The sequence below is a fragment of the Stappia stellulata genome (assembly GCF_020176715.1).
Lineage (GTDB): Bacteria > Pseudomonadota > Alphaproteobacteria > Rhizobiales > Stappiaceae > Stappia.
On the sequence record NZ_JAIVMF010000021.1, the window covers coordinates 1 to 44,756 of the forward strand.

Here is a 44,756-nt window from a genome sequence, read left to right on the forward strand (position 1 = left end):
GAACACTCCGCGCAGTCTTCTGGGTGGCAAGGCCCGCGACGACGCGGCCGCCGAGGGCGGCAAGACAGCGACGGCCGCCGGCTGGCTGCGGTCGGGCCTGGGCGCCTGCGGCCGGGGCCTTCTGGCGGGGCGGGCTTGCCTTGGCAACGGCAGCCCCCGCCTGCGCGCGCGGATCGAGCCGGATCTGCGGCTGCTGGCGCGGCACCGGCTTGCCGGATCCCGGCTCGAGCGGGCGGTCGTCTTCCACCGAGCCGATGTCGTCGCCCGCGCCAAGGGCGCCGGTCTCCAGCGACATCAACCGCTTGTTGATCGAGGCCATCACGTCCTGGACGCTGTCCATCGATTCCCGCGTGCGCCGCTCGGAACTGGTGGCGGCATCAAGCAGCCGGTCGAGATCGCCGCGCAATGCATCGGCCACTTCACCGCCGGCGCTGCCATTGGCACTGATCAGCGACTGCAGGTCGCCAAGGCGCGAGAACCCGTGTTCGGCGGCATCGAGCTTTTCGGCAAGCGCTGCGATCTTGTCTTCGATCAGCGAGAGCGCCGCACCGTCGTCGGCCGACGAGCCGCGATTGACCGCTTCGGCAAGATCGCGCAGCTGCGCTTCCAGCTGCGCCGTCGCCGGCGCGGAGGACAGGGATTCGCGAAGGGCGGCAATCTCGCGATGCAGCGCGGAGAGATCTTCGCCCCGCCCGCTCGTGCCGGCGTTCTCCATGCGTGCGTTGAGATCCGCAATGCCGCTTTCCAGCCGCGCCAGCAGGTCCGCCTCGATGGACGCCGCCTCGCCGCCGGCCTGCAACGTCACGCTGCCCGGGCGGTCGAGGGCGTCGATCTTGCCGTCGATGGCGGCAAGCCGCTTTTCCAGCAGCGTGAAGGCCGCATCGTAGCTCGGAGGCATCTGCCGCGCGTTCTCGATGCGCTTCAGCCGGCCGGCGATCTCGCCAAGCTGCTCGTCGAGCCTGGGATCGGGGGCGGCGGCGCGTTCGGCCCGGTCGTCGGCCAGCATTCCGGCGATCTGCTCGAGCCGGTCGTTCAGGCGGTCCACCGCGCCGACCTGGGGGGCGCGGGCTTCCATCGCCTCGAGCCGGCCCTCAATGGCGCGCTGGCCGTCGGCGAGCCGCGCGACCGCATCGAAACGCACGGAAAGTTCGGACAGGCGTTCGTCGATGCCGCCGACGAGGTCCTGCACGTCGATGCGTTCGACCACATCGCGCACGGCACGGATCTCGCCGCGCAAGGCCGCCACATCCTCGCCGCCGGAGCGGCGCACGAGCTCTTCCACCCGGTGGCCGATGTCGGCGACCCGGTCGTCGAGCGCGACCAGCTGGTCGGCGCGCGGGACGATGCGGAAGGCGTCCTCGATCTCCATCAGCCGCTGGCCGAGGTCCTCCAGAAGGCGCGGCTCGGCCCGGTCGCGGGCCAGTTCGTCGAGACGCTGGACAAGATGGGCGTAGCCGCTTTCCAGCGACTTCAGCATGCCGTCGACATTGGACTGGCCGATCAGCGCACGCAGATCGGCGATCTCGGCGCGCATCTCGCGCGACAGGCGAACGTCGGAGCGGTCGGTGCGCATGCGCTCCACCGCCTCCGACAGGCGCCGGATCTCGCCGCTTTCGCGTGCAGAGGGACGATGGCGTTCGCTGCGCAGCGTCTCAACCAGAACCGCACGCAGGTCCTGGATGTCGCGGCGCATGGTGGCCAGCGCCTCGTCGCGCGGATCATTGGCTTCGTCGATACGGCGGGCGAGATCGTTGAACAGCGGGCGCAGTTCCTCGCCGAGACCGGAGGCACGGAACTCGGGCGCGCGGCGCGGTGCGGCACCAGCGGCGACAGCGCGCGGAGCCGCGTCATAATCGTCGTAGTCGTCGTAACCGTTGTATGCGGGATCGGCCGGGCCGTCCTCATAGTATGAAGGAACACGGCCACGCGAGCCGGTCTGCTGACCGTGACCGGCGCGCTCGGCGGCGCGATAGACAGGTTCGGACGCCGGGCGCGATGCCTGGCGGGTCCGGCGCGCCGGGCGCGGCTCGTCCTCGTCCAGATCCTGCGCCTGGGCCGACTGGGACAGGTCCTCGACCCGCCGGTCGAGCCGGTCGAGCGCTCCGAGCACCGCCTCGATGCGGCTGGTGCGGGCGTCATCCACCGACGGCGATCCGGTATCGCGAGCGGGAGGCGGCGCGGAACGGGCGCGGGCGGCGGCGGCACGGCGGGACTGGCGGTTGGGGGCGGCCTGCGGCGCGGCATCATGGCCTGCGGCGGCGGGATCCATCAGCCGCTCCAGCGCATCGGCCACCTCGCTCAGCTGTTCCTGCGCGCGGGCCCGCCCCGGGTGGCCGGCGGGGGCGGAAGCCTGGGACCCGCCGCGCCAGGCGGGCGCCCGGTGATGCGGCTCGTACCACGCATCGTCGTGCCCTTCCGCGCTGTAGCGGGGGTCTGTGTCCGGCTGTGTGCCGCGGGGGGTGCGATAACGCGCTGTCCAGGACATGCTAGGGGCCTCTTCACCCGATACGGAGCGCCTCTCGACGCGCACAGTCTTTTCGTCCGATCCGCAAACTGCATGCCGCGCGCCGGACGACCTAGACTCAAACTCTCACCGGTTATGGTAAACACCTGGTTAAGCGCCAAAATTACATGGTTAACCAAAGATGAAGATAAACGGGGCCGGTCGCCTTGCCGCCCGGCGTCAGGCGCAATGAACCTTGACGCTTACGTTTACGGAAGATATTCGGAAGCCTGAGGTTACGTAATGTCATGCGCCGCCCCCCGGCGGATGACGCAAGGCCGCGCCGCGCATTTGCGTCGGCGACCCGGCTCTTAAGGCAAGACAGGAATACGGCATGAGCGAAGCGCTTTCGGTCAACAACGACATCGTCGAGGCGGTCGCCGCCAAGGACGATTCGACCAAGAAGACGCTCTTCACCATCGGCGATCTCGCCAAGGAGTTCGGCGTCACGCTGCGCACGCTGCGCTTCTATGAGGACCGCGGCCTGATCAACCCGCGCCGCGACGGCATGAACCGGGTCTACACGCGCCGCGACCGGGCGCGCCTGAAACTGGTCCTGATGGGCAAGCGCGTCGGCTTCTCGCTGGCGGAAATCCGAGACATGCTGGACCTTTACGACTTGCGCGACGGCCAGGTGACGCAGCTGCGCGTGGCGCTGTCGCGCTTCCAGGGTCAGATCGACGTGCTGGTCGAACAGCGCCGCGACATCGACCAGGCGATCGAGGAACTCGGGCGCACAGTCGAGATCGTCGCCGGCATGCTCAAGCAGAAGGAAGGCGAGCCGGCGGAGTGATCCGCCCGTAGCCTTCCCTGGCGCCGCGTCGCCCGCAATCCGACCCGCTCCGGCCCGTCCGGTCGCCTCCGCCGTACCGCGCGCGGGTCCGCTTTCGCGCGCCTTCCGACAACGTGCAAGACATCGGCCCGGACGGGGATAGACGCGACCGCCGCACGGGATGCGTCGTCTCTCCGTTACCGGCGCCCTTGCGACTTGTCCCCTCCCCTTGCAGGAGATGTCCCCGCCGTCGGGGCATCGTCAATTTCTGCAAGGCGGATGCAATTCGCATCAACTTCATCAATTTTCCGATCAATTTTGCGGCGTTTTGCAACAAATTCGGCAAACTTCAACAAAAATAAGCGCATGCTGCCGCAAGGACACGTCTTGCTCCGACGCGGACGCCGGACTATAAACGGCTCAAGGTGACGTTTACGGAAACGTCAGGTGCGAGCCCGCCCGTTGGGCCGCGACCGAGATCGACAATTGGACCGGGAGGCAACGCCATGCCGAGCTACACAGCCCCAGTGAAGGATGTGACTTTCCTGCTCAACGACGTGCTGGACTTCCAGCGCCACGGCAACCTGCCGGGCTTCGGCGACGCGACGCCGGATCTGATCGAGGCGATCCTCGGCGAGGGCGCGCGCTTCTGCGAGGAGGTGCTGGCGCCGATCAACGTTTCCGGCGACCGCGAGGGCTGCACCCGCCACGACGACGGCTCGGTGACGACGCCGTCGGGCTTCAAGGAGGCCTATCGCACCTACACCGAGAACGGCTGGATCGCCCTGTCGATGCCGGAGGAATTCGGCGGCCAGGGCCTGCCGACGACCCTGAACACCATCATCCAGGAGTTCATGTCGGCGGCCAACCTCGCCTGGGGCATGTACCCCGGTCTGTCGCAAGGGGCTGCGGCCGCGCTCCTGGAGCATGCCTCGCAGGAGCAAAAAGAGCTTTATCTTCCGAAGCTTGCCTCGGGCGACTGGTCCGGCACCATGAACCTGACGGAGCCGCATTGCGGCACCGATCTCGGCCTGATCAAGACCAAGGCCGTGCCGCAGGCCGACGGCAGCTACAAGATCACGGGTCAGAAGATCTTCATTTCCGCCGGCGAGCACGACCTGACGTCCAACATCGTGCATCTGGTGCTCGCCCGCATCGAGGGCGCGCCGGAAGGCACCAAGGGCATCTCGCTGTTCGTCGCGCCGAAGTTCCTGCCCGACGCAAACGGCGAGCCGGGCGAGCGCAACGCGGTCTCCTGCGGCTCGCTTGAAGAGAAGATGGGCATTCACGGCAATGCCACCTGCGTCATGAACTACGACGGCGCGACGGGCTGGCTCGTCGGCGAAGAAAACCGTGGCCTCGCCGCCATGTTCGTGATGATGAACGAGGCCCGCCTTGCGGTCGGCGTCCAGGGTCTCGGACAGTCGGAGGTCGCCTATCAAAACGCCGCCGCCTATGCGCGCGAACGCCTCCAGGGGCGGGCGCTCTCCGGACCGCAGAACCCGGGCGGCAAGGCCGATCCGATCATCGTGCATCCGGACGTGCGCCGCACGCTGATGTCGATCCGCGCCTTCAACGAGGCGGCACGCGGGCTGGTGCTCTGGACCGCGCTGCAATCCGACATCGCCCACCGCTCCGACGACGAGGCGGCCCGCCAGGCGGCCGACGATCACATGGGCCTGATGACGCCGGTGATCAAGGGCGTGCTGACGGATGTCGGCTTCGACAATGCGGTCGCCGCCCAGCAGATGCTCGGCGGTCACGGCTATATCGAGGAATGGGGCATGTCGCAGTTCGTGCGCGACGCCCGCATCGCCATGATCTACGAGGGCGCCAACGGCATCCAGGCGCTGGATCTCGTCGGCCGCAAGCTGCCCAAGAACGGCGGCCGCGCGGTGATGGCCTTCTTCAACGAGGTCGGCAGCTTCCTCAAGGACAACAAGGACGAGGCGACCCTCGCCCCGCTGCTCGGTCCGCTGAAGGCCGGTCTCGACGACCTGCAGACGGCGACCATGTGGTTCATGAACAACGCCATGGCGAAGCCCGACAACGCCGGCGCCGGCTCCACGGACTACATGCATCTCTTCGGCACGGTGGCGCTCGGCTACATGTGGGCGCGCATGGCCAAGGCGGCCGCGGCCGCGCTTGCATCGGGCGAGGCGTCGGATGCAGCCTTCCTTGAAACCAAGCTGACCCTGGCGAAACACTTCATGGAACGCCACATGCCGGAGACGGCCCTGCGGCTTGCCCGCGTCTCCGCCGGCGCGGAAACGATCATGGGGCTCGACGCCGAAGCGTTTTGATCGCGTCCGCCACAGGACGCACGACCGACACCGGAAAAAGGGCGCGCCGCAGACCGCCGCGACGCGCCCGCCACGTCAAGGGAGGAGACTTGCGTGACCGTGCTGAACATCGAGCCGCCAGCCTGGATGGACGACGAGCTGACCATGCTCGACGACGCCTTCACCCGCTTCCTGGAGCGCGAGATCGCGCCCGACTACGAAAGCTGGGTCGAGGCGGGCAGCGTCAGCCGGGAAGCCTGGAAGGCAACCGGCGCCGGCGGCTTCCTCTGTCCGGCGATGCCGGAGGACTACGGTGCGGCCGGCGGCAGCTTCGCCCATGAATCGGTGATCATCCGCCGGTTGGGGCTTGCCGGTTTCGATCACTTCGGCATCGCGCTGCATTCCGCCATCGTCGCTCCCTATATCGCGCATTACGGATCGGGCGAGCAGAAGGAGCGCTGGCTTCCAGGCCTCGTCTCCGGCGATCTGATCGGCGCCATCGCCATGACGGAGCCCGGCGCCGGCTCCGACCTGCAGGCGGTGCAGACAACGGCCGTGCGCGACTTCAATCACTATGTGATCAACGGCTCCAAGACCTTCATCACCAACGGCCAGCTCGCCAATCTGATCATCGTCGTCGCCAAGACCGATCCGAAGGCCGGCGCCAAGGGCGTCTCGCTCTTCGTGGTCGAGACGGACAAGGTCGAGGGCTTCCGCCGCGGCCGCAATCTCGACAAGCTCGGCTTCAAGGGCAACGACACCTCGGAGCTCTTCTTCGACAGTGTGCGGGTGCCGGCCGATGCATTGCTGGGAAGCGAGGAAGGCCAGGGCTTCTATCAGTTGATGGAACAGCTTCCGCAGGAGCGGCTGCTTGTTGCCGTGCAGGCGATGGCAGCGGTGGAGCGCGCGCTTGCGCTGACCCTCGATTACGTCAAGGAGCGCAAGGCCTTCGGCAAGCGGGTGCTGGATTTCCAGAACACCCAGTTCAAGCTGGCGGAACTGAAGACCGAAGCCACCATCGGGCAGGTCTTCGTCAACGACTGCATCGCCAAGCTCGTCGCCGGCAAGCTCGACACGGTGACCGCCTCGATGGCCAAATACTGGTGCACCGACCTTCAGATGAAGGTGATGGACGAGTGCCTCCAGTTCTTCGGCGGCTACGGCTACATGAGCGAATATCCGATTTCCCGCCTGTTCGCGGATGCCCGCGTGCAGCGGATCTACGCGGGAACCAACGAAATCATGAAGGTGCTGATCGCGCGCAGCCTCTAGGCGGCAACGCGCGGCGGACCACCCCAGGCTTTTTTACGGCAAGGAGGCTCTCATGGCCGACGCATTGATTTTCGATCACGTTCGCACGCCGCGCGGGCGCGGCAAGAAGGACGGCGCGCTTTACGAGGTGCCGGCGGTCCGGCTGGCGGCCCAGCCGCTTGAGGCCCTGCGCAACCGCAACGACCTCGACACGAAGCTGGTCGACGACGTGGTGCTCGGCTGCGTCGACCCCATCGGCGAGGCCGGCGGCGACATCGCCCGCGCCGCCGTTTTCGCCGCCGGCTATGACGCCGGCGTGCCCGGCGTGCAGATCAACCGTTTCTGCGCTTCGGGGCTCGATGCGGTGAACTTCGCCGCCTCCCAGGTGATGAGCGGCCAGCACGATCTGGTGATCGCCGGCGGCGCGGAATCGATGAGCCGCATCGGCATCGGCGCCAGCGGCGGCGCCTGGCCGGTCGACCCGCAGGTTGCCCTGCCGTCCTATTTCATGCCGCAGGGCGTGTCGGCCGACCTGATCGCGACGAAATACGGCTTCACCCGCGACGACGTCGACAGCTATGCGGTGGAAAGCCAGCAGCGGGCCGCAAATGCCTGGAAGAACGGCTATTTTAGCCGCTCGGTCGTGCCGGTGCGCGACATCAACGGCCTGACCATCCTCGACCGGGACGAGCACATGCGGCCCGAGACCGACATGCAGTCGCTGGCCTCGCTCAATGCCTCCTTCGAGATCATGGGATCGATGGGCGGCTTCGACGCCGTCGCGATCCAGGCCCATCCCGAGGTGGAGCGCATCCGCCACGTGCATCATGCCGGCAACTCGTCGGGCATCGTCGACGGCGCCGCCGCCGTCCTGATCGGCAACCGCAAGGCCGGCCGCAAGGCGGGACTGAAGCCGCGCGCGCGGATCAAGGCCTTCGCCAACATCGGCTCCGACCCGGCGCTGATGCTGACCGGCCCGGTCGACGTCACGGAGAAACTGCTGGCCTCGGCGAAAATGAGCCTCAAGGACATCGATCTCTTCGAGATCAACGAGGCCTTTGCCTCGGTGGTGCTGCGCTACCGTCAGGCCTTCGATCTCGACCCGGCGGTCGTGAACGTCAACGGCGGGGCCATCGCCATGGGCCATCCGCTGGGCGCGACCGGCGCGATGATCCTCGGCACCGTGCTCGACGAGCTGGAGCGGCGCGACCTGAACACGGCGCTGGTGACGCTGTGCATTGGCGCCGGCATGGGCACGGCCACGATCATCGAGCGGGTGTGAGAAGAATGACGCCCGTTGCGTCAGACAGGCCGGCCGGTCGCCCGGGCGCTGTTTCAGGCGACTTGCACGCGCATCGCGTCGCCGACGGGCGGCAGGCTTGCGATGGCCGGACGCGCCAGATGATAGCCCTGCACGAGGGATACACCGGCGGCGCGCAGCACCGTCAGTTCGCCTTGCGTCTCGATCCCCTCGGCGAGAACGGCAATGTCGAGCTCGCGGCAGATGCCCATGATGCCGGCGACGATGGCCTGGCGCGCGGGGCTCGTGTCGATGCCGCGCACCAGGTCCATGTCGATCTTGATCAGGTCGGGCTGGAAGTTGGCCAGAAGCTTGAGGCCGGCGAAACCGGCGCCGAAATCATCGATCGCGGTGATGAAGCCGCGGCGCTTGTATTCGGCGATGATGCCCTCGACGTGTTTCGTGTCGACCATCGGCTCGTTTTCGGTAAACTCGAACATGATGCGGTCGAGCGCGAAGCCGGTGCGACCGGCGGCAAGCAGCGTCGTGCGAATGCAGGCGGCCGGATCGTAGACGGCGTTCGGCATGAAGTTGATCGACAGTCTGGTCCCGTCGTCGGGAAACAACCGGGCGGCCATTTCAATCGCCTTCACCCGGCAGGCCTGATCGAACCGGTAGCGGTTTTCCGGCGTGACCCGCGACAGGACGGTTCCCGCGCCCTCACCGTCGAGACCGCGGACCAGCGCCTCGTAGCCCCAGACGCGGCCCGACGCGAGATCGACGATCGGCTGAAACGCCATGGTGAAATCGAAATCCAGCCGGGTCCCGTTTCGGCACCCGTCGCAATGATCTGTCATGAGCCGCCCAGAAATTCGTTTCCACCCAGGATGCAATCCAGAATTTCTATTCACCGGAAATTGAAACTTTCTTACTGCGCCGCGGGTTTTCGGAGCGCGCGGTGCAGTGCTCTTGCGGCCGGATACTGAGGAGACCAGCGATGCCAAAGATCGACATCGACGCAATCCCGACGAGGACGATGACCATCTATCCCGCCCCCTTCGACGCTCTTGTCGCGGGACGCGCCAAACAGGCGCTCGGCAATGCCGGCGGCCTCACCCAGTTCGGCGTCAACCTGACGCGGTTGAAGCCCGGCGCGATCTCCTCGCTGAAACACTGGCACGAGAACGAGGACGAGTTCGTCTTCATCCTGGAGGGCGAGGCAGTGCTGGTGGAAGACGACACGGAAACGCCTCTCGTCGCCGGGGAGGCGGCCGCCTTCAAGGCGGGCAACGGGATTGCCCACCAGCTCGTGAACCGCTCGGCGCAGGACGTTGTCTATCTGGAAGTCGGCAGCCGCGCGGAAGAGGAACACGCGCGCTACGCCGATCACGACCTCGACTACCGGCGCGATGCCGCCGGCCACAGATTCACCCGCAAGGACGGAACGCCCTACTGACCTCAGGAGGCCGACATGGCTTACACGAATTTCTCGATTGAAACGGACGCCGACGGTATCGCCCTGATCACTTGGGACATGCCGGGCAAGTCGATGAACGTCATCGACCTTACCGTGATGGACGAGCTTGACGCGCTGATCGACGCGGTGGCCGGCGACGACAAGATCACCGGCGCGGTGATCACCTCCGGCAAGGACACCTTCTCCGGCGGTGCCGATCTCACCATGCTGGAGGGGCTGTTGCGCAACTATCACGCGCAGCGCGCGAAGGATCCGGAGGCCGCCGCCAGGCTGCTGTTCGACGGCTCGCGGCGCCTGTCGCAGATCTTCCGCAAGCTGGAAACCAGCGGCAAGCCCTTCGTCGCGGCGATCAACGGCACCTGCATGGGCGGGGCGACCGAGCTTGCGCTTGCCTGCCATGCCCGCATCGCCGCCGAAGGCGACGCCTTCAAGATGGCGCTGCCGGAGGTCAAGGTCGGGCTCTTTCCCGGCGCCGGCGGCACGCAGCGCGTGATGCGCATGGCCGACGCGCAGCAGGGCCTTCAGTTCCTGCTGCAGGGCCGCACGCTGAACGCCGACAAGGCCAAGGGCCTCAAGCTCGTCGACGCGACTGCACCGGCGAAGAAGCTCGTCGCGGAGGCGCGCAAGATGCTGAAGACCGGCGTCGACCCGGTCAAACCCTGGGACAAGAAGGGCTTCAAGCTGCCGAACGGGCCGATCTATTCGCCCGCGGGCTTCCAGTTCTGGCCGGCGGCCAATGCGATCTACCGCCGCGAGACGCACGACAATTATCCGGGCGCGCGCGGCATCATGCAGTCGGTCTACGAAGGCCTGCAGATGCCGATGGACCAGGCGCTGACGGTGGAAAGCCGCTATTTCGCCCATGTGCTGCAGACGCCGGAAGCCGCCAGCATGATCCGCTCGCTCTTCGTCTCCATGCAGGAGCTGAACAAGGGCGCGCGCCGGCCGGAGGGCATCAAGCCCAACAAGATCAGGAAGGTCGGCATCCTGGGCGCGGGCTTCATGGGCGCGGGCATCGCCTATGTCTCGGCGCGCGCGGGCATCGACGTGGTGCTGATCGACCGCGAGCAGGCCGCCGCCGACAAGGGCAAGGCGCATTCCGACGAGCTGATGACCAAGGCGATCAAGCGCGGCAAGGCGCATGAGGCCGACAAGGAAAAGCTGCTTTCGCGGATTACGGCGACCACGGACTACGAACATCTCGCCGACTGCGATCTGGTCATCGAGGCGGTGTTCGAGGAGCGCGGCATCAAGAAGGCGGTGACCGAACAGGCGGAAGCGGTGTTGAAGTCGCGCGCGATCTTCGCCTCCAACACCTCGACCCTGCCGATCACCTCGCTAGCGGAGGCCTCCAAGCGGCCGAAGAACTTCATCGGCATCCACTTCTTCTCGCCGGTCGACAAGATGATGCTGGTGGAAGTGATCCTCGGCAAGAAGACCGGCGAACGGGCGCTCGCCATGGCGCTCGACTACATCAAGGCGATCAAGAAGACGCCGATTGTCGTCAATGACTCGCGCGGCTTCTACACCTCGCGCGTGGTGATGACCTACATCCGCGAGGGGCTGATGATGCTCGCCGACGGGGTGCCGGCGGCGATGATCGAGACGGCGGGCCGGATGGCCGGCATGCCGGTCGGGCCGCTGTCGCTCGGCGACGAGGTGGCGCTGGACCTGGCCTGGAAGATCGTGTCGGCGACCCGCAAGGACCTCGGCGTCAAATACGTGGAAGGGCCGCTCGACAACATCCTGGAAGAGATGGTGGTCAAGCGCGAGCGCTTCGGCCGCAAGAACGGCAAGGGCTTCTACGACTACCAAGGCCGGGAGAAGACGCTGTGGCCGGGCATTCCCGAGGTGGTCGGCAAGCCCAAGCCGGCGGAGCACTTCAACGTCGAGGAGCTCAAGCAGCGGTTTTTGGTCATGCAGGCGCTGGAGACGGCGCGCATCTTCGAGGAAAACTGCCTGACGGACGTGCGCGAGGCGGATGTCGGCTCGATCCTCGGCTTCGGCTTCGCGCCCTTCACCGGCGGCACGATCTCCTACATCGACGGCATGGGCACGACCCGCTTCGTCGACATCTGCCGCAAGTTCACCAAGAAATGGGGACCGCGCTTCAAGGCCAACCGGCTGCTGCGCGAGATGGCAAAGACCGATGCGCGCTTCTACGACCGCTTTGCCCCGGATCGTCCGGCGGAGAAGGACGCGGCCTGAGGCTGCTGACAAGCGCGAACCGAAAAGGGCGGCCCCGTGCCGCCCTGAAGATGTTGACAAAGCCTTGGAAAACCGTCCTCCCGGACGCATCGTGAGCTGCGACCCGGGATCGGCGAGGCACGGTCTCGCGGTGGGCAATTCGCTGAAAAGATGGGCTTTTGGCTCTCCGATACCGGGTCGCGCTTGTGCTTGCCCGATATGACGCAGGAGAGCATTCGCATCCTTCGTCAGGGGCCCGAGGGCGGCCCCGTGCCGCCCTTTGTCATCCGCTCAGGTGCCGGGGCAATGTCGTTGCCGCCGTTTCGGCGTCACTCCTTGCCGACGAGCAGCACCACCACGGCACCGCCGGCATCGCGCAGCAACAAGCGCTTGTCCATCCCGTCGATCTCCACAGCCGCCGGAAAATAGCGCAGGAAGCGCTGCTCGAGATCTCCCGAAGGTCCGGCGCAGGCCATTTTCGTCGCCATCACGCGCTCGGAGACCGAGAGTGTGCGGCCGGATTGCTCCAGCGTCCCGCGCAGCCGGTTGCAGCCGGCGGAGGCGGCCCACAGACCGTGGCGGTCGATAACCACTTCGGTCTTGCGGGCAAGGGCCGCGTCCAGATCGACCAGTGCCCCGTTGGCGGTGGCAAGGGCAGCAATCTGCCACTCTCCGGCAATCGACGGCTTGTCGCCTTGCGCCAACAGCGTCCCGCCCATGCCCAGAAGGGCAAGAAGAACGGCAAAGAAGCGAAACGCACTGCTGCGGTATCCTGCAAGGGTCATGCGGGTAACGTGTCCTTGGACTTTTGTCATGCACATCAAGGCGGGATCGGGATAACACACCAATACGCCCCGCTTCTCAAGGGGTCTCCCAACCCAATACGGCATAAGGAAGGCCGACAGGGACAAGGTCATGGGGGCAAACCGCAAAGCGGTTTGCCAAAGCCGGCCAAGGGCCTACATTCGCTCCATCGTCAACCGGGTAGCCCCGTCCAGGGACAGCAGACATGACTTCCAACCGGCTTCGCGACACGCTCTTGCGCATCGGCGCCATCCGCGAGGACCGGCTCGAGGGGTGTGTCACCCGCACCCGTGACGCGGACCCGCCGCTTGGGGAGATCGCCGGCACGAACCGCCGGTTTGCCGACCATCGCCAATTCTTCACCGGACGCGACACCTGCGACTTTGCTTGCCGGGCCGGGTCCTTTCCCAAGGTGGCCTCCCCCCTTGCCGCCAGCGGCCACCGGGCCGAACAGCAGGACAACCGTCGCGCCGCGCTCAACGCCGCCGGCACGCCGGCCGCGGTCGCCAGGACCTGACCTTTCGCTTTTTCGACGAACCCAAGGATAACCTTTTCATGTCGAACCGCTCCTTTTCCCGCTTTCTCGGCGACAGCCCCGGACGGGTGCTGATCAAGCTGATCTTCCTGTCCTTCGTGGTCGGCGTGCTGCTGTCGGCGCTCAACCTGCATCCGCTCGACCTGTTCGACGGTCTGATCGACTTCATCCAGCGACTGTGGAACATGGGCTTCGAGGCGCTTGGACGTCTCGGCAGCTACTTCGTGCTCGGCGCCGTCGTGGTCATTCCGGTGTGGGTGGTGCTCAGGCTCCTGAGCCTCGGCCGGCGCGACTAGCAGCCCCGCCGCTCAGGCGAATTCGGCCGCCACGCGGTGCAGCGTGGCGTGCCGGTGCGCCAGCCGGTCGATGTCGGTCAGATAGCCGCCGCCCAGCACGCCGGCGAGCGCAATGCCGGCGGCCCGCACGGTCCGGATGACGAAACGGTCGCGCGCCTCCAGTCCCTCGTCGGTGAGAGACAGCCGCCCGAGCCGGTCGTCCTCATGCGGATCAACCCCGGCATTGAAGAACACAAGGTCCGGCCGGTAGGACGCCAGCGCCTGCGGCAGGCTCGCGGCCAGCACCTCCAGATAGGCCTCGTCTCCCACGCCGTCCTCCAGCGCGATATCCAGCGTCGAGGCGACCTTGCGCACCGGGTAGTTGCGCCTTGCATGCACCGACAGGGTGAAGACGGACGGGTCGTTGGTGAAAATCTCCGCCGTTCCGTCGCCCTGATGCACGTCAAGATCGACCACCATCGCGCGGCGGATCGCACCGTCGGCGATCAGGAGCCGGATCGCCACCGCGACATCGTTGAACACGCAAAAGCCGGCGCCATGGCGCTTGCGCGCATGATGGCTGCCGCCGGCGGTGTTGCAGGCGATACCATGCTCCAGCGCGAGATTTGCCGTCAGCACCGTGCCGGCGGTGGCGCAGCGGGCGCGAAAGCCGACCGCCTCGCTCATCGGCAGGCCGATCTCGCGGGCGACATTTGCCGGCACATTGGCCGAGAACACCTGGTCGACATAGGCGCGCTCATGGGCAAGCGCCACCCATGCGGCCGGCGCCGGCGCCGGCCGGTGGAAGGTGCCGGGCGCAACGATCCCCTCTTCCACCAGAACCTCCGCGACCCGGCGGAACTTGTTCATGGGAAACCGGTGGTTTGCCGGGATTTCGGCGCAAAAGGCCGGATGGTGAACGACGGCAAGCGACATGGCGGCAGGCCCGGGAAGAGGACAGGGATGCAAGGGACGTGATCCCGGTTATGGCGCCTTTCGGACGAACGGCAAGCACAACCAGGCTCGCCCCCGGGCAGGGCTTGATTCCGGCGAGACAAACCTCGATATTGACATCATATCTGATCCCCGCCGGACACGCCGAAAGGCCTCCGGCGGGGTTATTTTTTCACCGGTGCGACGCGCGCGCACCGGCAAGCAGGCCGACCCGGCCGTGGGCCGGGCACAGGTTCAGGGCCGAGCGATGCAGTCTCCCTCCCCCATTCGTGCGATTGCGTTTGTCGACGGTCAGAACCTGTTTCACGCCGCCAAGGCAGCCTTCGGCTATCACTATCCCAACTACAGCGTGACCAAGCTGGCACAGGCCGTGTGCGCGCAACAAGGATGGGAGCTGGAGGCCACCCGCTTCTACACCGGCGTTCCGGATGCAAAGGACAACGCCTTCTGGAACCATTTCTGGATCGCCAAGGGCGCGCAGATGGGACGCGAGGGCGTGCATGTGATCACCCGCCCGCTGCGCTACCGCACGAAGTCGCTGCGCCTTCCCGACGGCAAGTTCCACAAGTTCGTGGTCGGGACGGAAAAGGGCATCGACATCCGCATCGCGCTCGACGTCATCCGCTTCGCGCACAAGCGGGCCTATGACGTCGCCCTTGTCTTCTCGCAGGATCAGGATCTGGTGGAAGCCGCCACCGAATTGCGCCGGATCGGCCGGGAACAGAACCGGTGGCTGAAGATCGCCTCCGCCTATCCCGACAACAGCCGGCGCAAGACCCGCGGGATCGAGAAAACCGACTGGATCCCCCTCTCCCGCGAGCTTTACGACGACTGCCTGGACCCGCGCGACTATCGGCCGAAGACGTAGCCGCGCGGATCACCGCGACATTCACCCGGAAACCGCCCGCGACCACTCCGTCGGCTGCAGGCAAGCGCCGCCAGCCGACAACAGGCTTGGCCTGTCCGCCACCTGGAACCGTGCGGTGTGAACGGCTCCGCATGAGCGCGCTTTACAGCATGATTGCAATTTTACATTATTATTACCGTTAATTGCATCCAGTCCTTCTACTGAGGTAATTGCCATGGTAGCGCTATCGAGATACGACAATGGGGCAGAGTTTTTCGACCCCGCAAGCGACGCAAGCTTCACCGCTCAAGAGCTGGTCTATTCCGGACAACGCTTTTTGCTGGTGACAGAGACGGGAGATGAAGACGGCGGCCAGCACCTCTTCGAAGTCGAGGAAAACTCGCTTGCACATGTCGCAAGCGATACGATCATCGATCTCGAAACCCTGTTCTCGCCCACGATTTCTTCGTTCGCAGACCGTTTCAACAGAAACCTGTCATGCCAGGTGTCTTCCAAGGATGACCACGAGCTTGCTCATGACATGGCGAAGTCCCTGGTCGGCAACTATTCCTCGAAGTCCGGGCCGGACGGCGGAAACCTTGCCTGCGTCTGGGCTGTCCGGCGCATCCTCAAGAAGGCATTGGGACGCGTGGTTCACAAGAGCGATCTGACCACCACGTTCGAGAACGAGCTTGACGACTGTTTCCCGGATGACCTTCCCGAGAGCGACATCCTGCCCGGCGGGATCGTGATCTCGCCAACGACCTGGAAAAAGGTCGGGTCCAAGATCGTCAGGGTCGGAACCGGTCACGTCGGCATCCTGGGCGAGGGTAGCGGAGACTCTCGCCTGATTTATTCGAACTCTTCCAGCAAAGCCAACTGGGCGCAGAACTTCACGGTCGGGTCGTGGTACGCGCGCTACCGCGACAAAAAGGGACTGAGCGTCCATTTCTACCCGATTCCGTTCTACAGCCTGTTGAGCAGCTGACCCGGATCGAAGGCCAGCGGCAGGCGGCGGTCCGGGACCGTTTTCCGGACCGCCCAACCAGGCTTCTAGCGCGACCCGCCGAGGCCGCGATAAAGGGCATCGAGCTGCTCGACCGTGATCGTTGTCTGTGGCAGGCCCGCCGCCACATCGGCGACGATACCGTCGGCATCGCTCAGCAGCGTCTCGCCCGCAGGCGCGAGCCGTGCCAGGCTCTGGCGCGCGTCGCGGTCGCTCTTTTCCGTCGTCACGAAGCCGAGCTTTTCCAAAGGCTTCAGCGCCCGCGTCACCGCAGACGGGGTGAGCCCCACCGCGCGGGCAAGGTCGACGCGGGTGGCGCGTGCCTGCGGAAACGCGGAAAGGCTGCGCAACAACCGATATTCGCCCAGACTGACGCCACGAATGGCGGACAGGGACCGGTCGAACCGTTTCTCGATCAGGCTCGCAACATCCATGAGAGAAAACGCAAGCGCTTCCATAATTTCAACTCCTATACATGATTTATAACGGACCATTGCGTGATATATACGTGAGCACTCACGTATATTCAAGCCCCTCACTCCAGGGCGATGCGCGGCGGTCTATCCTCCCGCGCGCAAACGTCTCCCGCGACTTGATATTGCTGCCGGCGGCGCCACGCTGATCGCGGCTTTCATCGCCTCTCTTCGCCGCCGGCGGCGCCACTGGTGTCACGCGGCAGTTGCCGCGCGCGCATGTGCATGCAAGGTGTATCCTTCGCCGGATGCCCGGTCGGCGAAGGCGATTCCATCGATCGGGCACCGCCCGCCCGATCAGTCTTTACGGACACGCCCGTGCATCCCGCCCGTTCCGCGCAGTCGCGCGCCATTCGCCCCTTTGACGTGACCAACCGCACGGTGTTTGCCATCGCGGTGCCGATGACGCTCGCCTATCTGTCGACGCCCCTGCTCGGGCTGGTCGACACCGCCGTCATCGGGCAATTGGGCGACGCGGCGCTTCTCGGCGGCATCGCGCTCGGCGGCATCCTGTTCGATCTGGTCTTTGCCAGCTTCAATTTCCTGCGCTCCGGCACCACCGGCCTGACGGCACAGGCGGTCGGGGCGGGCGACGGCAAGGAAGAGCGCGCGGTGCTGTTTCGCGCCGGCCTGCTGGCGCTTGCTCTCGGGCTTTGCGTGGTGGCGCTGCAGGTGCCGATCCTCTCCGCCGGCCTGTGGCTGATGGGCGGCAGCGAGGCGGTGAAGGCGGCAACCGCCAGCTATTTCACCGTGCGCACGCTTTCCGCGCCCGTGGCGCTTTTGAACTACGCCTATCTCGGCTGGTTCATCGGGCGCGGCCAGTCGATGACGGCCCTTCTGCTGCAGACCGGCCTCAACGGACTGAACATCGCGCTGTCGGTGTGGTTCGTGCTCTATCTCGACTGGGGCGTGGCGGGCGTCGCCGGCGCCACCGTATTGAGCGAACTGGCAACGGCAGGCGTCGGCACGCTGCTTGCCATGCGAGCGCTCAGCGGGCGGGCCTGGCCGTCTCGGGCGCGGATCTTCAACATGGCGCGCTTCAGGCGGATGATCGCGCTCAACCGCGACATCCTGATCCGCTCCTTCGCGCTGATCTTCGCCTTCGCCTTCTTTGCCTCGCGCTCCGCCGTTCAGGGCGACACGATCCTCGCCGCCAATGCGATCCTGGAGAAATTCTTCCTGATTTCCGGCTACTTCCTCGACGGGCTGGCAACCGCCGCCGAACAGCTCGCCGGCAAGGCGGTGGGCGCGCGCTACCGCCCGGCCTTCGACAAGGCGGTGCGGCTCAGCGTCCTGTGGGGCTTCGCGCTGGCGCTCGTGGCAGCGTTGATCTTCATGGCCGGCGGCCAGGCGCTGATCGACTTCATGACGACGGCGGAAGACGTGCGCGCCGTGGCGGCGACCTATCTGCCCTGGGCGGCGGCGACGCCGCTCCTCGGCGTGCTCGCCTTCCAGATGGACGGGGTGTTCATCGGCGCCACCTGGTCGCGCGACATGCGCAACATGATGCTTGCCTCGCTGGCGCTGTTTCTCGCCGCCTACTGGGTGCTGTTCCCGCTCCTCGGCAATCACGGCCTGTGGCTGGCGTTCTCGCTCTTCATCGCCGCGCGCGGACTGACGCTTCTCGCCATATCCAGAAAGCGCGCGGCGGAAACCTTTCCCGAAACGGGCTGACGCGGAGCGTCAGCGCAGGCAGTCGAGGATCTCCGCCTCGTCGATCAGGCCGATGGCCGCGCCCGCGTCCTCCACCACCAGCGTTCCGGCACCCTCGCGCTTCATCGCGATGACCTCGCGCACCGGCGTTTTCGGCGCGCAGCGAACCGCGTCGGCCGCCGGCGTCTCGCCGTTGAGCGGACGCATGATGTCGCGCGCGCGCAACACGCCGAGCGGGTTCATATGGGCGACGAATTCGGCGACATAATCGGTCGCCGGCTTGCGCACGATCTCCTGCGGCGTGCCGAGCTGGATCACCCGCCCGCCTTCCATGATGGCGATGCGCGAGCCGATCTTGGCCGCCTCGTCGAGATCGTGGCTGACGAAGACGATGGTCTTGCCGAGCTTGTCCTGCAGCGCCAGAAGCTCATCCTGCAGGTGATCGCGGATCAGCGGGTCGAGCGCGGAAAACGGCTCGTCCATCAACAGGATCGGCGCGTCGGTCGCAAAGGCGCGCGCCAGGCCGACGCGCTGCTGCATGCCGCCGGAGAGCTCATGCACGAACTTGTCGCCCCATTGCTCCAGGCCGACCAGCTCGAGCTGCGCGTCGACCTTTTCCTTGCGCGCCCGCGTCCCCATGCCGGACAGCTCCAGCCCGAAACCGACGTTGTCGCGCACGCTGCGCCAGGGCAGCAGGGCGAACTGCTGGAACACCATGGCGATGCGGCTGCGCCTCAGCGCCCTGAGCTCCTGCGGCGAACAGGTGGACGGATTGACCGCATGGTCGCCGTTCTGCACCCAGACCTCGCCGCGCGTGACCCGGTTGAGCCCGTTGACGGCACGCAGCAGCGTCGACTTGCCGGAGCCGGACAGGCCCATCAGCACGATGAGCTCGCCCTCCCTGATATCGAAGCTCGCGCCGGCGACCCCGAGGATCTGGCCGGTCTGTTCCTGGATATCCACCCGCGACACGCCCTGGTCGACCAGCGGCAGCGCAAGTTCGGGCTCGTCGCCGAAGACGATATCGACGTCCTTGAAGGTGACTACTGCCTCGCTCATTGACCGTGCCCCTTTTCATCCCTGCGGAAGAAGCGGTCGAGCACGATGGCCACCAGCACGATGGCGATGCCGACCTCGAAGCCCTTGGCGATGTTCACCGTGTTGAGCGCGCGCAGCGTCGGCACGCCGAGCCCATCGGCGCCGACGAGTGCCGCGATCACCACCATGGAGAGCGACAGCATGATCGTCTGGGTCAGGCCGGCCATGATCTGCGGCAGCGCGTAAGGCAGTTCCACCTTCCACAAAAGCTGCGACTTCGTCGCGCCGAAGGCTTCGCCCGCCTCGATCAGCTGGGTCGGCGTTGAGGAGACGCCGAGCTGCGTCAGGCGGATGGGCGCGGGGATCGCGAAGATCACGGTCGCGATCAGGCCCGGCACCATGCCGAGGCCGAAGAGGATCAGCGCCGGGATCAGATAGACGAAGGTCGGGATCGTCTGCATCAGGTCGAGCACCGGGCGCATGGCGGCGAACAGGGCCGGCCGGTGCGCGGCGGCGACCCCCAGCGGCACGCCGATGATCATGCACACGCTGGTCGCGGCGATGACCAGCGACAGGGTTTCCGTGGTTTCTTCCCAATAGCCCTGGTTGATGATGAAGAGCATGCTCAGCCCGACGAAAAGCGCGAAGCTCGCCTTGCGGCGCACCGCATAGGCAAGTGCTGCGGCAAGCGCCACGACGACCAGCGGATGCGGTGTCTGCAGGAGCCAGAGGATCGCGTCGATCAGCGTCTCGAGCACCGCCGAGATGCCGTCGAAGATCCAGTAGGCATTGTCGGTCAGCCAGTCGACAAGCACCTGCGCCCATTTCCCGATGGGCAGTTTGTGTTCCGTTAGCCACTCCACGGCCGTCTTGCCCCCACGTCTTGTGTTTGCCGGTCCCGCCCTCGCCGTGGGATGCCGCCAGGAGCGGCATGCCGTCGCGAACGCCCGACCGTCTCCTTACGAAAGATCCGGGGCGCGGATCCTCTGCGGTTCCCGCGCCCCGGTCGGTTTCAGTCTTGCCGGATCGCTCGGATCACAGGCCGAGCGCTTCCTTGGCGGCCGCCATGGCATCGCCGCCGTCGAAGGTGGTCACGCCGTCGAGCCAGCCGTCGAGAACGCCGGGGTTTTCCTTCAGCCAGGCGGTCGCGGCCTTGTCCGGATCGGTGCCGTCGTTGAGGATGGCGCCCATGATCTCGTTTTCCATCTCAAGCGAGAAGACGAGATTTTCCAGGAATTTGCCGACGTTCGGGCATTCGTCGCGATAGCCGGCACGCACGTTGGTGTAGACGGTCGCGCCACCGTAGTTCGGACCGAAGACGTCATCGCCGCCGGAGAGATATTCCATCTCGATGTTGGCGTTCATCGGATGCGGCGCCCAGCCGAGGAAGACGACGTCTTCATCGCGCTTGGTCGCGCGGGCGACCTGCGACAGCATGCCGGCTTCCGAGCTTTCGACGATCTCGAAGCCCTTGAGGCCGAACTGGTCGGCCTCGATCATGTCGATGATCAGGCGGTTGCCGTCATTGCCGGCCTCGATGCCGTAGATCTTGCCTTCGAGATCGTCCTTGAACTTGGCGATGTCGGCGAAGGACTTCAGACCCTTGTCATAGGTGTATTTCGGCACGGCGAGCGTGTATTTCGCGCCTTCCAGGTTGGCGCGCACAGTCTCGACGGAGCCATCCTCGCGGTAGGCCTTGATGTCGGCTTCCATCGTCGGCATCCAGTTGCCGAGAAAGACGTCGATGTCCTTGTTCTTCAGCGACGCATAGGTCACCGGCACGGAGAGGATCTTGACCTCGCTCTCGTAGCCCAGCGCATCGAGCACCACGGAGGTGGCGGCGGTGGTTGCCGTGATGTCGGTCCAGCCGACGTCGGAGAAACGCACGGCCTTGCAAGCGTCTGCTTCGGCGGCAAAGGCGCCGCCGGCGGTCAGCCCGAGGGCAAGCGTGGCCGCGCCGAGGCGCATGGCAAAAGTCTTCATCTGGTTCTGTCCTCCAAGTTGTTGCCGGGCGATTCGCGCCAGCCCCTGATGATGTGTCAGCGACGCGGGACTTCACTGCCGGCCGCAACACGCTCCGTGCGCCGGCACTCGGTCCCGAACCGGATCCGCTGGTCGGCAACGGCCGTTTCCGCAGCGGTCCGCTCGCGTCGGCGCATGTAAGCACTTTTGGCGCTTTCGCGCAAATGCCGGCGCGTTTCTCGTTTTTTTGTTGATTGAATGATCAATCAAAATTACTCCTTGTGCGCTATGGGAAAAATGCGCCCGACAGGAAACGGACCCGCTCATGCCGCGCATCGGAATGGAAGTGCATCGTCGCAAGGCGCTGATCGACGCGACCGTGGAAACGATCCATGTGCGCGGATTCGGCGATGCGACGATGTCCGAGATCGCGCGCCGGGCGGGGGTCTCGGGCGGGCTAGCGCATCATTATTTCGGCTCCAAGGCCGGATTGCTCAACGCCACCATGCGGTCGCTGCTGCTCGACCTGTCGAAGGAAACACAGGCGCGCATGGCCAAGGCCGATGGCCCGCGCGAGCGGCTATCGGCGATGATCGGCGCGAGCTTTTCCCCGACGCAGTTCCAGCCGGCGCTGATCTCGGCCTGGCTTGCCTTCTACCTGCAGGCGCGCACCGACACCGAGACCCGCCGCCTGCTGCGCATCTATCACCGGCGCCTGGTGTCCAACCTGGCCCATGCCTTTGCCGCGCTCCTGCCCGGCGACCGCGCCCGCGCCGCGGCGGAAGGAACCGCCGCGCTCATCGACGGTTTGTGGCTGCAACGGGTCTTCGCCGACGGCCCGCCGCAGCCGCGTTCGGCCATTCGCCGCGTCGAGGACTATGTGGAACGCCAACTCACGGACTGACCAATGCTTGAGGCAACGCATATCGTGATCGGTGCCGGCTCCGCCGGCGCCGCCCTCGCCTATCGGCTCTCGGAAGACCCGGATGCGCGCGTTCTGATTCTGGAGGCGGGCGGCAGCGACGTCGGCCCCTTCATCCAGATGCCGGCCGCGCTCAGCTATCCGATGAACATGAGCCGCTACGACTGGGGCTTTGTCAGCGATCCCGAACCGCATCTGGGCGGGCGGCAGCTGGTAACGCCGCGCGGCAAGGTCGTCGGCGGCTCCTCCTCCATCAACGGCATGGTCTATGTGCGCGGTCACGCCCACGACTTCGACACATGGGCCGAAATGGGGGCGCAAGGCTGGTCCTACGCCGATGTCGCCCCCTATTTCGAGCGCATGGAGAACGCGCATGGCGGCGAAGCCGGCGTGCGCGGAACCTCCGGCCCGATGCATGTCACGCGCGGCACCAAATGGAGCCCGCTCTACAACGCTTTCATCGAGGCAGGCCGCCAGGCCGGTTACGAGACGACGCCGGACTACAACGGGCTGAAGCAGGAAGGCTTCGCCGACATGGAGATGACCGTGTGGCGCGGCCGCCGCTGGTCGACGGCCAACGCCTATCTGAAACCGGCGCTGAAACGCGCGAACGTGAGGCTTCTGACCGGCGTCAACGCCCGGCGGATCATCATCGAGAACGGCCGCGCGACCGGCGTGGAGTTCACCCGCGGCAACGGGGTCGAGACGGCGCAGGCCTCGGCGGAGGTGATCGTCGCGGCATCGGCGATCAACTCGCCGCGCCTCCTCATGCTGTCGGGCATCGGCGACGGCGAGGCGTTGAGTGAGCTCGGCATCGAGACGGTCGCGCATCGGCCGGGCGTGGGGCAGAACCTGCAGGACCATCTGGAACTCTACATCCAGCAGACCTGCACCCAGCCGATCACGCTCTACAAGCACTGGAACCTCGTTTCCAAGGCCCTGATCGGCGCACAATGGCTCTTCACCGGCACGGGTCTCGGCGCCTCCAACCACTTCGAAGCCTGCGCCTTCATCCGCTCGCGCGCCGGGATCGAGTATCCAGACATCCAGTATCACTTCCTGCCCTTTGCCGTGCGCTACGACGGCAAGGCGGCAGCGGAAGGCCATGGTTTCCAGGCGCACGTCGGGCCAATGCGCTCCAAGTCGCGCGGCCGCGTGGCGCTGACTTCCGCCGATCCGGACGCGGACCCGTCCATCCTGTTCAACTACATGTCGCATCCCGACGACTGGGAGGAGTTCCGCACCGCCATCCGCCTGACCCGCGAGATCTTCGGCCAGGAGGCCTTCGCGCCCTTCCGCGGGCACGAGATCCAGCCCGGAGACAGCGTGCAAAGCGACGCGGATCTCGACGATTTCATCCGCGAGCACGCCGAAAGCGCCTATCATCCCTGCGGCACCTGCCGGATGGGGCGCGCGGACGATCCGGGTGCGGTGGTCGACCCGCACGGCAGGGTGATCGGCGTGGAGGCCTTGCGTGTCGCCGACAGCTCGATCTTTCCGCAGATCACCAACGGCAATCTCAACGCACCCTCGATCATGGTGGGCGAGAAGATCGCCGATCATATCCTCGGCCGCACGCCGCTGCCGGCCAGCAACCGGCAGCCCTGGATCCACCCCGATTGGCAGACATCGCAGCGCTGACGCGCGACACCTGCCCCGCGACACCTGAAAGGAGACGCCCATGCGCGCCCAACCCGCAGCTTCCCATTTCATCAACGGCACACCGCATGAAGATCCTGTCGGCCAGTTGCTGGAAAGCCGCTATCCGGCGACCGGCGAGGTGATCGCAAGTCTCCGCGCCGCAACGCCGGAGACAGTGAATGCCGCCGTCGCCGCCGCGCGTACCGGCTTCAAGGTCTGGGCCGCGACGCCGCCAGTAGAACGCGGGCGCGTGCTGCGCCGTGCCGCCGACATCCTGCGCGAACGCAACCGCGAGCTCTCCGAACTGGAAACGCTCGACACCGGCAAGCCCTTGCAGGAAACGCTGGTGGCGGATGCGGCGTCGGGCGCCGACTGCCTGGAGTATTACGGCGGGCTCGCCGCGACGCTGACCGGCGAACATATCGATCTCGGCGGGTCCTTCGCCTACACCCGCCGCGAACCGCTCGGCGTCGTCGGCGCCATCGGCGCCTGGAACTATCCGATCCAGATCGCCTGCTGGAAGGCGGCGCCCGCGCTCGTCTGCGGCAACGCGGTGGTGTTCAAACCCTCCGAGGTCACGCCGCTTTCCGCCCTGAAGCTTGCCGAGATCCTCAAGGAAGCCGGCCTGCCGGACGGGGTCTTCAACGTCGTGCAGGGCTTTGGCGAAACCGGCGCGCATCTCGTCTCCCACCCCGATGTCGCCAAGGTGTCGCTGACGGGCTCGGTGCCGACCGGCAAGCGGGTGGCGGCGACGGCGGCCGAAACGCTCAAGCACGTCACGCTGGAGCTTGGCGGCAAGTCGCCGCTGATCATCTTCGACGATGCGGATCTCGAAAACGCCGTCTCCGCCGCGATCAACGCAAACTTCTATTCCAGCGGCCAGATCTGTTCCAACGGCACCCGCGTCTTCGTGCAAAAGGGCCTCAAGGAGGCCTTCCTTGCCCGGCTCGCGGAGCGCACCGCCAAGGCGCGCATGGGCGATCCGATGGACGAGAGCGTCGACACCGGGCCGCTGGTCTCGCAGTCGCAGCTCGACAAGGTGATGGCCTATGTCGCGAAGGGTGTCGACGAAGGCGCGCGGCTCGTGTGCGGCGGGACGCGGGCAACCGTCGAGGGCTTCCCCGACGGGCTCTTCGTCGAGCCGACGGTCTTTGCCGATGTCGTCGATCACATGACCATCGCGCGCGAGGAGATCTTCGGCCCCGTCATGTGCGTGCTCGACTTCGAGAACGAGGACGAGGCCATCGCCCGCGCCAATGCCACGGAATTCGGCCTTGCCGCCGGCGTCTTCACCCGCGACCTGCAGCGCGGCCACCGGGTGATCGCGCAGCTTCAGGCCGGCACCTGCTGGATCAACACCTACAATCTGACGCCGGTGGAAATGCCCTTCGGCGGCTACAAGATGTCCGGCATCGGGCGCGAGAACGGCCATGCGGCGATTGCCCACTACAGCCAGATCAAGTCGGTCTATGTGGAGATGGGCGACGTGGAAAGCGCCTACTAGAGGCGAACCCCATTCGGCGACGGCGGGTCACTTGCCGTCGTCGAGCACCTCCAGATAGATCTGCGCGAAGGCTTCCAGAAGCTCGTAGCAGATCGTCACCTCGCGCGCCTGCGGATCCCAGAAGGCATTGGCTGTGCCGCAGCTTTCGCTCTTGAAGGTCACCGGATTGGGCAGCCGGTAGAGATCGTCCATCTCCTCCGCGACCAGCTCCATCACCTCGGAGCCGCGCAGGATCTCGGCAAACACTGTCAGATCGTCGGGCGCCGCCGCATGGCGGACGGTGATCACCGGATCATAAAGCTCGCCCTTTTCCCGCACATAGGGCTCGGTGACACGATCCCAGGACGCCACCGCCTGATCGTAATCCTCGGTGCAGGTGTCCATCCGCTCTTTCGGGAGGTCGAGGTCCCCGGCCAGGTCGCGAAACGCTGACCGGTCGCTGCCGACCATCAGGCACAACACGGCGTATCCGCGTTGCGGGTCGAGATCGTGCTGCTCGTGAAAGACCAGATCCTGCGCGTCGTCGCCCATGCCGAGGAACCAGCCGAGCATCGCCTGCGACAGGAGGTGATCCATCTCGGCATTGTCCGACTGCAACATCGCCAGGGTGGCAAGCGCGTCGACCGCGTCTTCCTCCTGCCCGAGAACGGGCAGATCCAGCTCCGAGACCAGCATGTGCCCGGCCTCGTGATAGACCGTGAACAGCACGTTGCCGTCGACGAAATCGATCAGCGCGTCGAGGTCTTCGTCCGACAGGGCCTCAAGGCGCTGCGCCAGACCGCCCGTTTCCGCGGCACGGGCGGAGCGATCCGCCGCGCCGGACGAGAGCAGCACGGCGGCGGCAAGACATCCAAGGGCTGCAAGCCGGCGACCTGTTGAAAACATTCCGCACGCCATGGGCACATCCTTGCATGACCTTCGCCGACGACGATCGGCGGCAAACGATCATGCCGCGCGCACGCGCCCCCGGCAATGCGCTTTCGCCGCTCGCAAACGGCATGGAGCCGACCCGAAGGACCGAGGTGTCAGCTCTCCAGATCCGGATCGAGCCGCGCCCAGGCGTCGGTGTTGGTGCCGACGGCCTCGTCCAGCGAGGACAGGCCGTGACGGTCGAGACACCGCGACAGGTGGCGCAGGATCTTCGCCACCAGCCCCGGCCCCTCGTAGACCATGCCGGTATAGAGCTGGATCAGGTTGGCGCCGGCGGTGATCTTGGTCCAGGCGGTCTCTCCGCTGTCGATCCCGCCGACTCCGATGATGGGAAGCTCCGGCCCGACGCGCTGGCGCATGCGGGCAAGCGTCACCGTCGCGCGCCGGAACAGCGGACGTCCCGAAAGGCCACCGGCCTGGGCTGCCCCCGCACTGTCCTTCAGACCATTGCGTGCGAGCGTCGTGTTCGACACGATCAGCCCGTCGAGCCGCGCGGCAAGCACCTCGGCGGCGATGTCGTCGAGTTCCGCCTCGACCACATCCGGGGCGATCTTCAGGAAAACCGGCACCTTGCGGCCATGGCGTTCCGCGGCCGCGTCGCGCGTCTCCATCACCCGCGACAAAAGCTCGGCAAGGGCGGCGCGCGCCTGCAGGTCGCGCAGGCCCGGTGTGTTGGGCGAGGAGATATTGACCGCGAAATAGGAGGCGAGATCCGCAAAGGTCTCGATGCCGGCGGTATAGTCGGCGATCCGGTCCTCGCTGTCCTTGTTGGCGCCGACATTGACCCCGACGATCCCGCCGCGATGCTTGCGCGCCTCCAGCCGAACGCGCAGGGCGGCATGGCCGTCATTGTTGAAGCCAAGCCGGTTGACCACGCCCTTGTCGGCGACCAGCCGGAAGACGCGCGGGGTCGGGTTGCCCGCCTGCGGGCGCGGCGTCACCGTGCCGACCTCGGAAAACCCGAAACCGAGGCGCAGAAGCGCGTCGGGCACCTCGCCGTTCTTGTCGAAGCCGGCGGCCATGCCGAGCGGATTGGGGAACGTCAGATCGGCGATTCTGACGCTCAGCCGACCGTCCTGCGGTACCCTGCAGGCCGGCACGGCACCGGTGGCAAGCGCTTTCACCGTCAGCCCGTGGGCGGCTTCCGCATCCAGCATGAAGAGCGCACGCCGGGCCGCGCCGTCGACCAGGTCGCGCAGCATCACAGCTCCTCCGGGAAACGGTGGCGACCGTCGGCATCGAGCGGAAGCGGCTTCACCCAGACGACCGCGTTCATCTTCAGATCGTCATAAAGATGGGGAAACAGCGCGCCGCCGCGCGAGGGCTCCCATTTCAACGCGTCGCCGAGAGTGTCCGTGTCGACCGCGATCAGCAGAAGGTCCGTCTGCCCGTGGAAATGTTTGGCCGCCGTTTCGCCGAGCTGATCGGCGGCGGAAAAATGAATGAACCCGTCGGCAAGGTCGACCGGCGCGCCGGTATAGACACCGGCGGCCTCCGCTGCACGCCACGCGCCTTCGGGAGAGATTTTGTATATCAGGGACATGGCCGAGGTACCTTCTGAGCGGGTGCGGATTTCTCCCGCCCGCAATAAAGCCGGGCTGCGCGCAAGACAAGGGAAAGCGCGCGGCGCGGGGTGGCACTTTGTCCGGTTTAGGAATATATACCGTAGCGGGGATATCCGTTCTGGAGGGGCGCAGAGGCACAATGGTGCCACCAAGATACGGGGCCGCAAGATGCTGTCGCATGAAAGCGTATGGACCGCCATCGACCGGCTTGCCCGAGACCATGGCCTGTCTCCCTCCGGCCTGGCGCGGCGCGCGGGGCTCGACCCGACCACCTTCAATCCGTCCAAACGCACGGCGTCGGACGGGCGCCCGCGCTGGCCGTCGATGGAATCGATTTCCAAGATCCTTTCCGCGACAGGGGCCAGTTTTTCGGAGTTCGTCGACCTCCTCGAGCGCCGTGCGGACCGCCTGCCGATTGCGTCCGACACGCGGCGCGCCGACGACGCCCTGCCCCTGCCGGGGGGCCTGTCCCTTGCCGAAACGCACGCTCACCCCACCAGCGGCTTTTTCCATGACGGCGGCTATCCGGAATTGACCGACTGGCCCGTTGCGGCGCCGGACGCCCCCTCCCGGGATACGGCGATCCGGGTCTGCGGCGACGCGCTGCTGCCGCTTTACCGGGATGGCGACATCGTCGTCGTCTCGCCGGCCGCCCGTATCCGCAAGGGCGACCGCGTCCTGCTGCGGCTGACCGACGGAACGCTGCTCGCCCATGTGTACGAGCGGCGCACGCGCGCGCGCATCCATGTGCGCCCGCTGCTGGAGAACGCGGAAATCGTCAGCTTCGCCGGCCCCGAGGTCGACTGGGTGGCGCGGATCATCTGGGCAAGCCAGTGAGCCGCCCGTCCTCCTGGCGCATGCGCCTGGGCGCAACGGCGCTCGGACTGGCCGGACTGGCGGGCGCGATCGTGCTGCTGGCCGGCGGCGACCTGCCAACGAAGGGGCAAACCGACCGGCAACCGTCACCGCAAGCCGGCGATACTCCGCCCGCGCGCCTGGAGGCCCCGGAACAAACCGGACAGGCCAGTGCCCCGGTCGAAGCCCCGCCGCGCGCGGCGCTGCCTGACGCGCCGCTGCCGGAGACGATCCGCAATGTGACACCGGCCGACATCCTGCCGCCGCCGCCGGTGCAAGGGCCGCTGAAGCGGGTCGAGGCCAAGCTGCCGGATCTGCCGAAGGTCGAGGTTCCCAAGGACCTGACCTTCCGCCGCCCGCTGGTGCTGGATGCCGGCACACTGCGCCACAAGAGGCTGACCATCCGCCTCGCCGGCCTGAACGGGCCGGCCCTTGCCGAGACCTGTCCGTCGCGGCTCGGCGGCACATGGCCCTGCGGCCGGCGGGCGCGGACCGCACTTCGCGCCTTCGTCAGGCGGCGCGCCGTCACCTGCGACGCGGTGACCGAGATTTCGCCCGGCCTGATCTCCGCACAGTGCCGGCGCCAGGACACGGACCTCAGCGACTGGATGGTCTCGCAAGGGTGGGCCCGTCCGGCAGACGATGCTCCGCAAGCGCTGCGGGACGCGGGCGAGGCCGCACGGTCCGGGCGCAAGGGCATCTGGCAGCTCGACTGGCGCGGGGATCTGGACCGGCCGGCGCAGACCGCAGACGACGATCCCGCCGCAGCCGAAGGCGGCCCGGACGCGCAACCGGCGCCGGAGGCCGGCGGCGCCGTGCTGGAGGGGCTCCTGGGAGACGTCGAGATCATCGATACACCGTGGCACCCGCAAAGCGCGGAGACGCCCGATCCGCAAGACCCGCAAGTCCCGCTCTCCGGCACGGGCGAACGCCTGCCGGACTGAACGGCAGGCCGGTGGCTTCAGCGGTCCGCGTGCATGTGCGCGGCCAGATGCGCGGCCCATCCGCAAAATCCCGCTTCGGAGGGGTGAATGCCGTCGTCGCAAAAGGCCTCCGGCACGAGGCCGCGCATTGCCGGGATCGCACGCGCGCCGCGCTCGCGGCACAGGCATGCGCCGGTCGGATCGAGCACGGACACGCGAAGCCGGAGAATGGCCGCCAGATGCGGCGGCAGACCCGGAACGTCGGCGGGATCAAGCATGCGCGACCAGTAGAGCCGGCTTTCGGGAAAGCGCGCCTTCACCGCGTAGATCAGCCCACCGAACTCCCGCAGGAACCGCCTGCGGGAATGGTAGTTCTTCATGTCGTTGAAGCCGACCGACAAGAGCACATGCGTGTAGGGCACAGGCTCCAGATTGTGGACGACGTGATCGCGCAACATGCCGGCGGTGGCGGAATTGAACCCCGCCGACCGCCATTCCACCGGCCGCCCGGCCCGCTCGCTGAGCGCTTCGGCCAGGCAGGGCGCGAGGCCGTCTTCCTGACGCTTCAAACCGACGGCGGCGGCCGAGGAATCGCCCAGAACCAGCAGCCTGAGCGGGTCCCCCGCCTCCGCCCCGACGCGCCCGGAGACCGGACCCGGCGGCGGCGGATGGCGATGGATGCGGGCGCGCACGCGCATGCCCTCGACCGCATAAAGCGGCAGGACAAGCCAGCTCAGAACCGAGGCGAACGCACCCATGCCAGTTCCTCTATCGGCAAGCCGGTATGTCCGGACCGCCTTACGCCGCCGACAGTTCGCCGGACAGCGCCTTGGCGATCAGCGCCCGGGTCTCGTCGATGCCGTAGAGCGCGACGAAGGAGCCGAAGCGAGGTCCCCGCTCCTGCCCGAGCAGCAGCTTGTAGAGCGCGGAGAACCAGGCAACGGAGACGCCCGGCCCGCCGTCGGGGCTTTTCTTTTTCTCGTCCTGATAGCGCTCGATCCCGCGCGCCACGTCGAGCACGGCGTCCTGAATGGCCGACCCGTCCGCATCCGCCGGGAGCGACGCGAGTTTCGCGTCGAGGGCGGCCAGCGCCGCGCGCTCCGTCTCGTCGGGCGCGTGAAAGGTCTTCGCCGGCTTCACGAAATCCTCGAAGTAGCGGATCGCATAACCCACCAGCTCGTCGAGCTTGGGATGGGTCGCGGCGGTGACCCCCGGCGCATAGCGCGAGATGAACGCCCACAGCACATCCTTGCTGTCCGCATTCGACGCGGACACCAGGTTGAGCAGCATCGAGAACGGCACCGGCAGGTCGACGGCCGGCGGATTGCCCGAGTGGATGTGCCAGACGGGATTGCCGAGCTGCTGCTCGACGGGCATTTCCGGGAACTTCTGCGCGAAGGTGAAATACTCGTCGACCGCCTTCGGAATGACGTCGAAGTAGAGCTTCTTGGCCGTCTTCGGCTTGGTGTACATGTAAAGCGACAGGCTCTCCGGCGAGGCATAGGCCAGCCAGTCGTCGATGGTCAGGCCGTTGCCCTTCGACTTGGAGATCTTCTGGCCGTTTTCATCGAGAAAGAGCTCGTAGTTGAAGCCTTCCGGCGGCGGACCGCCCAGCACCTTGCAGATCTTCGACGACAGCGTGACGCTGTCGATCAGGTCCTTGCCCGCCATCTCGTAGTCGACGCCAAGCGCGAACCAGCGCAGCGCCCAGTCGGCCTTCCACTGGCACTTGACCCGGCCGCCGGTCACCGGCGTCTCGACCTTCTCGCCCGTTTCCGGGTCGATATAGACGATGGTGCCCTTCGACACATTGCGTTCCACGGTCGGCACCTGAAGCACCGTGCCGGTGCGCGGGCACACCGGCAGGAACGGCGAATAGGTCTCCTGACGCTCCGGGCCGAGTGTCGGCAGGATGATGTCCTTGACCTTGTCGTAGACGGCAAGCATGCGCAAAAGCGCCTCGTCGAAGCGGCCCGAGGTGTAATAGTCGGTCGCCGAGGCAAACTCGTACTCGAAGCCGAAGCGGTCGAGGAAGGCGCGAAGCCGCGCGTTGTTGTGATGCGCGAAACTCTCGTGCCCCGCATCGAAGGGATCGGGCACGCGCGTCAGCGGCTGGCCGATGTAGCGCTGCATGTCCTCGCGGTTCGGCACGTTTTCCGGCACCTTGCGCAATCCGTCCATGTCGTCGGAGAAGCACAGAAGGCGCGTCGGCACCTTGTCCTCGGTCAGCAGGCGGAAGGCGGTGCGCACCATGGTCGTGCGCGCCACCTCGCCGAAGGTGCCGATATGCGGCAGGCCGGAGGGGCCGTAGCCGGTCTCGAACAGCACCGGCCGGTCGGCGCCGCGCGCCTCGACCCGTTTCAGCAGCTTTCGCGCCTCCTCGAACGGCCAGGCTTTGGAAGCCATGGCCGCCTCTCGCATGGAGGGGGACAGATCGAGCGTCGGCAGCGAAACTGAGGTCATGTTCGGACCATTGTCGTTGGAGTGAAAAAGAGGGCCGTCGCCGGCGCAGGCGCGGGCAAACGGCGGGCGGACACTACTGGATGCGCCGCACAAACGGAACAGGGTCGCAGCAAAAAAGCCGCCGGCACCGGCCGTGACATTTCGCGGGTTGCGCTGCTCCCGGCTTGGCTTTAGGCAACATGCAACAGGACACGTCGACAAAAGGGCCGCACAGCCGATGAGCGAACAGGTATCCCTGCAGGAAGCACTGATCTACGTGATGGTGATGGTCTCCGCCGCCGACAGCAGCATGACCGACCAGGAACTCCATTCCATGGGCGAAGTCGTGAAGACGCTGCCGGTCTTCGCCGGTTTCGACCAGGATCGACTGGTGCGCGTGGCCCAGGATTGCGGCAAGCGCCTGCAGGCGGAAAACGGCATGATGGACACATTCGCGCTGATCGGCGCGAGCGTTCCGCCGAGCCACCGCGACACGGCCTATGCCCTGGCCGTGGACGTCGCCGTTGCCGATCTGTCGGTCCAGCAGGAAGAGTTGCGGATCCTGCAGATGCTGCGCGACACGCTCGGCCTCGACAAGCTCACGGTCGCCGCGATCGAGCGCGGCGCGCAGGCCCGCTACCGCGCGATCTGAGACGACACCGGGCGGGCGCCCACCCAGGGCGCCGGCCGGCCGATGTGATAGCCCTGCGCCATCGTCACGCCGAGGTCGCGCAACACCTCCAGCGTTTCCGCGTCCTCCACATATTCCGCGATCACCCCGACGCCGATCTTGCGCGCCACCGCGACAATGCCGGCCACGATGGTGCGCTGAACCTCGTCACGCGCCACCTCGCCGATGATCGCGCCGTCGATCTTCAGGCTGTCGATGCGGAACTGCCTGAGATAGGCAAAGGACGACAGGCCCGATCCGAAATCGTCGAGAATGACCCGGCACCGCCTGGCCCGCAGCGCATCGATGAGGGCCTGGGCCGTCGCCATGCTGCGCACGGCCGCCGTTTCCGTGATCTCGAAGGCCAGGCGTCCGGCGATGTCTTGGCGCGCGTCCAGTTCGTCGAGCAGAAAGGCGGTGAATTCCGGATCGCCGATCGACAGACCCGACAGATTGATCGTCAGACAGGTGTCCGGATCGACGGAATGGAGGTTTTCCAGGGTGGTGGAAACCACCCAGCGGTCGATCCGCGGCATCAGCCCATGGCGTTCGGCCGATGAAATCAGCGCCGCCGGCGCGAGCACCCGACCGTCATCGTCGACGATCCGCAACAGCACCTCGAGATGCAGCGCCGATACATCATCCATCGGCAGGATCGGCATGGTGTAGAGTTCGAAGCGGTCGTTTTCGAGCGCGCTGCGGACTATCTGCAGATTGCCGATGTCCAGCCGGTGGGCGACCATCTCATCGGCGTCGGGGCGATAGATCACCGGCCGCGCGCCGCCGATCGACTTGGCATGGAGGCAGGCCGTATCCGCCTCGTTGAGGATCTGGAAAACGCTCAACTCCGGCTCACCGGGCCGGGGCGGCGTGATCATCGCAATCCCGACGCTGGCGGTGATCGCGTGGGGAAGCCCCTGCCAGACGAAGCGCATGCCCGAAAGCCCGGCGGTGATGCGACAGCCCAGGTCCCAGGCCGCAGCCTCCCTGAGGCCCCGGCACAGCACGGCGAACTCGTCGCCGCCGAGACGGGCGCACAGCATGTCCGGCGTGGCAACGCTCCTCAGGAACCCGGCAATCTGCTTGAGCAGGGCATCGCCGCCGCTGTGTCCGGCCAGATCGTTCACGACCTTGAAGCCGTCGAGATCGATGGTGAGAAGCGCCGCCGTGCCGCCGAGCGACGACGTATCCTCGATCACGCTCTGGAGTTCGTCCTGCAGGGCATGCCGGTTGGCGAGCCCCGTCAGGGCATCCTCGCGCGCCTGACGCCTGAGCGTCTGCGCCATCAGCGCGGCCTCGGTGATATCGCGCAGGACAATCATTGCGCCCGTCACCTCGCCGCCATCGTCGCGATAGGGGTCCATGCGCACGCGGATATGGCGCGTGACGCCGCTCGGCAGCTTCAGTTCGTGCTCGTATTCGACCGACTGGCCGGCAAAGCAGTTCTCGAAATGCGCCTTGGCACGGAGGTCGAAACGCTCCGCGCCAATGTGATCGCGCACATGCATGCCAATGAACTCCTCCGGAGACTTGCCGCTGAATGCGGCATTGGCAGCATTGGTCATCTTGTAACGAAAGTCCGTGCCGATCACGGAGATGCGGTCTGTCGTCTGCCGCAGGATTTCCTCGTGCATCGACAGGCGCTCGTTGAGATGCTGGAACTGCGTCACATCCCGCGCGGCGCAAATGACGCAAACAACCTCGCCAGCGTCATTGAACACCGGCTGGAAAAACACCTCGAGGTATTTGCCCCGGGTCTTGTCCCGCACGCCCGGGACGCGGATGCGCGACGCTTTTCCGGCAAACGCCTCGTCGAGGTTGTGCTTGCGCAGGGCGAAAACCTTGGGCCCAAGGATCTCTTCAACCGTCCGTCCGATCACATCGGCCCGGCCCGACCCCTCCATGTCCAGGAAGGCCCCGTCGACGTCCCAGATCCGATAACTCCGGTCGCAGACGAAGACACCGGCCCTGTTCATCTCGATGATGGTATTGCGAACGACCTCTCTCGCGACGCCGATAGGCCAGATCGCGCCGCTGTCGTCTTGTTTGACCGGGCGACCCTTCGGCGGGACGCTGCTCTCGTCAGGGTCTTGCTCTCGAACGCTCAAAGGTCCTCAACCATGAATTGCGCGTGACCGATGGGCCCGATGATAGCATTTCAGCCCTCCCCGGCCAGCGTGCGAGTGCAGCTCCAGGATCCCGCCCCCTCATGTGCCGATTGCCTCCGCCCAGGGGCAGGGTCGGCCGACGTAATAGCCCTGAACGAAACTGACCCCAAGGTCTCGCAAGGTTTCCTGCATGTGTTCGTCGGCGACAAATTCGGCGACGACGCGAACGTCCATCTTTCCGGCGACGGCGACAATGCCCGCGACGATCGTCTGCTGGACCGGATCATTGACGACGTCGCCAATGATGTTTCCATCGATCTTGAGCATGTCGACGTCGAACTTGCGAAGGTATCCGAAAGACGACAGCCCCGAGCCGAAATCGTCCAGGATGACGCCGCAGCCACGCCCGCGCAGCGCCTTGATCAGATCGCGCGCGGTCTCCATCGAGCGCACGGCGGACGTCTCCGTGATCTCGAAGGAAAGGCGCCCGTGGACGTCGGGAAAGTCGTCGAGCGCGGAGACCAGAAAATCGCGAAACTGCGGATCCCCGACGGACTGCCCCGACAGGTTGACGGTCAGTTGCAGGTCCGCAGGCGCGCGACGCAGGCGCTCCAGCACGTTTCGCACCACCCATTTGTCGACCGGAATCATCATCTGGTGCCGCTCGGCGGCGGAGATGAAGGCCGCAGGTGCCAGCATCTGCCCATCGCTCCCGACGATGCGCAGCAGCACCTCGTAGTAGTGACCGCTGACGCCGTCGATCGGCGCAATCGGCATGACATAGAGCTCGAACCGACCGTTCAGCAACGCATCCTGGACCACCCGAAGATTGCCGGTCTCCTCGAAACGCGCCCGGATTTCCGTGTCCTTCGGGTGGTAGACGGCCACCCGCGACCCGCCGCGCTCCTTGGCGAGCCGGCAGGCCCGGTCCGCCCAGTTAATGACATCGTAGATGCTCGGCGTGGCCGCCTCGAACGCCTCGTTGTCGAGCATGGCGACACCGACGCTGGCGCGCACGGAATAGCGCGCGCCTCCCCAGTCGAACGGCGTCGTGTCCAGCGCGCTGATGATCGTCTGGCAGGCGGCCATGACTTTTTCGGCCGTACAGGCTGAAAGCACCAGCGCGAACTCGTCGCCGCCAAGCCGCGCGATCATGTCCACCTTCTCGATGGTCCGCAGGAGATCGGCGACCTGTTTCAGCAACGCATCGCCGGCACTGTGACCGGCGATGTCATTCACCACCTTGAACCCGTCGAGGTCGACCAGAACCAGGGCGGACAGGCGCGCGTCGCTGTCACCGGAGCAAGCCGCGCATTGCACAACGCGTGCCTCCAGCTCTTCCTCAAGGGCATAGCGGTTGGCAAGCCCGGTCAACGCATCCTGGCGCGCCTGCCGCAGCAACTCCGCTTTCATCATGGTCGCGCTGGTCACGTCACGCCGGGTGACCGCGGCGGCGATCACCTCACCCGAGCTGTTGCGGAAAGGCACGCAATTGAGATCGAAATGGGCAATATCGCCGTTTTCGGACTTATGCGCGAAGTGATACTCGACCTGCTCACCCGCAAAACAGCGCTCCAGATGGGGCTTGGCCCGGTCCAGGAACCCCCGTTCGCCGATGACATCGACCAGATGCTTGCCGACGATGCTCTCCGCGGTATGGCCCCAGGTCCGTGCATTGGCCGGGTTCGACCAGATGAACCGGAAGTCCAGCCCGACGATGGCCATGGCCTCGGTCGACTGTCGAAACACCTCCTCATGCATGGAGACACGGCTTTCAAGCTCGTACAGCTCGGTCGTATCCTCGATCAGCACAATCAGGCCCGACACCTTGCCGGAGGCATCGAACACCGGTTCGTGACGGATCCGGATCAACCGGTCGCGTGTCGCGCGGCGCAAGCCCCATGTGGTGCTGACTTGCGGCTCCCCGCGCAGCGCGGCCTCGATGGCGGGACGCGCCCGTTCACAGATCGCGTCGCCCATGACCGCGCGCATAGATCGCCCGATCACCTCGCCGCGTGTGAATCCATCGTTTTCGAGGAATGCTGTGTTGACGTCCCGAATGATCATGTCGGTGTCGTAGTAGATCATCCGGATGGGCGAGACCTGAAACGCCGTTCGAAAGGCATCGTCCGCCGGGCCTCTCAGATCGGGGAGAACGGCGGCGGCATCCTGCGCAAGGTTTTTCATCGATGCCACTGTCGCACTTCCCTCCGAGCAAGACGCCAAAAACCGCATCGTCCCATCTAGACCGGCAGAGTATTAATATAGCAGAAACAATTCCCGATTCGAAAATAAGAATTTGCAACGACAAGCCTACACAAATAGAAAATTCACTTGCCGCACTGTCACCCAAAAGACCTTACGTTTTCATCTTTGATTTATACAATCATTCGGCGAAAATTATTGGAAGACAACTTTTGTTAATGCAACCTTAAACTCGCGAAAGATGCATTCAATTGATGCTGCGCACCTCACCGGGAATATCGAGGGAGAAGGCGGGAATAGCGACCTCAAAGCGTCCGCCGTTCATGTCTTCCATCTCGTAGCTGCCCTTCATCATGCCCGACGGCGTGCGCAACGGGCAGCCCGAGGTGTACTCATAGCGTTCGCCCGGCGCGAGGACGGGCTGTTCCCCAACCACCCCAAGACCGCGCACCTCCTCCTCGCGTCCGGCACCGTCGACGATCAGCCAGCGACGCGCACGCAACCGCACCGTCTCCGTACCGTGGTTCACGATCTCGACGGTATAGGCCCAAAGAAACTGCCGGGTGTCGGGATCGGACTCCTCGACGAGGTAGAACGGCTCGACGGTCACCTGTATGTCATGCGTTACAGCCCGGTACATGGCAAATCCCCCGTCGCCTCCGCCGCGCCGCCACAGGGCGCGAGCGTCCGTCAGACACTAGCGCGCATTCCGCCGGTTTCCAGTCCGGGAAACCCGCAATCCGCATGAGACCCGCCACAGCAGGTGCCGGCCAGGAGCGGGAATGACGCGCTTGTGAGCGGCGGGCGCTTGCGCCCGTCGCGGGCTTGCGCCATCCAGAACATCCCCCGACCGGAGGTCCCATGTTCGACGCCCGTCTGCGCCCGCTGATCGACCCGCCGCTGAACGCCGCCGGCCGCAGGCTTGCCGCGCGCGGCGTCTCGCCGGATGCCGTCACGCTGACAGGCTTCGGCCTCGGGCTTGGAGCCGCTCTGGCCATCGCGCTCGGCGCGCCGCTCGTCGCCTTCGTGCTGATCGCGCTCAACCGGCTCGCCGATGGTCTCGACGGCGCCGTGGCCCGCGCAAGCCGCAAGAGCGACCGGGGCGGCTATCTCGATATCGTGCTGGATTTCTTCTTCTACGGCGCGATGCCCTTCGCCTTCGCCGTCCTTGACCCAGATGCAAACGCGCTGGCGGCCGCCGCGTTGCTGCTGTCGTTCTACATGAACGGCGCAAGCTTCCTCGGCTTTTCGGTGATGGCGGAAAAGCGCGGCATCACCACCGACATCCAGGGCCAGAAATCGCTCTATTACCTGGGCGGGCTGGCCGAAGGCGCGGAGACAATCGCCGTCTTCCTGGCCATGTGCCTATGGCCGCAAGCCTTCCCGGTGCTTGCCTGGGGGTTCGCGGCCATCTGCCTCGTCTCCGCGCTCGCGCGGGTCGTGCTCGTCGCGCGCATGCTCAAGGACTGATCAGCCCCGCGCGGCCGCCAGTGCCTGGCGCAGATCCTCCGCCAGATCGCCAGCATGCTCCAGCCCGACCGAAAAACGCATCAACCCGTCGGTGATGCCGAGTTCGGCGCGCGCCTCGTCGTTCAGGCTCTGGTGCGTGGTGGTGGCGGGATGGGTGATCAGGCTCTTGGCATCGCCCAGATTGTTCGACAGGCGGATGATCTTCAGCGCATTGGCGAAGCGGAAGGCCGCCGCCTTGCCGCCCTTGACCTCGAAGGCGATCATCGTCGAGCCGGCCTTCATCTGCCGCCGGGCGAGATCCGCCTGCGGATGGTCGTCGCGGCCCGGATAGATCAACTGGGCGATCGCGGGGTCGGCCGCAAGGACATCGGCCAGTGCCGCCGCCGTCTCGGTCTGGCGCGCCACGCGCAGCGGCAGCGTCTCCAGCCCCTTGAGCAGCACCCAGGCATTGAAGGGGCTCATCGCCGGACCGGTGTGCTTGACCAGCGGCATGACCTCGTCCTTGATCCACTCCTCGTCGGAGAGCACCACCCCGCCGAGGCAGCGCCCCTGCCCGTCGATGTGCTTGGTGGCGGAATAGACCACCACGTCGGCACCGAGCGTCAGCGGCGACTGCCACATCGGGGTCGCGAAGACATTGTCGACGATCAGCCGCGCGCCGACCTTGTGCGCCATCTCGGCGACAGCGGCGATGTCGATCACCTCCAGCGTCGGATTGGTCGGGCTTTCCAGGAAACAGGCGACCGTTTCGGGCCGGATCGCCGCGCGCCAGGCGTCGAGATCGGTGCCGTCGACCAGCGTCGAGGCAACGCCCATGCGCGGCAGCAGCGTTTCGACGATATAGCGACAGGAGCCGAACAGCGCCTTGGCGGCGACGACATGATCGCCGGCCTTGCAGCAGGCCATGAGCGCGAGATTGACTGCCGCCATGCCGCTGGCGGTGCCGCGTGCGGCCTCCGCGCCTTCGAGCTGCGCGATGCGCTCCTCGAACATGGCGACCGTCGGATTGGCATAACGCGAATAGACGAAGCCCGGATCGTCGCCCTTGAAGCGGGCTTCGGCGGCTTCCGCGCTGGCGTAGACGAACCCTTGCGTCAGGAACATCGCTTCCGAGGTTTCCCCGAAGGGCGAACGCGTCGTTCCGCCGTGCACGAGGGCGGTTTCGGGATGCCAACGGCGGGTATCTGAGCTCATGCCTGTCTCCAAATGCAAAAACCCCGGCCACGGGCCGGGGTCTTGCAACCCGGCCTTTTTAGCAACTTCTTTAACGTGGCTGCAAGCCGGCCGGCTCAAATCACCACGGACCGCGCTGGTCTTACGCCAAGCCTCAATCCGCGTCAACGCCACGTTGACGCAGCGGCGTCGCAAAGTCCGGACGCAGCTGCTTGCCAGTTCCCCATGGCAAAACGGGCGGGCTTGCGCTAAGCACGGCGAAACCCGAAGGCTTTTTGGAACACTTCATGACCGCACCCGGCCACGGCATCCTCCCCGCACAAGCGATCCGCGCGATGTTCACGCGCGGCGAAATCGCGGCACCGCGACACCCCGACGCCGACCAGATCCAGCCCGCAAGCCTCGATTTGCGGCTCGGCCCCCTCGCCTACCGCGTGCGGGCAAGCTTCCTGCCGGGCGCAGGCGCCAAGGTGATGGACAAGCTCGACAGGCTCAAGCTGCACGCCTTCGACCTGACGCGCGGCGCGGTGCTGGAAACCGGCTGCGTCTATATCGTGCCGCTGATGGAGGGGCTGGCGCTCACCGCCGACGTTTCCGCCACCACCAACCCGAAGAGCTCGACCGGCCGGCTCGACGTCTTCACCCGCGTCATCACCGACGAGGGGCGGGCCTTCGACACGGTGCCGGCCGGCTACCGCGGCCCGCTCTATGCCGAGATCAGCCCGCGCACCTTTCCCGTTCTCGTGCGCGAAGGCTCGCGGCTTTCCCAGATCCGCTTCCGCATCGGCGATCCCTTCGTCCAGGACGCCGACCTCACGGCCGTGCATCGCGAGCATGCGCTGGTCGCCGGCGGCGACACCACCATCGGCGGCGGTGTGCATCTGACCATCGACCTTGAGGGCAAGGGTCCGGGCAGCCTGATCGGCTATCGCGGCAAGCGCCACACCGGCGTCATCGACATGGACGCCAAGGCCGCGCAGGAGCCGCTCGATTTCTGGGAGCCGATCGTCCACCGCGGCGACAGCACGCTGATCCTCGATCCGAACGAGTTCTACATTCTCGTCTCGCGCGAGGCGGTGCATGTGCCGCCGATGTTCGCCGCCGAGATGGTGCCCTTCGACCCGCTCGTCGGCGAGTTCCGGGTGCATTACGCCGGCTTCTTCGACCCCGGCTTCGGCCATTCGACGCTTGGCGGCGGCTCGCGCGCCGTGCTGGAGGTGCGCTCGCATGAGGTGCCCTTCATCGTCGAACACGGCCAGACCGTCGGCCGTCTGGTCTATGAGCACATGCTGGAGCGCCCCGAAACGCTTTACGGCGAAGGCATCGGCTCCAACTACCAGGGCCAGGCTCTGAAGCTGTCGAAACACTTCAAGGCACGTGCCTGAGGCACAGCCTTCGCGATGACCAGCATTCTGGAAACAGAGCTCTATCCTCCGATAAAGGCCTTCCTCACGGCGCAAGGCTACGAGGTCAAGGCCGAGATCGGTGCCGCCGATGTCGTCGCCTGCCGGGGCGACGAGGACCCCGTGATCGTTGAATTGAAGACAGGTTTCACCCTGGGGCTTTTCCATCAGGCGATCGCGCGGCAATCGATCACCGATGCGGTCTATGTGGCGGTCCCCCGGACGACGGGCCGCCGGTTCCAGTCGGCCCTGAAGAGCAATCTGAAACTCGCCCGCCGTCTCGGCCTCGGCCTGATCACGGTTCGCCTGGCGGACGCCCTGGTCGAGGTGCATCTGGATCCGGGCCCGTTCAGCCCGCGCCAGTCGAAGCCGCGCAAGGAGCGGCTGCTTCGGGAGTTCGCCCGCCGGGTCGGCGATCCGAACACCGGCGGCTCGACCCGGGTCACGCTTGTGACAGCCTATCGGCAGGACGCGCTGCGCTGCGCCATGCATCTTGCAGCCAACGGCCCGAGCCGCGGCGCGGAGGTGGCGAAGGCGACCGGCGTTGCCAAGGCGACAAGGCTGATGGCCGACGATCACTATGGCTGGTTCGAACGGGTCGAGCGCGGGATCTATGCGCTGACCCCGAAAGGGGCCGCCGCCCTCCCCGCTTCGGCAAAGAACGCGGGATAACGCCATGCCCCTCATGACAATCGCCCGCGAATATGAGGGGTTTCTGGAAGACCGGAAATCGCGGTTCCTCGCGCATCTCGTTCCCCTCGCGCTCTTCGACGAACGGCTCGAGGCGTTGCGCAAGGAACATCGCAAGGCCAACCACATCGTCACCGCGCATCGCCACCTTCTCGACGACGACCGCATCGAGGAAAGCGGCAAGGACGACGGCGAACCGGCCGGCACCTCCGGCATGCCGGTGCTGCGCGTGCTGCAGGGCGCGGAGTTGATCGATTGCGCGGTGCTGATCGTGCGCTATTTCGGCGGCATCAAGCTCGGCGGCGGCGGGCTGGCGCGCGCCTATTCCGGCGCGGCTCAGGCGGCCATCGCCAATGCCGAGCTGATCCCCTTCCAGCGGTTCGCGGTGAAGCAGGTCAGCGCGGACTTTGCATCGAGCTCGGAGCTGGAAGGCCGGGTCGAGCAGCTTGGCCTGACGGTCATCGCCCGCGATTTTACCGCAGACGGCGTGACGCTGACGCTGGAAGGCCCGGAAGACGATCTCGCCCGGCTCGACGCCTGATCGGCCCTTTGCCGGAAACGCGCGCCCTCAGTCGCCCTTGCCGGCCCCGGGCCTTGCGATCTCGGAGCGCAGATCGCGCACCTCGGCCCTCAAGGCCTTCACCTCCTTCAGCAACACGCCGGTCTCGTCATGGATCGCCTGACGGTCGGCTTCGGCCAACTGGTCGTGCTCCTGCTGCATCGCCGAGACGATGACACCGATGAAGAGGTTCAGCACCGTGAAGGCCGTGCACAGGATGAAGGGCACGAAGAGCAGCCAGGAGAGCGGATAGACCTCCATCACCGGACGCACGATGCCCATCGACCAGCTTTCCAGCGTCATGATCTGGAACAGCGTATAGAGCGAGCGCGAGATCGTCCCGAACCACTCCGGGAACGACGCGCCATAGAGCTTGGTCGTCATCACCGCGAAGACATAGAAGACGAGCGACAGAAGAAGCACGATGGAGCCCATGCCGGGAAGCGCCGCAACCAGACCGCCGACCACCCGGCGCAAGGACGGCACCACGGAGATCAACCTGAGCACGCGCAGGATCCTGAGCGCGCGCAGCACCGAAAGCGCCCCGGTCGTCGGCATCAGGGCAACCGCCACGACGAAGAAATCGAACAGGCTCCAGGGGTCGCGGAAGAACCAGAGCCGGTGGGCATAGATGCGCAGGGCAATCTCGACGACGAAGACCGCGAGCACGGCCCGGTCGAGCGCGAGCAGAAAACCGCCCGCCACCTGCATGGCGGTCTCGCTCGTCTCCAGCCCGAGCGTGATCGCATTGATCACGATCAGAGCGATGATCGCCGCTTCCCAGCGTTTCGACTGAACGAGGCGTTTCGCCCGCTCCCGCATATTCTCACTCCTCGACCTGGTCCGGATCGCGCGAGCGCGCGACGCCGCCAAACGTGGCGATGGGATACGGGAAATCAAGCACAAACTTGCAGGAGCCACCGCATTGCGCGGTGCGTGCCGGGAAAGCGGTGTGAAGCGCTGCCGCGCGCCGTCTCGCCTCTTGACAGGCCGCCACCGCGCCGCCGATATAGCGAAGCACAAGCGGGTGTAGCTCAATGGTAGAGCAGAAGCTTCCCAAGCTTAAGACGAGGGTTCGATTCCCTTCACCCGCTCCACTATTTTTATATCTTATTCATATACGGACAAATGGCCCTCTCACCTTCCGAGCGCGCGACTTATAAGACAGAAATTGCCCACAGGCTATCACCCCGTTCATGGCCGGAAGTCGACTTGATCCTCGAGGAGTTTGGAGCAGACACTACTGACTTATGGAGTGGCGACATTTTTTCCTACGTTGTCGCTATGATCAAAGGACTTGATGATAGCGCGCTCCAACAACTGGCTGCCCACCTAAACATCCAAACCGGTGAAGACAGCGTACTGGACCCGCCGGGATTTTAGACAGAAGGACAGCTTTGTGTCTTCCTTTCCCACCTCGCCAAGCACAAGGTTTTCGCCTCCGAACTACAAGCAGCGCTCAGCGCTTATGGAATTTGTTCCTTTGTCGCCCACGAAGATATCGAGCCGGACGCAGAATGGCAGGCAGAAATAGAGAAGGCGCTACGCACTTGTGACGCGTTGGTCGCCCTTCTCAATGAAGGCTTCAACCAAAGCACCTGGACCGACCAAGAAGTCGGATATGCGCTTGGGCGCGGTGTACCTGTGTTTTCAGTTCGTTTGGAAATGGACCCGTACGGCCTCTTTGGGAAAAAGCAGGCTTTCAACGGAAAAGGTAAAGGCGTCGAAACTATCGCGCATGAACTCCATGAAGCCTTTAAGAAACACCCCAAGACAAAAGAGAAGATTGCTGATATAGTTATTCAACGCTTCTGTAAAAGCACATCTTTCGCTAGTGCTAAAAAAAATGCCCTTCAGGTCGAGTACTTAGAGGCTTGGAAGCCGGAATACAAGTCGATACTTCGTGACGCGATTGTAAATAATGGACAAGTTAGAGATTCTTGGGGTGTCCCAGAAAAGATCGAGGCGATCATAAAAAATCGCGATCCAGACGCTGATAAAAATGAAATTCCATTTTAATAAAAGCTTTTTCTCAAATCCCAAAATAGAATTGTAACAATAATAAATTAATTAAATTGCGATTTCATAAAATAAAATAATCTATGTATATTCATATTTATATAAAATTACTTTTTCTTATCCAAAAAATCCTATCAAGAATATAATTATCGAACCCAGAGCGCAGAGTCCTTCGGAGATAACTCTGACTATTACATAAAAAGCAAAGAGAACTACTTTGACTCTACAACGACGAGGGGCATGGCAGCGAGCTCCACATCCCTACGCGCCCTCCACCGTGCCCTGCCCGCGCTAGTTGCGGTTTCTCAGAAGGTCATTCACCCTTTGGAGGGGCGGCAGGCCGTTGAGAGCGGAGTGTTGTCTTGCCCGGTTGAACCAGTCAAGCCATCTGGGGAGGTCCGCGTTTCGGGCTTGCGAT

38 protein-coding genes, 1 tRNA gene, 2 pseudogenes and 1 riboswitch are annotated in these 44,756 nt (G+C 65.4%); of the genes and pseudogenes, 23 read left to right on the forward strand and 18 right to left on the reverse strand.

From position 1 onward, the window contains the following. Positions 1-2,485 (reverse strand): annotated as a pseudogene (locus tag LC092_RS18535) (hypothetical protein); the annotation flags it as partial. A gap of 352 nt (positions 2,486-2,837) precedes the next feature. Between LC092_RS18535 and LC092_RS18540 the strand changes: the two are divergent. The 4 genes from LC092_RS18540 to LC092_RS18555 all read left to right on the forward strand — a co-directional run bounded on the left by LC092_RS18540 (position 2,838) and on the right by LC092_RS18555 (position 8,090). Then, positions 2,838-3,296 carry a MerR family transcriptional regulator gene (locus LC092_RS18540; protein WP_224808949.1) on the forward strand — a complete coding sequence of 153 codons (459 nt, stop codon included), beginning with the start codon at positions 2,838-2,840 and terminating at the stop codon, positions 3,294-3,296. 485 nt (positions 3,297-3,781) lie between these two features. Continuing rightward, on the forward strand, positions 3,782-5,578 hold the full coding sequence (locus tag LC092_RS18545) for an acyl-CoA dehydrogenase C-terminal domain-containing protein (RefSeq protein ID WP_224808950.1): 1,797 nt from the start codon (positions 3,782-3,784) through the stop codon (positions 5,576-5,578). Positions 5,579-5,704: 126 nt separating this feature from the next. Further along, a complete protein-coding gene (locus LC092_RS18550; RefSeq protein WP_224809001.1) occupies positions 5,705-6,829 on the forward strand; it encodes an acyl-CoA dehydrogenase family protein in 1,125 nt (374 codons plus the stop codon). Between the two features lie 52 nt (positions 6,830-6,881). Continuing rightward, entirely contained in the window at positions 6,882-8,090 is a 1,209-nt protein-coding gene (locus tag LC092_RS18555) for an acetyl-CoA C-acetyltransferase (protein ID WP_224808951.1), read from the forward strand. A 53-nt stretch (positions 8,091-8,143) separates the two neighbouring features. On the opposite strand, the gene LC092_RS18560 is transcribed toward LC092_RS18555, so the two are convergent. Continuing rightward, positions 8,144-8,905 (reverse strand): EAL domain-containing protein, encoded by a 762-nt coding sequence (locus tag LC092_RS18560; protein ID WP_224808952.1) that lies wholly within the window; start codon positions 8,903-8,905, stop codon positions 8,144-8,146. 140 nt (positions 8,906-9,045) lie between these two features. Between LC092_RS18560 and LC092_RS18565 the strand changes: the two genes are divergently transcribed. Both LC092_RS18565 and LC092_RS18570 read left to right on the forward strand, forming a co-directional pair. Then, positions 9,046-9,504 carry a cupin domain-containing protein gene (locus LC092_RS18565; protein WP_224808954.1) on the forward strand — a complete coding sequence of 153 codons (459 nt, stop codon included), beginning with the start codon at positions 9,046-9,048 and terminating at the stop codon, positions 9,502-9,504. 15 nt (positions 9,505-9,519) lie between these two features. After that, the gene (locus LC092_RS18570; protein WP_224808956.1) at positions 9,520-11,733 is read left to right on the forward strand and encodes a 3-hydroxyacyl-CoA dehydrogenase NAD-binding domain-containing protein; all 2,214 of its coding nucleotides are present in this window, start codon (positions 9,520-9,522) and stop codon (positions 11,731-11,733) included. A 308-nt stretch (positions 11,734-12,041) separates the two neighbouring features. Here the strand turns inward: LC092_RS18570 and LC092_RS18575 are convergent, their stop codons facing one another. After that, a complete protein-coding gene (locus LC092_RS18575) occupies positions 12,042-12,497 on the reverse strand; it encodes an META domain-containing protein (RefSeq protein ID WP_224808958.1) in 456 nt (151 codons plus the stop codon). Between the two features lie 224 nt (positions 12,498-12,721). On the opposite strand from LC092_RS18575, the gene LC092_RS18580 reads away from it, so the two are divergent. Together LC092_RS18580 and LC092_RS18585 are read left to right on the forward strand one after the other, a co-directional pair. Then, the gene (locus tag LC092_RS18580) at positions 12,722-13,033 is read left to right on the forward strand and encodes a hypothetical protein (RefSeq protein WP_224808963.1); all 312 of its coding nucleotides are present in this window, start codon (positions 12,722-12,724) and stop codon (positions 13,031-13,033) included. Positions 13,034-13,071: 38 nt separating this feature from the next. Then, entirely contained in the window at positions 13,072-13,347 is a 276-nt protein-coding gene (locus tag LC092_RS18585; RefSeq protein ID WP_224808964.1) for a DUF6460 domain-containing protein, read from the forward strand. A gap of 12 nt (positions 13,348-13,359) precedes the next feature. Here the strand turns inward: LC092_RS18585 and LC092_RS18590 are convergent, their stop codons facing one another. Beyond that, positions 13,360-14,262, reverse strand: coding sequence for a histone deacetylase (locus LC092_RS18590; protein WP_224808965.1), 903 nt, complete (start codon positions 14,260-14,262; stop codon positions 13,360-13,362). Positions 14,263-14,527: 265 nt separating this feature from the next. Between LC092_RS18590 and LC092_RS18595 the strand changes: the two genes are divergently transcribed. Next, on the forward strand, positions 14,528-15,148 hold the full coding sequence (locus LC092_RS18595) for an NYN domain-containing protein (RefSeq protein ID WP_224808966.1): 621 nt from the start codon (positions 14,528-14,530) through the stop codon (positions 15,146-15,148). A gap of 214 nt (positions 15,149-15,362) precedes the next feature. Then, on the forward strand, positions 15,363-16,115 hold the full coding sequence (locus LC092_RS18600; RefSeq protein WP_224808967.1) for a hypothetical protein: 753 nt from the start codon (positions 15,363-15,365) through the stop codon (positions 16,113-16,115). A 65-nt stretch (positions 16,116-16,180) separates the two neighbouring features. Here LC092_RS18600 and LC092_RS18605 read toward each other — a convergent pair whose 3' ends face one another. Continuing rightward, positions 16,181-16,591 (reverse strand): MarR family winged helix-turn-helix transcriptional regulator, encoded by a 411-nt coding sequence (locus tag LC092_RS18605; protein ID WP_224808969.1) that lies wholly within the window; start codon positions 16,589-16,591, stop codon positions 16,181-16,183. Between the two features lie 333 nt (positions 16,592-16,924). Here LC092_RS18605 and LC092_RS18610 point away from each other — a divergent pair, with 333 nt between their 5' ends. Continuing rightward, positions 16,925-18,280, forward strand: coding sequence for an MATE family efflux transporter (locus tag LC092_RS18610; protein WP_224808971.1), 1,356 nt, complete (start codon positions 16,925-16,927; stop codon positions 18,278-18,280). A 9-nt stretch (positions 18,281-18,289) separates the two neighbouring features. On the opposite strand, the gene choV is transcribed toward LC092_RS18610, so the two are convergent. From choV to LC092_RS18625, 3 genes are all read right to left on the reverse strand, one after another. Beyond that, a complete protein-coding gene (choV, locus tag LC092_RS18615; RefSeq protein ID WP_224808973.1) occupies positions 18,290-19,318 on the reverse strand; it encodes a choline ABC transporter ATP-binding protein in 1,029 nt (342 codons plus the stop codon). After that, on the reverse strand, positions 19,315-20,160 hold the full coding sequence (choW, locus tag LC092_RS18620; protein WP_224808975.1) for a choline ABC transporter permease subunit: 846 nt from the start codon (positions 20,158-20,160) through the stop codon (positions 19,315-19,317). The genes choV and choW overlap by 4 nt, the downstream gene beginning before the upstream one ends. Before the next feature lie 172 nt (positions 20,161-20,332). Beyond that, positions 20,333-21,280 carry a choline ABC transporter substrate-binding protein gene (locus tag LC092_RS18625; RefSeq protein WP_412103611.1) on the reverse strand — a complete coding sequence of 316 codons (948 nt, stop codon included), beginning with the start codon at positions 21,278-21,280 and terminating at the stop codon, positions 20,333-20,335. A gap of 304 nt (positions 21,281-21,584) precedes the next feature. On the opposite strand from LC092_RS18625, the gene betI reads away from it, so the two are divergent. Genes betI through betB form a run of 3 tightly spaced genes read left to right on the forward strand, consistent with a single transcriptional unit; the run spans position 21,585 to position 25,326 of the window. Then, a complete protein-coding gene (betI, locus tag LC092_RS18630; RefSeq protein WP_224808977.1) occupies positions 21,585-22,163 on the forward strand; it encodes a transcriptional regulator BetI in 579 nt (192 codons plus the stop codon). A 3-nt stretch (positions 22,164-22,166) separates the two neighbouring features. Beyond that, a complete protein-coding gene (gene betA, locus LC092_RS18635) occupies positions 22,167-23,822 on the forward strand; it encodes a choline dehydrogenase (protein WP_224808979.1) in 1,656 nt (551 codons plus the stop codon). Positions 23,823-23,862: 40 nt separating this feature from the next. Continuing rightward, entirely contained in the window at positions 23,863-25,326 is a 1,464-nt protein-coding gene (betB, locus tag LC092_RS18640; RefSeq protein ID WP_224808981.1) for a betaine-aldehyde dehydrogenase, read from the forward strand. Between the two features lie 27 nt (positions 25,327-25,353). On the opposite strand, the gene LC092_RS18645 is transcribed toward betB, so the two are convergent. From LC092_RS18645 to LC092_RS18655, 3 genes are all read right to left on the reverse strand, one after another. Beyond that, positions 25,354-26,211 (reverse strand): DUF4344 domain-containing metallopeptidase, encoded by an 858-nt coding sequence (locus tag LC092_RS18645; protein WP_224808983.1) that lies wholly within the window; start codon positions 26,209-26,211, stop codon positions 25,354-25,356. 140 nt (positions 26,212-26,351) lie between these two features. Continuing rightward, positions 26,352-27,455 carry a quinone-dependent dihydroorotate dehydrogenase gene (locus LC092_RS18650; protein ID WP_412103612.1) on the reverse strand — a complete coding sequence of 368 codons (1,104 nt, stop codon included), beginning with the start codon at positions 27,453-27,455 and terminating at the stop codon, positions 26,352-26,354. Between the two features lie 2 nt (positions 27,456-27,457). Next, positions 27,458-27,799 carry a DUF952 domain-containing protein gene (locus LC092_RS18655; RefSeq protein WP_224808986.1) on the reverse strand — a complete coding sequence of 114 codons (342 nt, stop codon included), beginning with the start codon at positions 27,797-27,799 and terminating at the stop codon, positions 27,458-27,460. A 190-nt stretch (positions 27,800-27,989) separates the two neighbouring features. Here LC092_RS18655 and LC092_RS18660 point away from each other — a divergent pair, with 190 nt between their 5' ends. Both LC092_RS18660 and LC092_RS18665 read left to right on the forward strand, forming a co-directional pair. Then, complete coding sequence (locus tag LC092_RS18660) at positions 27,990-28,658, forward strand: S24 family peptidase (protein ID WP_224808987.1); 669 nt, start codon at positions 27,990-27,992, stop codon at positions 28,656-28,658. Next, complete coding sequence (locus LC092_RS18665; protein ID WP_224808988.1) at positions 28,655-29,620, forward strand: thermonuclease family protein; 966 nt, start codon at positions 28,655-28,657, stop codon at positions 29,618-29,620. Before LC092_RS18660 ends, LC092_RS18665 begins: the two co-directional genes overlap by 4 nt. Positions 29,621-29,637: 17 nt before the next feature. Here the strand turns inward: LC092_RS18665 and LC092_RS18670 are convergent, their stop codons facing one another. Continuing rightward, positions 29,638-30,357 (reverse strand): SGNH/GDSL hydrolase family protein, encoded by a 720-nt coding sequence (locus LC092_RS18670; RefSeq protein WP_224808989.1) that lies wholly within the window; start codon positions 30,355-30,357, stop codon positions 29,638-29,640. A gap of 40 nt (positions 30,358-30,397) precedes the next feature. Next, entirely contained in the window at positions 30,398-32,062 is a 1,665-nt protein-coding gene (locus LC092_RS18675; protein WP_224808990.1) for a lysine--tRNA ligase, read from the reverse strand. Between the two features lie 217 nt (positions 32,063-32,279). Here LC092_RS18675 and LC092_RS18680 point away from each other — a divergent pair, with 217 nt between their 5' ends. Continuing rightward, positions 32,280-32,693 carry a tellurite resistance TerB family protein gene (locus LC092_RS18680; RefSeq protein WP_224808991.1) on the forward strand — a complete coding sequence of 138 codons (414 nt, stop codon included), beginning with the start codon at positions 32,280-32,282 and terminating at the stop codon, positions 32,691-32,693. On the opposite strand, the gene LC092_RS18685 is transcribed toward LC092_RS18680, so the two are convergent. The 3 genes from LC092_RS18685 to apaG form a co-directional block, all read right to left on the reverse strand. Beyond that, positions 32,678-34,819 carry a putative bifunctional diguanylate cyclase/phosphodiesterase gene (locus LC092_RS18685; protein WP_224808992.1) on the reverse strand — a complete coding sequence of 714 codons (2,142 nt, stop codon included), beginning with the start codon at positions 34,817-34,819 and terminating at the stop codon, positions 32,678-32,680. The genes LC092_RS18680 and LC092_RS18685 overlap by 16 nt on opposite strands. Positions 34,820-34,918: 99 nt before the next feature. Beyond that, entirely contained in the window at positions 34,919-37,006 is a 2,088-nt protein-coding gene (locus tag LC092_RS18690) for an EAL domain-containing protein (RefSeq protein WP_224809003.1), read from the reverse strand. A gap of 265 nt (positions 37,007-37,271) precedes the next feature. Then, complete coding sequence (apaG, locus tag LC092_RS18695; protein ID WP_224808993.1) at positions 37,272-37,664, reverse strand: Co2+/Mg2+ efflux protein ApaG; 393 nt, start codon at positions 37,662-37,664, stop codon at positions 37,272-37,274. A 221-nt stretch (positions 37,665-37,885) separates the two neighbouring features. Between apaG and LC092_RS18700 the strand changes: the two genes are divergently transcribed. Continuing rightward, positions 37,886-38,494: a CDP-alcohol phosphatidyltransferase family protein gene (locus tag LC092_RS18700; protein ID WP_224808994.1), complete on the forward strand. Its 609-nt coding sequence runs from the start codon at positions 37,886-37,888 to the stop codon at positions 38,492-38,494. On the opposite strand, the gene LC092_RS18705 is transcribed toward LC092_RS18700, so the two are convergent. Next, the gene (locus LC092_RS18705; protein ID WP_224808996.1) at positions 38,495-39,688 is read right to left on the reverse strand and encodes an O-succinylhomoserine sulfhydrylase; all 1,194 of its coding nucleotides are present in this window, start codon (positions 39,686-39,688) and stop codon (positions 38,495-38,497) included. A gap of 37 nt (positions 39,689-39,725) precedes the next feature. After that, positions 39,726-39,805: riboswitch (SAM riboswitch) on the reverse strand. A gap of 149 nt (positions 39,806-39,954) precedes the next feature. On the opposite strand from LC092_RS18705, the gene LC092_RS18710 reads away from it, so the two are divergent. The 3 genes from LC092_RS18710 to LC092_RS18720 are packed head-to-tail and all read left to right on the forward strand — an operon-like array spanning position 39,955 to position 42,301. Next, positions 39,955-41,052, forward strand: coding sequence for a 2'-deoxycytidine 5'-triphosphate deaminase (locus tag LC092_RS18710; RefSeq protein ID WP_224808997.1), 1,098 nt, complete (start codon positions 39,955-39,957; stop codon positions 41,050-41,052). Positions 41,053-41,067: 15 nt separating this feature from the next. Beyond that, positions 41,068-41,742, forward strand: a complete 675-nt coding sequence (locus tag LC092_RS18715; protein WP_224808998.1) for a DUF2161 domain-containing phosphodiesterase — start codon at positions 41,068-41,070, stop codon at positions 41,740-41,742. 4 nt (positions 41,743-41,746) lie between these two features. Further along, positions 41,747-42,301, forward strand: coding sequence for a YigZ family protein (locus LC092_RS18720; RefSeq protein WP_224808999.1), 555 nt, complete (start codon positions 41,747-41,749; stop codon positions 42,299-42,301). A 27-nt stretch (positions 42,302-42,328) separates the two neighbouring features. On the opposite strand, the gene LC092_RS18725 is transcribed toward LC092_RS18720, so the two are convergent. Beyond that, on the reverse strand, positions 42,329-43,141 hold the full coding sequence (locus LC092_RS18725; RefSeq protein ID WP_224809000.1) for an ion transporter: 813 nt from the start codon (positions 43,139-43,141) through the stop codon (positions 42,329-42,331). Positions 43,142-43,342: 201 nt separating this feature from the next. Here LC092_RS18725 and LC092_RS18730 point away from each other — a divergent pair. Together LC092_RS18730 and LC092_RS18735 are read left to right on the forward strand one after the other, a co-directional pair. Beyond that, positions 43,343-43,416: transfer RNA gene (locus LC092_RS18730), tRNA-Gly, on the forward strand. A 316-nt stretch (positions 43,417-43,732) separates the two neighbouring features. After that, positions 43,733-44,338 (forward strand): annotated as a pseudogene (locus LC092_RS18735) (toll/interleukin-1 receptor domain-containing protein); the annotation flags it as partial. Positions 44,339-44,756: the final 418 nt, after the last annotated feature.

Excerpts from the sequence above, each read along its gene's own strand:
- LC092_RS18540 (WP_224808949.1), top strand. The coding sequence starts at position 2,838 with ATGAGCGAAGCGCTTTCGGTCAACAACGACATCGTCGAGGCGGTCGCC.
- LC092_RS18545 (WP_224808950.1), top strand. The coding sequence starts at position 3,782 with ATGCCGAGCTACACAGCCCCAGTGAAGGATGTGACTTTCCTGCTCAAC.
- LC092_RS18550 (WP_224809001.1), top strand. The coding sequence starts at position 5,705 with ATGGACGACGAGCTGACCATGCTCGACGACGCCTTCACCCGCTTCCTG.
- LC092_RS18555 (WP_224808951.1), top strand. The coding sequence starts at position 6,882 with ATGGCCGACGCATTGATTTTCGATCACGTTCGCACGCCGCGCGGGCGC.
- LC092_RS18560 (WP_224808952.1), bottom strand. The coding sequence starts at position 8,905 with ATGACAGATCATTGCGACGGGTGCCGAAACGGGACCCGGCTGGATTTC.
- LC092_RS18565 (WP_224808954.1), top strand. The coding sequence starts at position 9,046 with ATGCCAAAGATCGACATCGACGCAATCCCGACGAGGACGATGACCATC.
- LC092_RS18570 (WP_224808956.1), top strand. The coding sequence starts at position 9,520 with ATGGCTTACACGAATTTCTCGATTGAAACGGACGCCGACGGTATCGCC.
- LC092_RS18575 (WP_224808958.1), bottom strand. The coding sequence starts at position 12,497 with ATGACCCTTGCAGGATACCGCAGCAGTGCGTTTCGCTTCTTTGCCGTT.
- LC092_RS18580 (WP_224808963.1), top strand. The coding sequence starts at position 12,722 with ATGACTTCCAACCGGCTTCGCGACACGCTCTTGCGCATCGGCGCCATC.
- LC092_RS18585 (WP_224808964.1), top strand. The coding sequence starts at position 13,072 with ATGTCGAACCGCTCCTTTTCCCGCTTTCTCGGCGACAGCCCCGGACGG.
- LC092_RS18590 (WP_224808965.1), bottom strand. The coding sequence starts at position 14,262 with ATGTCGCTTGCCGTCGTTCACCATCCGGCCTTTTGCGCCGAAATCCCG.
- LC092_RS18595 (WP_224808966.1), top strand. The coding sequence starts at position 14,528 with ATGCAGTCTCCCTCCCCCATTCGTGCGATTGCGTTTGTCGACGGTCAG.
- LC092_RS18600 (WP_224808967.1), top strand. The coding sequence starts at position 15,363 with ATGGTAGCGCTATCGAGATACGACAATGGGGCAGAGTTTTTCGACCCC.
- LC092_RS18605 (WP_224808969.1), bottom strand. The coding sequence starts at position 16,591 with ATGGAAGCGCTTGCGTTTTCTCTCATGGATGTTGCGAGCCTGATCGAG.
- choV (WP_224808973.1), bottom strand. The coding sequence starts at position 19,318 with ATGAGCGAGGCAGTAGTCACCTTCAAGGACGTCGATATCGTCTTCGGC.
- LC092_RS18625 (WP_412103611.1), bottom strand. The coding sequence starts at position 21,280 with ATGAAGACTTTTGCCATGCGCCTCGGCGCGGCCACGCTTGCCCTCGGG.
- betI (WP_224808977.1), top strand. The coding sequence starts at position 21,585 with ATGCCGCGCATCGGAATGGAAGTGCATCGTCGCAAGGCGCTGATCGAC.
- betA (WP_224808979.1), top strand. The coding sequence starts at position 22,167 with ATGCTTGAGGCAACGCATATCGTGATCGGTGCCGGCTCCGCCGGCGCC.
- betB (WP_224808981.1), top strand. The coding sequence starts at position 23,863 with ATGCGCGCCCAACCCGCAGCTTCCCATTTCATCAACGGCACACCGCAT.
- LC092_RS18645 (WP_224808983.1), bottom strand. The coding sequence starts at position 26,211 with ATGTTTTCAACAGGTCGCCGGCTTGCAGCCCTTGGATGTCTTGCCGCC.
- LC092_RS18655 (WP_224808986.1), bottom strand. The coding sequence starts at position 27,799 with ATGTCCCTGATATACAAAATCTCTCCCGAAGGCGCGTGGCGTGCAGCG.
- LC092_RS18660 (WP_224808987.1), top strand. The coding sequence starts at position 27,990 with ATGCTGTCGCATGAAAGCGTATGGACCGCCATCGACCGGCTTGCCCGA.
- LC092_RS18670 (WP_224808989.1), bottom strand. The coding sequence starts at position 30,357 with ATGGGTGCGTTCGCCTCGGTTCTGAGCTGGCTTGTCCTGCCGCTTTAT.
- LC092_RS18675 (WP_224808990.1), bottom strand. The coding sequence starts at position 32,062 with ATGACCTCAGTTTCGCTGCCGACGCTCGATCTGTCCCCCTCCATGCGA.
- LC092_RS18680 (WP_224808991.1), top strand. The coding sequence starts at position 32,280 with ATGAGCGAACAGGTATCCCTGCAGGAAGCACTGATCTACGTGATGGTG.
- LC092_RS18690 (WP_224809003.1), bottom strand. The coding sequence starts at position 37,006 with ATGAAAAACCTTGCGCAGGATGCCGCCGCCGTTCTCCCCGATCTGAGA.
- apaG (WP_224808993.1), bottom strand. The coding sequence starts at position 37,664 with ATGTACCGGGCTGTAACGCATGACATACAGGTGACCGTCGAGCCGTTC.
- LC092_RS18700 (WP_224808994.1), top strand. The coding sequence starts at position 37,886 with ATGTTCGACGCCCGTCTGCGCCCGCTGATCGACCCGCCGCTGAACGCC.
- LC092_RS18705 (WP_224808996.1), bottom strand. The coding sequence starts at position 39,688 with ATGAGCTCAGATACCCGCCGTTGGCATCCCGAAACCGCCCTCGTGCAC.
- LC092_RS18710 (WP_224808997.1), top strand. The coding sequence starts at position 39,955 with ATGACCGCACCCGGCCACGGCATCCTCCCCGCACAAGCGATCCGCGCG.
- LC092_RS18715 (WP_224808998.1), top strand. The coding sequence starts at position 41,068 with ATGACCAGCATTCTGGAAACAGAGCTCTATCCTCCGATAAAGGCCTTC.
- LC092_RS18720 (WP_224808999.1), top strand. The coding sequence starts at position 41,747 with ATGCCCCTCATGACAATCGCCCGCGAATATGAGGGGTTTCTGGAAGAC.
- LC092_RS18725 (WP_224809000.1), bottom strand. The coding sequence starts at position 43,141 with ATGCGGGAGCGGGCGAAACGCCTCGTTCAGTCGAAACGCTGGGAAGCG.